The organism is Pseudomonas sp. MF6747 (assembly GCF_963890955.1).
In the GTDB taxonomy this organism is placed as follows: Bacteria; Pseudomonadota; Gammaproteobacteria; order Pseudomonadales; family Pseudomonadaceae; genus Aquipseudomonas.
Map to the genome: position 1 here is coordinate 227,682 of NZ_CAWPSZ010000050.1, position 56,604 is coordinate 284,285.

At 60.5% G+C, this 56,604-nt stretch carries 49 protein-coding genes and 2 pseudogenes (1 of these 51 cut by a window edge); 23 read left to right on the plus strand and 28 right to left on the minus strand.

The window, feature by feature from the left end:
* Window positions 1–116 precede the first annotated feature (116 nt).
* The 5 genes from colR to AACW30_RS26585 all read left to right on the plus strand — a co-directional run bounded on the left by colR (window position 117) and on the right by AACW30_RS26585 (window position 3,887).
* Window positions 117–800: a two-component system response regulator ColR gene (gene colR / locus AACW30_RS26565; protein ID WP_003175870.1), complete on the plus strand. Its 684-nt coding sequence runs from the start codon at window positions 117–119 to the stop codon at window positions 798–800.
* Window positions 790–2,070, plus strand: a complete 1,281-nt coding sequence (locus AACW30_RS26570; RefSeq protein ID WP_106578331.1) for a sensor histidine kinase — start codon at window positions 790–792, stop codon at window positions 2,068–2,070. Before colR ends, AACW30_RS26570 begins: the two co-directional genes overlap by 11 nt.
* Before the next feature lie 188 nt (window positions 2,071–2,258).
* Window positions 2,259–2,939: a class I SAM-dependent methyltransferase gene (locus tag AACW30_RS26575; protein ID WP_106578332.1), complete on the plus strand. Its 681-nt coding sequence runs from the start codon at window positions 2,259–2,261 to the stop codon at window positions 2,937–2,939.
* Between the two features lie 4 nt (window positions 2,940–2,943).
* Window positions 2,944–3,663 (plus strand): lipopolysaccharide kinase InaA family protein, encoded by a 720-nt coding sequence (locus tag AACW30_RS26580; protein WP_119736897.1) that lies wholly within the window; start codon window positions 2,944–2,946, stop codon window positions 3,661–3,663.
* Window positions 3,660–3,887 carry a hypothetical protein gene (locus AACW30_RS26585; protein ID WP_119736900.1) on the plus strand — a complete coding sequence of 76 codons (228 nt, stop codon included), beginning with the start codon at window positions 3,660–3,662 and terminating at the stop codon, window positions 3,885–3,887. The genes AACW30_RS26580 and AACW30_RS26585 overlap by 4 nt, the downstream gene beginning before the upstream one ends.
* 120 nt (window positions 3,888–4,007) lie before the next feature.
* On the opposite strand, the gene AACW30_RS26590 is transcribed toward AACW30_RS26585, so the two are convergent.
* From AACW30_RS26590 to AACW30_RS26600, 3 genes are read right to left on the minus strand one after another with little or no spacing between them, the layout of a single operon-like run.
* Window positions 4,008–5,108: a DUF1513 domain-containing protein gene (locus AACW30_RS26590; RefSeq protein ID WP_200623874.1), complete on the minus strand. Its 1,101-nt coding sequence runs from the start codon at window positions 5,106–5,108 to the stop codon at window positions 4,008–4,010.
* A gap of 2 nt (window positions 5,109–5,110) precedes the next feature.
* Window positions 5,111–6,175 carry an imelysin family protein gene (locus tag AACW30_RS26595; protein ID WP_119736904.1) on the minus strand — a complete coding sequence of 355 codons (1,065 nt, stop codon included), beginning with the start codon at window positions 6,173–6,175 and terminating at the stop codon, window positions 5,111–5,113.
* 31 nt (window positions 6,176–6,206) lie between these two features.
* Window positions 6,207–7,646, minus strand: a complete 1,440-nt coding sequence (locus AACW30_RS26600) for a di-heme oxidoreductase family protein (protein WP_200623843.1) — start codon at window positions 7,644–7,646, stop codon at window positions 6,207–6,209.
* A 139-nt stretch (window positions 7,647–7,785) separates the two neighbouring features.
* Here AACW30_RS26600 and AACW30_RS26605 point away from each other — a divergent pair, with 139 nt between their 5' ends.
* On the plus strand, window positions 7,786–8,349 hold the full coding sequence (locus AACW30_RS26605) for an NAD(P)H nitroreductase (RefSeq protein ID WP_106578338.1): 564 nt from the start codon (window positions 7,786–7,788) through the stop codon (window positions 8,347–8,349).
* Between the two features lie 136 nt (window positions 8,350–8,485).
* Here AACW30_RS26605 and AACW30_RS31645 read toward each other — a convergent pair whose 3' ends face one another.
* From AACW30_RS31645 to gap, 8 genes and pseudogenes are all read right to left on the minus strand, one after another.
* A complete protein-coding gene (locus AACW30_RS31645; RefSeq protein WP_370004810.1) occupies window positions 8,486–9,241 on the minus strand; it encodes a methyl-accepting chemotaxis protein in 756 nt (251 codons plus the stop codon).
* 102 nt (window positions 9,242–9,343) lie between these two features.
* Window positions 9,344–10,678 (minus strand): annotated as a pseudogene (locus AACW30_RS31650) (PDC sensor domain-containing protein); the annotation flags it as partial.
* A gap of 73 nt (window positions 10,679–10,751) precedes the next feature.
* Window positions 10,752–11,165, minus strand: a complete 414-nt coding sequence (locus tag AACW30_RS26615) for a YbaN family protein (protein ID WP_106578340.1) — start codon at window positions 11,163–11,165, stop codon at window positions 10,752–10,754.
* A 153-nt stretch (window positions 11,166–11,318) separates the two neighbouring features.
* Window positions 11,319–11,927: a biliverdin-producing heme oxygenase gene (locus AACW30_RS26620; RefSeq protein WP_200623845.1), complete on the minus strand. Its 609-nt coding sequence runs from the start codon at window positions 11,925–11,927 to the stop codon at window positions 11,319–11,321.
* Window positions 11,928–12,078: 151 nt separating this feature from the next.
* The gene (locus AACW30_RS26625) at window positions 12,079–14,643 is read right to left on the minus strand and encodes a TonB-dependent receptor (protein ID WP_200623846.1); all 2,565 of its coding nucleotides are present in this window, start codon (window positions 14,641–14,643) and stop codon (window positions 12,079–12,081) included.
* 115 nt (window positions 14,644–14,758) lie between these two features.
* Complete coding sequence (locus AACW30_RS26630) at window positions 14,759–15,727, minus strand: FecR family protein (RefSeq protein WP_119736911.1); 969 nt, start codon at window positions 15,725–15,727, stop codon at window positions 14,759–14,761.
* Window positions 15,728–15,801: 74 nt separating this feature from the next.
* Complete coding sequence (locus AACW30_RS26635) at window positions 15,802–16,320, minus strand: RNA polymerase sigma factor (protein WP_106578344.1); 519 nt, start codon at window positions 16,318–16,320, stop codon at window positions 15,802–15,804.
* Between the two features lie 230 nt (window positions 16,321–16,550).
* A complete protein-coding gene (gene gap / locus AACW30_RS26640) occupies window positions 16,551–17,552 on the minus strand; it encodes a type I glyceraldehyde-3-phosphate dehydrogenase (RefSeq protein ID WP_106578345.1) in 1,002 nt (333 codons plus the stop codon).
* 221 nt (window positions 17,553–17,773) lie between these two features.
* Here gap and edd point away from each other — a divergent pair, with 221 nt between their 5' ends.
* The 4 genes from edd to AACW30_RS26660 all read left to right on the plus strand — a co-directional run bounded on the left by edd (window position 17,774) and on the right by AACW30_RS26660 (window position 22,901).
* Entirely contained in the window at window positions 17,774–19,600 is a 1,827-nt protein-coding gene (gene edd / locus AACW30_RS26645) for a phosphogluconate dehydratase (RefSeq protein ID WP_106578346.1), read from the plus strand.
* Complete coding sequence (locus AACW30_RS26650) at window positions 19,597–20,553, plus strand: glucokinase (RefSeq protein ID WP_200623847.1); 957 nt, start codon at window positions 19,597–19,599, stop codon at window positions 20,551–20,553. Before edd ends, AACW30_RS26650 begins: the two co-directional genes overlap by 4 nt.
* A gap of 154 nt (window positions 20,554–20,707) precedes the next feature.
* Window positions 20,708–21,442, plus strand: coding sequence for a response regulator (locus AACW30_RS26655; protein ID WP_106578348.1), 735 nt, complete (start codon window positions 20,708–20,710; stop codon window positions 21,440–21,442).
* Between the two features lie 31 nt (window positions 21,443–21,473).
* On the plus strand, window positions 21,474–22,901 hold the full coding sequence (locus AACW30_RS26660; RefSeq protein WP_442793492.1) for an ATP-binding protein: 1,428 nt from the start codon (window positions 21,474–21,476) through the stop codon (window positions 22,899–22,901).
* A 124-nt stretch (window positions 22,902–23,025) separates the two neighbouring features.
* Here the strand turns inward: AACW30_RS26660 and AACW30_RS26665 are convergent, their stop codons facing one another.
* On the minus strand, window positions 23,026–23,955 hold the full coding sequence (locus tag AACW30_RS26665) for an AraC family transcriptional regulator (protein WP_119736919.1): 930 nt from the start codon (window positions 23,953–23,955) through the stop codon (window positions 23,026–23,028).
* A gap of 327 nt (window positions 23,956–24,282) precedes the next feature.
* On the opposite strand from AACW30_RS26665, the gene AACW30_RS26670 reads away from it, so the two are divergent.
* On the plus strand, window positions 24,283–24,624 hold the full coding sequence (locus AACW30_RS26670; RefSeq protein WP_200623849.1) for an antibiotic biosynthesis monooxygenase family protein: 342 nt from the start codon (window positions 24,283–24,285) through the stop codon (window positions 24,622–24,624).
* 44 nt (window positions 24,625–24,668) lie between these two features.
* A complete protein-coding gene (locus AACW30_RS26675) occupies window positions 24,669–24,917 on the plus strand; it encodes a hypothetical protein (RefSeq protein WP_106578353.1) in 249 nt (82 codons plus the stop codon).
* Window positions 24,918–25,041: 124 nt separating this feature from the next.
* Here AACW30_RS26675 and AACW30_RS26680 read toward each other — a convergent pair whose 3' ends face one another.
* Window positions 25,042–25,674 (minus strand): flavin reductase family protein, encoded by a 633-nt coding sequence (locus AACW30_RS26680; protein ID WP_119736923.1) that lies wholly within the window; start codon window positions 25,672–25,674, stop codon window positions 25,042–25,044.
* A gap of 194 nt (window positions 25,675–25,868) precedes the next feature.
* Here AACW30_RS26680 and AACW30_RS26685 point away from each other — a divergent pair, with 194 nt between their 5' ends.
* Window positions 25,869–26,624: a COG4705 family protein gene (locus AACW30_RS26685; protein ID WP_200623850.1), complete on the plus strand. Its 756-nt coding sequence runs from the start codon at window positions 25,869–25,871 to the stop codon at window positions 26,622–26,624.
* Between the two features lie 121 nt (window positions 26,625–26,745).
* Here AACW30_RS26685 and AACW30_RS26690 read toward each other — a convergent pair whose 3' ends face one another.
* The 4 genes from AACW30_RS26690 to AACW30_RS26705 all read right to left on the minus strand — a co-directional run bounded on the left by AACW30_RS26690 (window position 26,746) and on the right by AACW30_RS26705 (window position 33,210).
* Entirely contained in the window at window positions 26,746–28,065 is a 1,320-nt protein-coding gene (locus tag AACW30_RS26690; RefSeq protein WP_106578356.1) for an MFS transporter, read from the minus strand.
* Between the two features lie 283 nt (window positions 28,066–28,348).
* On the minus strand, window positions 28,349–29,674 hold the full coding sequence (locus AACW30_RS26695; RefSeq protein ID WP_106578357.1) for a sigma-54-dependent transcriptional regulator: 1,326 nt from the start codon (window positions 29,672–29,674) through the stop codon (window positions 28,349–28,351).
* The gene (locus AACW30_RS26700) at window positions 29,668–31,434 is read right to left on the minus strand and encodes an ATP-binding protein (protein WP_200623851.1); all 1,767 of its coding nucleotides are present in this window, start codon (window positions 31,432–31,434) and stop codon (window positions 29,668–29,670) included. Before AACW30_RS26700 ends, AACW30_RS26695 begins: the two co-directional genes overlap by 7 nt.
* Before the next feature lie 252 nt (window positions 31,435–31,686).
* A complete protein-coding gene (locus AACW30_RS26705; RefSeq protein WP_005790979.1) occupies window positions 31,687–33,210 on the minus strand; it encodes a fumarate hydratase in 1,524 nt (507 codons plus the stop codon).
* A gap of 218 nt (window positions 33,211–33,428) precedes the next feature.
* Here AACW30_RS26705 and AACW30_RS26710 point away from each other — a divergent pair, with 218 nt between their 5' ends.
* Together AACW30_RS26710 and AACW30_RS26715 are read left to right on the plus strand one after the other, a co-directional pair.
* Window positions 33,429–34,361: an iron-sulfur-binding ferredoxin reductase gene (locus AACW30_RS26710; protein ID WP_119736937.1), complete on the plus strand. Its 933-nt coding sequence runs from the start codon at window positions 33,429–33,431 to the stop codon at window positions 34,359–34,361.
* A gap of 30 nt (window positions 34,362–34,391) precedes the next feature.
* The gene (locus tag AACW30_RS26715; RefSeq protein ID WP_106578360.1) at window positions 34,392–35,141 is read left to right on the plus strand and encodes an enoyl-CoA hydratase-related protein; all 750 of its coding nucleotides are present in this window, start codon (window positions 34,392–34,394) and stop codon (window positions 35,139–35,141) included.
* A 196-nt stretch (window positions 35,142–35,337) separates the two neighbouring features.
* On the opposite strand, the gene pyk is transcribed toward AACW30_RS26715, so the two are convergent.
* Window positions 35,338–36,789 carry a pyruvate kinase gene (gene pyk, locus AACW30_RS26720; RefSeq protein ID WP_106578361.1) on the minus strand — a complete coding sequence of 484 codons (1,452 nt, stop codon included), beginning with the start codon at window positions 36,787–36,789 and terminating at the stop codon, window positions 35,338–35,340.
* A gap of 175 nt (window positions 36,790–36,964) precedes the next feature.
* Here pyk and AACW30_RS26725 point away from each other — a divergent pair, with 175 nt between their 5' ends.
* Window positions 36,965–37,339, plus strand: coding sequence for a tetratricopeptide repeat protein (locus tag AACW30_RS26725; RefSeq protein WP_106578362.1), 375 nt, complete (start codon window positions 36,965–36,967; stop codon window positions 37,337–37,339).
* Between the two features lie 223 nt (window positions 37,340–37,562).
* Window positions 37,563–37,922 (plus strand): PilZ domain-containing protein, encoded by a 360-nt coding sequence (locus AACW30_RS26730; protein ID WP_106578363.1) that lies wholly within the window; start codon window positions 37,563–37,565, stop codon window positions 37,920–37,922.
* Between the two features lie 70 nt (window positions 37,923–37,992).
* Here AACW30_RS26730 and AACW30_RS26735 read toward each other — a convergent pair whose 3' ends face one another.
* The 6 genes from AACW30_RS26735 to AACW30_RS26760 are packed head-to-tail and all read right to left on the minus strand — an operon-like array spanning window position 37,993 to window position 44,657.
* A complete protein-coding gene (locus tag AACW30_RS26735) occupies window positions 37,993–39,324 on the minus strand; it encodes a DUF58 domain-containing protein (RefSeq protein ID WP_200623852.1) in 1,332 nt (443 codons plus the stop codon).
* 7 nt (window positions 39,325–39,331) lie between these two features.
* Window positions 39,332–40,327 carry an AAA family ATPase gene (locus AACW30_RS26740; protein WP_119736945.1) on the minus strand — a complete coding sequence of 332 codons (996 nt, stop codon included), beginning with the start codon at window positions 40,325–40,327 and terminating at the stop codon, window positions 39,332–39,334.
* A complete protein-coding gene (locus AACW30_RS26745; RefSeq protein ID WP_200623853.1) occupies window positions 40,324–41,481 on the minus strand; it encodes a DUF4350 domain-containing protein in 1,158 nt (385 codons plus the stop codon). The genes AACW30_RS26740 and AACW30_RS26745 overlap by 4 nt, the downstream gene beginning before the upstream one ends.
* Window positions 41,478–43,001 carry a DUF4129 domain-containing protein gene (locus tag AACW30_RS26750; RefSeq protein ID WP_200623854.1) on the minus strand — a complete coding sequence of 508 codons (1,524 nt, stop codon included), beginning with the start codon at window positions 42,999–43,001 and terminating at the stop codon, window positions 41,478–41,480. Before AACW30_RS26750 ends, AACW30_RS26745 begins: the two co-directional genes overlap by 4 nt.
* On the minus strand, window positions 42,988–43,968 hold the full coding sequence (locus AACW30_RS26755) for a stage II sporulation protein M (RefSeq protein WP_124418372.1): 981 nt from the start codon (window positions 43,966–43,968) through the stop codon (window positions 42,988–42,990). The genes AACW30_RS26750 and AACW30_RS26755 overlap by 14 nt, the downstream gene beginning before the upstream one ends.
* Window positions 43,965–44,657 (minus strand): RDD family protein, encoded by a 693-nt coding sequence (locus AACW30_RS26760; protein ID WP_200623855.1) that lies wholly within the window; start codon window positions 44,655–44,657, stop codon window positions 43,965–43,967. Before AACW30_RS26760 ends, AACW30_RS26755 begins: the two co-directional genes overlap by 4 nt.
* A gap of 167 nt (window positions 44,658–44,824) precedes the next feature.
* On the opposite strand from AACW30_RS26760, the gene sbcB reads away from it, so the two are divergent.
* Window positions 44,825–46,252, plus strand: coding sequence for an exodeoxyribonuclease I (gene sbcB, locus AACW30_RS26765; protein WP_200623856.1), 1,428 nt, complete (start codon window positions 44,825–44,827; stop codon window positions 46,250–46,252).
* 89 nt (window positions 46,253–46,341) lie between these two features.
* Here the strand turns inward: sbcB and mvaT are convergent, their stop codons facing one another.
* On the minus strand, window positions 46,342–46,716 hold the full coding sequence (gene mvaT / locus AACW30_RS26770) for a histone-like nucleoid-structuring protein MvaT (RefSeq protein WP_005790963.1): 375 nt from the start codon (window positions 46,714–46,716) through the stop codon (window positions 46,342–46,344).
* A gap of 349 nt (window positions 46,717–47,065) precedes the next feature.
* On the opposite strand from mvaT, the gene purU reads away from it, so the two are divergent.
* Window positions 47,066–47,914 (plus strand): formyltetrahydrofolate deformylase, encoded by an 849-nt coding sequence (gene purU / locus AACW30_RS26775; RefSeq protein ID WP_005790961.1) that lies wholly within the window; start codon window positions 47,066–47,068, stop codon window positions 47,912–47,914.
* Window positions 47,915–47,992: 78 nt separating this feature from the next.
* Window positions 47,993–48,163 (plus strand): hypothetical protein, encoded by a 171-nt coding sequence (locus AACW30_RS26780; RefSeq protein ID WP_164487960.1) that lies wholly within the window; start codon window positions 47,993–47,995, stop codon window positions 48,161–48,163.
* 35 nt (window positions 48,164–48,198) lie between these two features.
* Here the strand turns inward: AACW30_RS26780 and AACW30_RS31655 are convergent, their stop codons facing one another.
* Both AACW30_RS31655 and AACW30_RS31660 read right to left on the minus strand, forming a co-directional pair.
* On the minus strand, window positions 48,199–48,963 hold the full coding sequence (locus tag AACW30_RS31655; RefSeq protein WP_442793493.1) for a methyl-accepting chemotaxis protein: 765 nt from the start codon (window positions 48,961–48,963) through the stop codon (window positions 48,199–48,201).
* Between the two features lie 93 nt (window positions 48,964–49,056).
* Window positions 49,057–50,091, minus strand: a pseudogene (locus AACW30_RS31660) (HAMP domain-containing protein); the annotation flags it as partial.
* Between the two features lie 204 nt (window positions 50,092–50,295).
* On the opposite strand from AACW30_RS31660, the gene AACW30_RS26790 reads away from it, so the two are divergent.
* On the plus strand, window positions 50,296–51,774 hold the full coding sequence (locus AACW30_RS26790; RefSeq protein WP_200623858.1) for a helicase HerA-like domain-containing protein: 1,479 nt from the start codon (window positions 50,296–50,298) through the stop codon (window positions 51,772–51,774).
* On the opposite strand, the gene AACW30_RS26795 is transcribed toward AACW30_RS26790, so the two are convergent.
* Window positions 51,775–52,233, minus strand: a complete 459-nt coding sequence (locus AACW30_RS26795) for a DUF721 domain-containing protein (protein ID WP_106578374.1) — start codon at window positions 52,231–52,233, stop codon at window positions 51,775–51,777. It abuts the gene before it with no gap.
* Between the two features lie 307 nt (window positions 52,234–52,540).
* Here AACW30_RS26795 and secA point away from each other — a divergent pair, with 307 nt between their 5' ends.
* Together secA and argJ are read left to right on the plus strand one after the other, a co-directional pair.
* Window positions 52,541–55,276 carry a preprotein translocase subunit SecA gene (gene secA / locus AACW30_RS26800; protein WP_106578375.1) on the plus strand — a complete coding sequence of 912 codons (2,736 nt, stop codon included), beginning with the start codon at window positions 52,541–52,543 and terminating at the stop codon, window positions 55,274–55,276.
* Window positions 55,277–55,400: 124 nt separating this feature from the next.
* Window positions 55,401–56,604, plus strand: the 5' portion of a protein-coding gene (argJ, locus tag AACW30_RS26805; protein WP_106578376.1) for a bifunctional glutamate N-acetyltransferase/amino-acid acetyltransferase ArgJ. Its footprint extends 14 nt past the window's final position; 1,204 of the gene's 1,218 nt are visible here — the first part of the coding sequence; its start codon is at window positions 55,401–55,403; its stop codon lies off the right edge, out of view.

Consider the following 56,604-nt stretch of genomic DNA (forward strand, 5'->3'; position numbering starts at 1 on the left):
TTATCTTATTGGTTGAAAACCTTTATCGCTAAGGCTCTGAGGTCTATCCCTGAGCCACACTTGGCCTTAAGCTGCGCGAGCCAACACGGCCGTTACCGCGTACGGAGACACTGCCCATGCGAATTTTATTGGTTGAAGACAACCGCGATATTCTGGCCAACCTGGCCGATTACCTGGGGCTAAAGGGCTACACCGTGGACTGTGCGCAGGACGGTTTGTCGGGCCTGCACCTGGCCGCCACCGAGCATTACGACCTGATCGTGCTCGACATCATGCTGCCTGGCATCGATGGCTACACCTTGTGCAAACGCCTGCGTGAAGACGCGCGCCGCGACACGCCGGTGATCATGCTCACCGCCCGTGACCAGTTGGATGACCGGCTGCAGGGCTTCAAGTCCGGCGCCGATGATTACTTGCTCAAGCCGTTCGCGCTGTCGGAGTTGGCCGCCCGCATTGAAGCCGTGCTGCGCCGTGCCCAGGGTGGCGGCCGCCGCGCCCTGCAAGTCGGCGACTTGAGCTACGACCTCGATACCCTGGAAGTCACCCGCGAAGGGCGCCTGCTCAAACTCAACCCTGTGGGCCTGAAGTTGCTTGCGGTGTTGATGCAAAAAAGCCCACATGTGCTGCGTCGCGAAATTCTCGAGGAGGCCTTGTGGGGCGATGACTGCCCCGACAGCGACAGCCTGCGCAGCCACGTCCACCAATTGCGCCAAGTGATCGATAAGCCCTTCGCCAAGCCGCTGTTGCAAACCGTGCACGGTGTGGGTTATCGCCTGGCCGAGGGTCGTGATGGAGTTTAAGCAAAGCCTTGCCCAGCGGATCATCATCGCCTTTGCCTTGATGAGTGCGTTGGTGGCGGGGGCGTTCGCCATGGGCATCGTTGCGACTGTGCACCTGGTAGAAGAAAAACTGATTTCGGCAGGCTTGGGCGGCGACTTGCAACGGCTGCTGTTGATGGACAGCGTCGAGGACTGGAGCCACCGGCCAGAGCCCGACCAACTGTTCTATTTCAGTGGCGGGCGTGGTGATTTCGAGCTGCCCAAGGATTTGCGGCACCTGGAACCCGGCTTTCATGAGGTGTTCCGCGAGGCGCTGTCTTACCACGCCATGGTCGAAGTGGTGGATGGCCGTCGGTATGTCCTGCTGCAAGACCAAAGCGACTTCGAGGAACGCGAGCGGGTTCTATTTGCCGTGGTACTGGTGGGCTTCGTGCTTAGCCTGGCGCTGGCGGTGTTCCTCGGTTGGGTGCTGGCGCGCAAAGTGATGGCGCCGGTGGTGCGGCTCGCTCGGCAGGTGCGTCATCGCGACCAGTTGCTGGGCCTGGCGCCACCGCTGGCACCCGATTATGCGGCGGATGAAGTCGGCGAACTGGCCGTGGCCTTCGATGCCACACTGGGGCGTCTGCGACAGGCGTTATCACGCGAGCAATTGTTCACCAGTGACGTCAGCCATGAATTGCGCACGCCTTTGATGGTGCTGGCCAGTTCCTGCGAACTGCTGCTGGAAAATCCGGCGATCGATCAGCGCGGCCGCAATCAGGTTGAGCGCATCGCGCGTGCCTGTGAAGAAATGCGTGAGCTGGTGCAGACCTTCCTGATGCTGGCCCGTGCCGAACACGATGAAGCGGCCATGTCGCCGCAGGTAACGCTGCCGCAGGTGGCGGACGATTTGCTCGGCATCTGGCGCGAGCCGATCGAGCGCAAGGGCCTGGCGTTGATCTACCAGCCAGGCAACCCTTCGGACGCGCGCTACAACACCACCTTTCTCCACGCCGTTATGGGCAACCTGTTGCGCAATGCCCTGCATTACACCGAACAGGGCTTCATCCGCCTGACCCTCGAACCCAATGGTTTTGTGGTGGAGGACACCGGTGTAGGGATTCCCGAAGACAAGCGTGAGGCGATGTTCGAGCCGTTCGTGCGTGGCAGCGAAAAACGCGGCGAAGGGCTCGGCCTGGGATTATCGCTGGTGCAGCGGATTTGTGAGAACCAGGGTTGGACGGTCAGTCTCAGCACGATGGAACCCAACGGCTGTCGTTTCCACGTGCAGTTGAGTCAGGTCAATCCCTGACACTTGCCCTTGCCGTTATCCTGCCAGACATCACAGTAAATCGGCGAAGATGGCCCCATGCTATTGCTTGTGTCTGTAAAGTCTTGAAATGTATGAGATTGGACAGGACAAGTTTTTCACAACGGGTTGACCTGTTGATCACAGTTCGCTGCATAAGGTTGTAGGCATCAGCTACTGGAGATCCGTTGATGTCTACCCCGATCAAGCTCGATTTTTCTGAAAAGTACGACGATCAGCACGCGCAAAATTATTTGCTCAAGCATCAGGACAATCTGGCTCGCCGGTTGTCCCACAAACGCGACGAGCAATTGGCGCGGGGTGCGCTGGCCATGGCCGGCGAACCTGGCCTGGTGTTGGACCTGCCGTGCGGCGCCGGGCGCTTCTGGCCGCTGTTGGCTGAGAAACCCAACCGTGTGATTATCGGCGCCGATAATTCAGCGTCGATGCTCAAGGTTGCGACCGTTGCTCAGCCAGCGGACGTGGTGAAACGGGTACGACCTTTGCAGACTTCTGCCTTTGATATCGATTTGCCGGATAACTCGGTCGACAGTATTTTCTGCATGCGCTTGATGCACCACATTGGTGATCCGGCGCACAGGATGACAATACTGCGAGAATTTCAGCGGGTTACCCGCGACAGCGTGATTATTTCGCTGTGGGTGGATGGCAATTTCAAGGCCTGGAAACGCAAACGCGCCGAAGTGAAACGTCGCAACAGAGGTGAGCAGGAAGGTTACCAAAACCGGTTTGTGTTACCGGCTGCTACTGTCGAGGCAGAGTTTGAGCAGGCCGGTTTCCGTGTTCAGGAATCCCTGGACTTCATACCGCTCTACGCCATGTGGCGAGTATATGTATTGCGTAAGAGGTAACAGGATGGCAGTTGAGTGCGTAGTAGGCAGTCATGTAGCTCCCGAGGAACGATTCGATTTTTTCTGGCGCCTGCAGGGCGAGTGGGTTGAAGAACCCAATCGTCGACGTGGCGGTGAAAGTGGTGTGCAACGCGTGATGAGCCCCAACGGCCGCTTGCTTTACAGCAAACGCCAGACCGGCCACATCTATCGCAGCTGGCTTCACCCGTTTGGGCGCCCCACCGTACTGCGTGAGCGTGATGCCCTCAGGGGTTTGCGTTCATTGAACGTACGCGTGCCGGAGCTGGTGTTCTGCGAGGCACGTCGCGACCCTGAGCATCAATGGAAAGCGTTGTTGGTGACGGCGTCGCTCGACGGTTTCGACGAAATCGAAAACTGGTACGCCGCCGGTGGTCGTGAGCAATACGGTGAGGCGGTGCATGAGCGCCTGCTCAAGGAATTGGCGGGCACCCTGGCACGTATGCACAAGGGCCGCTGGCAGCATGGCTGCCTGTACATCAAGCACGTGTTCGTACGCGTAACCGGGGAAGGCGATTCGGCCAAAGTAGAAGTGGCGTTGCTGGATTTTGAAAAATGCCGACAGCGTTTGACCGCTTATCGGGCGGCGTCCCATGACATGCTGCAACTGCGGCGCCATTCGTCGTGGAACGATACCGACTGGAAAAAACTCAGCTACTTTTACGAGACGGCGTTTGGCAGCGCTATCAAGGGTTTAACCAGATGAAGCTAGAAATAGCACGAGGTTTGTTCCTGGTCGGCGCGTTGGGCATTTCAGCCCTGGCGCTGGCTGCCTGGGAGCTGCCTCGGACACAAGTGCTCAGTGCGGTGCAAGGGGGCGGGCAGTGTCCGTTACCGCGCATCGCCAAGGCGAGTGTGGCGGTCAAGCCTGATCATGAGTTGTTGTTGTTCATGTTCGGGATGTCTCAGGGCATGAGGCCGCAGAGCTGAATAAAGCGTTGAATAGATTCAAACCCCCGAAAAGGGCCTTGCGATGCGAGGCCTTTTTTTTGCCTGTTGATTTGGGCCGCAGCACCTGTCCGTCACCGCAGTCACGCACAGGCGTCAATTTCAAATCACCTGCAGATGGTTATCCCAAAACCCTGACGGCAGCTCCAACGGTTTAGCCACCAACTGCTTCTGGCGACAGTCGTAGAAGCGGCAGCGTCCCTGGCCTGAAGTCACCACAAACCCGTCCGCTACCGCACCCACGCCGGCACAGTCGGGCAAAGGCCCATCCAGATGCAGCTCGCCGCTGTCCATGTTCCAGATAAAAAAGCGATTGCCGCGCGGCGCCGTCAGCGCCACCAGGCGTAACTCACTGTGCACGGCGACGCTGGCGGTGTAATGCCCCATCGCCTGCAGTTGCTCATCCGCCACCGGGAACGCCACAAATGGCTGCCCCGGTCGCTTGATCGCCAGCAACTCGGACCGCTCCTGAGACGGCCCCATGAACTGCTGCCCCGTGAGAATAGTGCCGTCGTCGGCAATCCCCATATGACGCACGCTGTTCATCTGCTGGCCCAGGGTTTCCTTGCTGATCAACCGGCCATCGCGGTGCATCAATACCAGGCTCGGCTCCATCGCATTGAGGTTCATCTCAACCCGGCTTTCCGCCTCGGTACGGATCCCGCCGTTGGCCACCACCAGGGTTTCCCCGTCGGGCATCCACGACACTTGGTGCGGCCCGATACCGTGGGTCGACATCTCGCCGCTGTGCACCAGCCGTTCGCCCTCGAACTTATACACACCCAGCAACCCACGGCCCGGGTCGGACGTGTCGTTCTCGGTGGCATACAACCAGTCGCCGCTCTTGTGAATCACCGCATGCCCATAGAAATGGCGATTGGCATTCGACGTGATGGTCTGCAGCAACGCGCCATCACGCAGGTTGATCAGGTAACTCTCAGTGCCCGGGCGACGGGCGACAAACAGCGCAATTGGCAGCGTCGGGTGGTTGATGATGTCGTGGCAGCGCTGACCGACCTGGGTGGCAAACACCTGCTTGCCGTCCAGGTGATAGCCCACGGCGTAGTGCTTGCCATCGGCATCATTACGCGCCGAGAGCAGCAACGGGCTTGTTGAGCCCTTCTGCTTGAACAGCGTCCAACCGCCCAACGTGAGTGCGCTGAGCAGCACACTGCCCACCGCCAAAGCCTGCCGCCTGAGCATCATCAGTCACCGTCGTTGGCGTTAAAGCCCAGTTGAATGCCCAGCGCTTTGGCCAACTCGCCTTCGTGCAGGCGGTGGACCACGTTGAGGCTGTCGTAAATGTCGTTGAGCTGCTGGCGGCCGGCGTCGTCGGCCAACAGTTCATTGAGCGTGCGCTGATTGCTGGCGAACAGCTTCAAAGACGCGGCATAGGCGGCGTCGATCTTGTCGGCCAACGGCTTCTGCTCTGACGGCAACAAGCCACGCAGGCCTTTGTTGTCGACGCCGGCCCACACGGTCTGGGCCGCAGCCAGGCTGGCTTCCAGGCTTTGCAGGGACGACTGGCTGCGCCACGCATCGGCCTGGAACGGTTGCGGGATGCCCTTGGTCTGGCGACCCATCGGCGTGCCGAGTTTTTTCTTCAGCGTGTCCAGCGCAGTGACTTGCACGCGCAGCAGATCCGCGATGGCTTCGTGGGAATCGGCGTAGCGCTGGTTGGGAAACTTGGTCATCTGCGCGAGCATGCCGTCGGTGCTGTTCCAGCTCGCCAGGATCTCTTCAGCCAAGGCTTTCTGGCGCTCGCCGATGGCGACCAGCAGCGGGCAGTAGCGGGCTTTCTGGGCCTCGTCGGCGACGTCGGTCTTGGCGTCGTAGAGGATGTATTCGTAGGCCGACAGGCCTTGTACCACCACGCTGGACTTGGCCAGGGCCGCGCCATCGATCTGCGGCTGGGCGGTGACCAGTTGTTCGACTTGGCGGCCGACCAGGTTTTTCTTGTCCGGCCAGAACTGCACTTGCCACGAACGGTTGCCCTCGGCCAGCGGGCCGATCAGCAGCGGTTGCAGCTCGGCCCAGGCTTTTTGCGCGTGGAGGAAGTCGGCGCGGGCGGTCTCCAGGCTTTCTTTGCCCTGGCAGTAGGCGAGGGCGCTGACGGCCAGTTGGCGGTCGGCTTCAACCCAACGGCTGTAGGTCGGCAGGATCACTTGCTTGGCGATAGCCGCCGAGGTCACCGCTTGCGGGTCCTGCGGCGAGCAGGCGCCGAGGGCGAGGGCGGCCAGGCTGGTGAACAACAACTTGGGACGAAACATGTCGAGCTCCCTTCTGTAAGTGCGGCAAAGCTTATAAAGAATTCAGGAACGCCAGCAACGCGGCACGCTGCTCGGCATTAAAGGACAGCACATGCTGCTGCGCCGCTTGTGCTTCACCGCCATGCCACAGCACGGCTTCGAGCAGATTGCGGGCGCGGCCATCATGTAAAAACTGGGTGTGGCCACTGACGGTCTGCGTCAGGCCAATGCCCCACAACGGCGGGGTGCGCCAGTCGCGGCCACCGGCCTTGAATTCGCTGCGGTTGTCGGCCAGGCCTGCGCCCATGTCGTGCAACAGCAGGTCGCTGTAGGGGCGAATCACCTGGTTGGCCAGTTCGGGTTCGGCGGCGCCTGCGGCCGTGGTGAACGTGGGTTTGTGGCAGCCCTGGCAACCGGCCTGGTAGAACAGGTTTTTCCCGGCCAGTACCTGCGGCGTGTTGATGCCACGGCGCACCGGCACGGCGAGGTTGCGGGTGTAGAACAGCACCAGGCGCAGGATGTTATCGCTGACTTCCGGCTCGCCATCGGGGCCATTGCCGTTGGGGGCCTGTTTGCAGGCGACTTGGGCGTCGGTGCAGTCATCAAAGGGTCTCAGGGACGTGGTGAGGCCCATATCACCAGAAAACGCGTGAACATTTTGTTGATTGAGGTTGGGTTGCCCAGCTTTCCAGCCAAAGCGCCCGAGCACGGTTTTTTGCCGGGCGTCATCCCACACCCAATTGGCGCGGCCGACGAGGGCTTCTTTGTCGGCCGTTTTCGGGTCGGTGTTGCGCAACACATCGGCGTCGCTGATGGCTTCGAGCAAGCCCAGGCCGATCATGGGCGGGGCGATGCGCGCTGAGAAAAGTGTATCCGGATGCATTGGGCCGTAGCCGAGCTGGGTGATGTGCAGGTCGGGCTTGCGCAGCTCGACCACGGTGCCGTCCTTGAACGTCACGTTGACCGGTGTGTAATCCACGCGCACCTTGCCTTCCGGGGCCACGCCCGGCACGGCCATGTCCTGCAATTGCCCGCCGTAGACCGGCTCGGGCACTACGCCGAGCTGCTCGATGATTTTGGCGTAGGGCGCAGGCGCTGTCATCGGCACGGGAATCGACAGGCGCACCAGCATCGACACCGCATTGGGCGCGTCGGGCAGCGGTGGGTGACCCCGGCCGTCCTTGATGTGGCAGTTCTGGCAGGCGTTGGTGTTGAACAGCGGGCCCAAGCCGTCGCGCGCGGTGGTGGTGGACGGCGCGATCACCCACGGGCTGCGGAAAAAGCTGTTGCCGACGCTGAAGTCCAGGCGGCGCGTCGGCGCCAGGTTAGCCGAGGGCAGGGAAAAGGCGTTCTGGTCGCGCTTGTTCACCGTCGTCGCGCCGCCGGCTCGCGCTTCACCAGGCTCGGCCTTGGTGAAACGTGGGGCGTCATCGCAGGCTGTCAGGCTCAAGGCCATCAACGCTGCGGACAGGCGAAAAAGCGAACAGAACATCAAGTTTCCTGAAGCGATGGCCAAAATTAGGCCGCAAAGTCTAACAGGGCGGGGCTCAATGAATAAGAGCAATTATCGTTTGGTCGAATCCGATTCATTCCCGCTAGAATGGCCGCACATTTTTCTCTGGAGGTGGCCAATGCAGGCTCTCGACGCTTTGCTCAACCGTGTTTCCGTGCCGCGTTTGCTGGAACCGGCACCGACCCAGGAGCAGCGCGATGTGCTGTTCGCCGCCGCCATGCGTGCACCGGACCACGGCCAGTTGCGGCCATGGCGTTTTCTCACCGTCGAAGGGGCGGCCCGCGAGCAAATGGGCACGCTGCTGGCCGAAGCGGCGCGCCTGCAAGACGCCGACGCCCCGCAAGCCGCCATCGACAAGGCCCAGAATGGCCCGCTGCGCGCGCCGTTGGTGGTGGTGGTGATTGCCCGCCTGCAAGAACACTTCAAGGTGCCCAAGTCCGAGCAACTGCTGGCGGCTGCGTGTGCGGCCCACGGTATTCTGCTGGCGGCTTATGCACAGGGGATCGGCGCGGTGTGGCGCACGGGCGAGCTGTCCTACTCGGCGCACGTGGCCAAAGGCCTGGGGCTGACGGCGGATGAGGAAGTGATTGGCTTCCTTTATCTGGGCACGCCGCAGAACCCGCCGCGCACTGCGCAGAAAGAAGATGTGGCGGCGTTTGTTCAGGCGTGGCCTGGCCTGTAGGCCAACGGTGATCTAAATGTGGGAGCGGGCTTGCTCGCGAATGCGGTGTGACAGTCACTGGATGTATTGACTGATCCATCGCATTCGCGAGCAAGCCCGCTCCCACATTTGCTCTTCATTGGCTTTAGATTCGGTGTTACACCTTGAACTGATCCATCAGCTTCATCTGCTGGCTGGCCAAGGCATTCAGTTGGCTGCTGATGGCCGCCGACTCGGTGGCCTGGCCGGTGAGGGTTTCAGTCACGGTACGAATTGCCGACACATTGCGATTGACCTCTTCGGCCACGGCGCTCTGCTGCTCGGCGGCGCTGGCGATTTGCAGGTTCATGTCGCTGATGACTGTGACCGCGTCGCTGATCTTGCCCAGCGCTTGCACGGCCTGATGGATCTGCCCGGCATTGCTTTGGGCCTGGTGCTGGCTGGAATGCATGGTGGCCACCACGCCACGGGTGCCGCTCTGGATGCGCTCGATCACCAGGCGAATTTCTTCCACCGAATCCTGTGTGCGTTTGGCCAGGTTGCGCACTTCGTCGGCCACCACCGCAAACCCACGTCCGCTTTCCCCGGCGCGTGCCGCTTCGATGGCGGCGTTGAGGGCCAGCAGGTTGGTCTGCTCGGCAATGCTGCGGATCACTTCCAGCACCGAACCGATCTGCTCGCTGTTCACCGCCAAGGCCTCGACCTCGCTCACGGCCTTGCTGACTTCTTCGGCGAGGGTGGTGATGTCGCGGGTGCTCTGCTCAATGATCGACATGCCCTCGCGCGCCGACTGGTCCGCCCCGCGTGCCGCGCTGGCAGCGTTGGACGCGCTGTTGGCCACGTCGTGGGCGGTGGCGCTCATTTCATTGGACGCCGTGGCAACCTGGTCGATTTCGCGGAACTGCACCTGCATGCCTTCGCTGGTCTGGCGCGCAATGGCTGATGACTGATCAGCCGTGCCGCGTGCTTCGGTGATGCTTTGTTTGATCTGCGCGATGGTCGGTTGCAGCTTGTCGAGAAAGCGGTTGAACCAGTTCGCCAGCTCGCCCAGTTCGTCTTTCTTGGCGTAAGTCAGGCGCTGGGTAAGATCGCCTTCGCCACTGGCGATGTTCTTGAGCATCGCGGCCACGGTGTTGATCGGGCGGGTTACGCCGGTGGCGGTCAGCCAGATCAGCACCAGGCCCAGCAATGCGGCGGCGGCACCGACCAGCAAGGCCTTGAGCGTGCCGGCATGCTGGGCGTTGTCGAGGACGCCTTGCAGTTTCAGGGTGTCCGCCAGCATCACGTTCTTGGGCAGTTTGATCACGATGCCCCAGGACTTGGCGTCGGCAATCGGTTTGACCGGGTACACGGCGCGGATCGTGTCGTCTTGCTCGCGGAGAGTGCGCGTGTCGTTGGCCAGCAATTGCACAATCTCTTTGCCCTCGGCGCCCAGGGTGTCGATCAGGTTTTTGCCGACCCGCGCCGGCTCGCCGCTGTAGGCCGCGATCAAGCCGGTGCTGGAGAGAATTTCCAGGTGCGCGGCGCCGTCGAAGAGTTCTTTTTGTGCTGCGTCGGTCGCCGCCTGCAGGGTGTTGAGGGCCAGGTCCACGCCAACCACGCCGATGACCTTGCCGTCGACGATCAACGGCAGCGAGAGGGTGGTCATCAGCACCTGCTTGCCGGCCACGTCGTCGGAGTACGGGTCAAGCAGGCAAACAGTGCGCGTGTCCCGTGGGCAGGTGTACCAAATGTTGTAGGGTGTGCCGCTGAGATTCGGGGTGGTCTTGGTCAGGTCGTCCTCGACCATCACCGTGTTCAGGCCTTCACCGGCGGCGCGGCTCCAGTAGCTGGAAAAGCGACCTTTTTCATTCGAGACGCGGGCCTTGTCGTCGACAAACTCGCTGTCCTTGCCATCCAGGCCATTGGGTTCGAACGACAGCCAGATTCCCAGCACCTTGGTGTTGCGCTCAAAGGCGGTCTTGAGGCTCTGGTTGAGTTCTTCACGCAGTGCACCCGCTTCCAGCCCGCGCTTGGCGGCGGTGGTGCGCAGGCCCTTGATCTGGTCGGCCAGTGCGGTGACCACCACCAGGCTTTCGCCAAAGGTTTTCTGCAGCTGTACCGCCTGTTCGCCGGCCTTGGCTTGCAACAGGTTCTGCACACTCTGGGTGAGCATTCGCGAGCTTGAATCGCTGACCAGTCGGTTGTTCTGATCGGCCTCGTAAAGGTTGACGCCGATGACCAGCGCAATCACGCCCAACAGGCAGAGGCCGGACAGCAGCACGATTTTCAAGCGGATAGAGAGGGTGTCGAACATAGGTTCACTCGCGATTGGACTTGTTGACCTGCAAGCAGGGCGAGCCAAGTCCATTCGGCGCTATGTCCGAAACATCGGCGTAACGAGTTGTTTCATGAGAGAAAGACGATGAGCGGTAGGAAAAAGACTACACGCCGCGCCCTACGGGCGCTGCAAGCCGTTCCGGGCGTGACCAGATCCACAGGTTGCCCAGGCTCATGCCGGCGATCGCCAGGTAGATCGGCCAGCCATGATCGAGCATCACCAGCATCAAACCGGCGCACAGCAGCATGCTGACCGTGGCGCTGACTTTGGCACGGCGGGCGATGATCTTGCCGTTGCGCCAATTGAACAGGATCGGCCCGAACAGCCGGTGGTTTTCCAGCCAGGCACTCAGGCGCGGCGAGCTTTTGGTCGCGGCCCAGGCGGCGAGCAGGATGAATTCGGTGGTGGGCAAACCCGGTATGACAATCGCCACCAACCCAATGCCCAGGCTGACGTAGGCCAGCAGGCCGAAGAGGATCTGCGCGATTTTTGAGGTGGATTGGGTTTTGCCGGTCATAGGTTGGGTGATCACAAAAAATCAGTTTGAAATGAGATACAACTGTGGGAGCGGGCTTGCTCGCGAAGGCGGTGGTTCAGTCATGTATATGTCGACTGACACACCGCTTTCGCGAACAAGCCCGCTCCCACATGTTTAATCGCATTCCAGCAGTCAGGCCAATTCAGGGGCGCTAGCGTACGCCTGTTCCAGCAGCACGGTGAAGCGTACAAACGCGTCGATCGCACCTTTTTCTACCGCCGCTTCTTCTTCAGCACTGAATGCCAGGCCGTCGAGGGTGCGGGTAAAGCGCTTCCAGCCCTCGGCGCGACCACCGGCCGGCTCGCCGAGGTGACGGGCTCCGAAGGTTTCGCTCAGGCCCAGGCTCACGGCGCGTTTGATCAGGAACGCGGCGCCCAGCTTGGAGCCTTCGGAGACGAACAGCCAGCCCAGGGCTTCGGCCTTGCTCGGGTTCTTAACAGCGCCGGCGACCGGTGCAGGCACTTCGGTGTCCAGGTCGCCGAGGTCCAGCTTGGCGGCTTCGGCGCGGCAGCGTTCAGCCAGGTCAGGGACGATCTTGATCAGCTCAGGGTCGTTGTACAGGGCCACCAGTTCCGATTGGAACAGGTACTGGGCGACCACGAAGCGGGCGAAGTTGGCTTGGGTTTCGAATGGGGCGTGGGCTTTGACCAGCGCATCGAGCTTGGTGTGGGGCTCGTTGGTGATCTGGTTCAGGCGCTGGGAGCGCAGGCTTGGGCGTTCTGCGGTAGGGGAAGCGGTCATCGAAAAAAGTCCTTGAGAAGAGTAGCGCCTGGGTGCCCTAAAGAGAGCTGTTATCAACTAGACGAACAAGAAGACGCGGCACAGTAAAAAATCCTCACCTCGCCGGTGAAATTCCGGCGAGGTAAGGAGACGGCATTTGGGTGTGGTGCTGTCAGATGTCCCAGATCAGGTTGATCGCGAAGTTGCGGCCGGGCTGGGTCAGGCGGTCGAGGTTCGCGGGCGCTGTCACGCCGGCTTCGCCGACGCCGTCGTAGCTGCGCACGTCATCCCAGTTCCAGTACTTTTTGTCGGTGAGGTTGTAGAGGCCGCCGTTGATGGTCACATCGTGGGTGACTTTGTAGTAACCGGTCAGGTCGACGATGCCGAAGCCAGGCGTTTTGAACGGCGCACTGGTGCTGCCATCCGGTGCGTGGAAGGTGGTGCTGTCGACGCGGTTCTGTTTCTTCACCAGCGTCCAGCTGACCAGCGCGCCGTATTGCTCTTGCTCGTAGCCCAGGCCGAACACGCCTTTAAGCGGGTTGACGCTGTTGAGCGGCTCGCCGTTGTCGTCGTTGCGGCCGTAGGTGTAACCGACCGAGCCCTGGGTGTAGAGGCCTTGCGGTGCGCCGAACGCGTCGAGGTTCAGGCGGCCCTTGGCTTCTACCCCTTTGATGGTGGCGTGCTTGATGTTGTTGGCTTCGAAGGTTTGTATGTCGCCGCCGGCGACCGAGGCGTCTTCGTCGATAAAGTCGCGGTACTTGTTGTAGAACACCGCGATGTCGAAAGAGCCCTCGTCGAAATGACCGCGAATCCCGGTTTCGATGCCCTTGCTGGTTTCCGGCTTGAGGTTCGGGTTTGGCTCGACGGTGTAGCCAAGGTTGAGGTTTTCAAAGCGACCATAGAGCGCCTTGGCCGATGGCGTGCGGAAACCCTCGGCGTATTGACCGAACCAGGTGTATTGATCGGTCAGCGCATAGGTCAGGCCGAACTTGGGCGTTACACGGTGCCAGGTTTTTTCTTTGTCGCTGACCGGGTAGGTGCCGGTCGGGTTTACGGTGTTGAGGAATTCCTGGGTCAGCTTGGGTTTGAGCTGGGTGTAGTCATAGCGCACTGCCGGCAGGAAGGTCCATTTGTTCCAGGTGATCTGGTCCTGGGCAAACAGCGAGTAGGTGTTGATGGTCGGGTCCGGGAAGTCGCTGGATTTTTTCACGCTGTCGCTGGCTTGCGGGCTGGGGGCGCCGATGGCCGTGCAACCCGAGCCGACGGCGAGGCAGGAGGCCGAGCCTTCGCGCGAGCCGGTGACTTTCTGCTGTTTGAGTGTGGTGCCATAGGTCACTTGGTGATCGGTTTCACCGATGTTGAAAGCCTTGTCCAGTTGGGCGTCGAAGACCCACTGTTTTTCTTCGTATAGCGTGTCACGGGTGCGTAATACGCGACGACCCGCCTGGTAGATTTCGGCGGTGGTCTGGTCGGTCTTGGCGATCTGGTAGTTCAGGCTGGTCTTGATGCGATCGGCAATCGGCGACTCCAGGGCAAAGGTGTTTTCCAGGCCGAAGCGCTCGCGAGTGATGGTGTCGTTGCCCGAGCGGGCACGGTACAAATTCATTCCTCGACCACCGATGAACGGGCCGCCCACGGCGTTTTTCAGGTTAACGTCGCGGTCATCCTTGAACTTCTCGTAGGTCAGGCCCAGTCGGTTGTCATCGCCATAGTTCCAGCCCAATTTGGCCAGGATATTGGTGGTGCGCGCGTCTTCCGGGTTGGCACCGGTGCGGGCCAGGCCGGTGGCGTTGTTGCCGTCGTAGGATTCCATTTCATGGCCATTGCGCTGGCTCAAGTGCAGCAAACCGTCGAAGTCCTGCACGCGGCCGGCAACGGTGCCGGAGGTCAGCCAGCTGTCGTCGGCGGAGCTGTAGCCGGTTTTCAGACGGGCGCCGACGTCCTGGCCGGGCTTGATGATGTCGTCCGGGTCGAGGGTGAAGTAGCTCACCGCGCCGCCGATGGCGCTGCTGCCGTACAAGGCCGAGGCCGGTCCACGCAGGATTTCTACGCGCTTGACGATTTCCGGGTCGACGTAGTTGCGGCGCGTCTTGGCGTAGGGGCCGTTGAAGAAGTTGTCCGGCACTTCGACGCCGTCGACTTGAGTGAGGATGCGGTCGCCGTCGATGCCGCGAATGTTGTAGCCCGCGTTGCTGGCGCGGGTGCCTGCGCCACCGACTGACACGTTGGGCTCGTAGCGCACCAGTTCACGGATGGTGTTGACGTTCTGGCGGTCCAGTTCCTGGCGATCATGCACAGTGACCGTGCTGGGCACGCTGTTGACGTCCTGTTCGTTGCGCGTGGCGCTGATGGTCACCTGTTGCAGGTTGAGCACGCTGCCGGTCGCGCGTTTTTCCAGCACGATGTTGTTGGTGCCCAGTTTGCGATAGCTCAGGTTGGTCCCCACCAACAACCGGTCCAGGGCTTTTTCGGGTGACAGCGGGCCGCGTGCGCCAGGGGACGACACACCTTGGCCCAGCTCTGCCGGCAGGCCGACTTGCCAGCCGGTCACGGCGGTAAACGCGTTCAGCGCCGAGACCAACGGCTGCTGCTCGATGCTGAAATTGTAGTTGCCGTGGCTGCGGGCGACCGGCTCGGCGGCAGTGGCGGCCATGACTGGCGCGCTGGCCATCAGAATGGCAGCGGTCAGCAACGACAGGACGGGCGAAGAAGACCGGCGGTTGAAACGAGAGGACATCGAGAGCGCTCCGGAGTACGAATCTTATAGTTGCGAACCGAATCAAATAGGAATCAGTTGCATTGGCTATAACAAGACGTACCGCCGGTTAACATCGAGTAAAAATAATTCTCATTTAGTTCAGAATGACCAGCGCCGGGTATTCCGAGAGCGTGGCCGAGGTGATGTGCGCCAGTGAGCGCACCACGTCCAGCGGCTGGTCGAGGCGGTAATTGCCGGTGACAGCTGTGCTGGCGAGCTTGTCGTTGGTGTTGACGATCCAGCCCGGGTAATAGCGGCGCAGCTCTGCCAGCACGTCGCTCATCGGGCAGTTTTCGAACACCAGCCGACCTTGGACCCAGGCCAGGTCCTTGCTCACATCCAGCTTGGCGGGTTGGCCAAAGCCTTTGGGGCCGATACGGATACTTTCACCGGCGCGCAGGCGCACGCGGGCGTCGTCGAAGGTGTTGCTCAGGTCGACGTCACCGCGCTGCACCTGCACTTGCGCTTCGCCATTGAGGTAGCGCACGGCGAAGTCGGTGTCGCGCACGCTGGCGCGCACCGGCCCGGCGTCAATCTCCAGGGGCAGGCCACGGTTGGGCGCAACTTCGAAAAATGCCTCGCCTTGGTACAGGCGCGCGATGCGCTGGTGGTCTTTGATGCGGCTGGAAAACGCCGAGTTGGTGTTCAGCAGTACTTTGGAACCGTCGTCCAACTGCACGCGCTGGCGTTCACCGACCACGGTGAGGTGGTCGGCTTGCAGGCGCACGGGCAGGTTGCTGAAGCTGAACAGGCCGATCAACAGTACGGCGGCGGTGGCCAAGGGTTTCCAATGCGGTTTTACCCGGCGCCAGGCGCTCGGTTTGCGCGGCGCTGCCAGGGCCACGGCGGCGCTGTGTACCGGCGCGCCGCCCCAGGCGGTCCGGGCTTTGTTGAACGCGTGTGCGTGTGCCGGGTCACTGGCCAGCCAGGCATCGAACTGCGCTTGCTGCCCGGGTTGCGGGCACTGCAAGACGATCAGCCAGTCAAGGGCCTGGTCCATAGCAGTGTCTTGCAACACCTCATGAGCCAGCTCATGGGGGCGCAGTTTATTCGGGTCTGTCACGGTGTTCCTCGGGTCTTCGCCACGTTCTATTCATCTTTCCTACAGACTGGATCGCCACATCTGTCGGCTGAAGCTTAAGGCTGATCCAGCCGTTCAGCCACTCCTACACAGATGGCCATGATCAATTTCAGTTCCTTTTGCACGGTGCTCAAGGACACTTGCAACTGATCGGCAATCTCTTGGTAGCTGCAACCGTGCAGGCGGCTGAGGATGAATATCTGCTGTTGCCGAGCGCTCAGCTGGCCGAGGCTGACACTCAGGTGTTCGAGCAATTGCTCGGCCTGGGTCGCGTCTTCGGGCGTGCTGATGGGCGCCGCGACGCTCTGCAACACGTCCAGCGGGACGTCTTCCTGCAGCGTACGGGCTTGAATGCGGCGCGAACGCAGGTGGTCCAGCGCCAGGTTGCGTGCAGTCTGGTAGACGAAGGGTTCGAGGTGATCGATCGGCCGCTCGCTGAGGGCCCGGGTGACGCGCAGGTAGGTTTCCTGCAACAGGTCCTCGGCGGTGCTGTGGTTGTTCACCATCCGCTGCAAGGTGCGAAGCAGAATCACCCGTTGAGTGATAAAGACTTGGTTGAAGCGGGATTGGCTCACAGTGCTACCAGATCGATTTGCAGTTAATGATAATGCTTATCATCAACGGAAATGGCAAGTGGCTATTGCTGTGGGCCTACCACGGGCTGGTTAGTGCGCAAAACTCATGTGGGAGCGGGCTTGCTCGCGAATGCGCAGTGTCAGTCAATGGATCGGGCGACTGATTCACCGAGTTCGCGAGCAAGCCCGCTCCCACACAAGCCCGCTCACACAGAGCGCTTCGTGCCTGCTTACTCGGCGTTGCAGAGCGCCAGGCAGTTATCCAGCATCCGGTTGGAGAAACCCCACTCGTTGTCGTACCAGGCCAGCACTTTGAGCAATTTACCGCTGACCTTGGTGTGATTGGCATCGAAGATCGACGACAGCGGGTTATGGTTGAAGTCACTGGAAACCAGCGGCAGGGAGTTGTAGCCGAGGATTTTCGAGTGCTGGCTGGCTTCTTTGAGCAGCGCGTTGACTTGCTCGGCGGTGGCTTCTTTCTTCAGCTCCACGGTGAGGTCGACCAGCGACACGTTGATCACCGGTACCCGCACCGCCATACCGGTCAGCTTGCCCGCCAGTTCCGGCAGCACCAGGCCCACCGCTTCAGCAGCGCCGGTCTTGCTTGGGATCATGTTCTGGGTGGCCGAGCGCGCGCGGTACGGGTCGGTGTGGTAGACGTCGGTCAGGTTCTGGTCGTTGGTGTAGGCGTGAATGGTGGTCATCAAGCCGTTTTCGATGCCCAGCTCGCGGTGCAGCACCTGGGCCACAGGCGCCAGGCAGTTGGTGGTGCAGGAAGCGTTGGAGATGATCTGGTGCGATTGGCGCAAGATGTCATGGTTCACCCCGTACACCACCGTGGCGTCTGCGCCTTTGGCGGGGGCCGAGATGATTACCTTGCGCGCGCCGGCGGTAATATGAGCGGCGGCCTTGTCACGGTCGGTGAACAGACCGGTGCATTCGAACACCACGTCGATCTTGTGCGCCGCCCACGGCAACTCGGCGGGGTTGCGAATGGCACTGACGGCAATCCGGTCACCATTGACGGTCAGGCTTTCCTGATCGTGGGCAACCTCTGCTTCGAAAGTACCGTGTACGGTGTCGTATTTGAGCAGGTGGGCATTGATCGAACTGTCGCCCAAATCATTGATGGCGACGATCTGCAAATCCTGGCGGTAGCCTTGGGTATACAGTGCGCGCAGGACATTGCGGCCGATACGGCCAAAACCATTGATTGCGATACGAAGAGTCATTGGAAAGTGCCTGTCGTCGATTTGTTGTAAGAATTACAAGATTATTCGCATAAAAATAGAAAACAAGCCTTTTTAGTGGCAATATTTTGTTCAATCTACAACGAGTGACCTGAATCAACTGGTCCGATGATACAAACGACACCCTGCCATCCCATGAGCTGCGGGCGTTTGATCAGCATAGACACTCAGGTCGCCACATCCGTTAGCCTGGAGTTCTACACATGCATCCCCGCGTTATTGAGGTCACCGAACGGCTTATCGCCCGCAGTCGTGCAACCCGCGAGGCTTACCTTGCGCTCATTCGCGGCGCCGCCAGCGACGGCCCGATGCGCGGTAAGCTGCAATGCGCCAACTTCGCCCACGGCGTGGCGGGCTGCGGCACTGAAGATAAAAATAGCCTGCGCATGATGAACGCCGCCAACGTGGCAATTGTTTCCTCATATAACGACATGCTCTCGGCGCACCAGCCGTACGAACATTTCCCTGAACAGATCAAAAAAGCCCTGCGCGAAGTCGGGTCGGTCGGCCAGTTCGCCGGCGGCACGCCTGCCATGTGCGACGGCGTAACCCAGGGCGAACCCGGCATGGAGCTGAGCCTGCTCAGCCGTGAAGTCATTGCCATGTCCACAGCGGTAGCGCTGTCGCACAACATGTTCGACGCCGCGCTGATGCTGGGCATCTGCGACAAGATCGTCCCCGGTCTGATGATGGGTGCGCTGCGCTACGGCCACCTGCCGATGATCTTTGTGCCGGGCGGCCCGATGCCCTCGGGCATCTCCAACAAGCAGAAGGCCGACGTGCGCCAGCGCTACGCCGAAGGCAAGGCCACCCGCGAAGAGCTGCTGGAATCGGAGATGAAGTCCTACCACAGCCCCGGCACCTGCACCTTCTACGGCACCGCCAACACCAACCAGTTGCTGATGGAAGTGATGGGCCTGCACTTGCCGGGCGCTTCGTTCGTCAACCCGTACACGCCGCTGCGTGATGCACTGACCCGCGAAGCCGCGCACCAGGTCACGCGCCTGACCAAAGCCAGTGGCGACTTCACGCCGATCGGCGAGATCGTCGACGAAAAATCCATCGTCAACTCCATCGTCGCGCTCAACGCCACCGGCGGTTCCACCAACCACACCCTGCACATGCCGGCCATCGCTATGTCGGCGGGCATCATCCTCACCTGGCAGGACATGGCCGACCTCTCCGAGGTGGTGCCGACCCTGTCCCACGTGTATCCAAACGGCAAGGCCGACATCAACCACTTCCAGGCGGCGGGCGGCATGTCGTTCCTGATCCGCGAACTGCTCGAAGCCGGCCTGCTCCACGAAGACGTCAACACCGTGGCCGGCAAGGGCCTGAGCCGCTACACCCAGGAGCCGTTCCTGGTCGACGGCGAGCTGATCTGGCGCGACGGCCCGATCGAGAGCCTCGACGAAACCATCCTGCGCCCCGTGGCCCGTGCGTTCTCGCCCGAAGGCGGCTTGCGCGTGATGGAAGGCAACCTCGGCCGTGGCGTGATGAAAGTCTCTGCCGTTGCCCCGGAGCACCAGATCGTCGAAGCGCCGGCCGTGGTGTTCCAGGATCAACAGGACCTGGCCGACGCCTTCAAGGCCGGTGAGTTGGAAAAAGACTTTGTCGCGGTGATGCGCTTCCAGGGCCCGCGGTCCAACGGCATGCCGGAATTGCACAAAATGACGCCGTTCCTGGGTGTATTGCAGGACCGTGGCTTCAAGGTGGCGTTGGTGACAGACGGGCGTATGTCCGGCGCGTCGGGTAAGATCCCTGCCGCGATTCACGTCAACCCCGAAGCCCAAAGCGGCGGGCCACTGGCGCGGGTCAAAGATGGCGATATCATTCGCGTGGATGGCGTGAAAGGCACCTTGGAGCTTAAGGTGGACGCCGAAGAATTCGCAGCGCGCACGCCTGCCACGGGCCTGTTGGGCAACAACGTGGGGGCGGGGCGTGAGCTGTTTGCATTTATGCGCTTGGCCGCAAGCTCCGCAGAGCAGGGCGCCAGCGCCTTTACCTCTGCCTTGGAGACGCTTAAGTGAAGCTTGCGCTGGTCGGTGACATCGGTGGTACCAACGCCCGTTTTGCGTTGTGGCGGGATCAGGAGCTGCACTCGATCCGCGTGCATGCCACCGCGGACCACCACAGCCCTGAGGAGGCCATCAAGGTCTACCTCAAGGAAGAAGGCCTGGAAATCGGGGACATCGGCGCGGTATGCCTGTCGGTCGCCGGGCCAGTGAGTGGCGATGAATTTAAATTCACCAACAATCACTGGCGCCTGAGCAAAACTGCATTCTGTAAGACCTTGCAGGTGGATGAGCTGCTGTTGGTCAATGACTTCACGGCCATGGCCCTGGGCATGACTCGCCTCAAGCCCGACGAATTTCGCGTGGTCTGCGAAGGCACGCCGGAACCGCTGCGCCCGGCGGTGGTGATCGGGCCGGGTACCGGCCTTGGCGTCGGCACCTTGCTGGACCTGGGCGAAGGCCGATATGCGGCGCTGCCGGGGGAGGGCGGCCACGTCGACCTGCCGCTGAGCAGCCCGCGTGAAACCCAGCTGTGGCAGCACATCTACACCGAGATCGGGCACGTCAGTGCCGAAACCGCCTTGAGCGGCAGCGGCCTGCCACGGGTGTACCGCGCGATTTGCGCGGTCGACGGGCACACGCCGGTGCTGGACACGCCCGAAGCCATTACGGCAGCCGGCCTGGCAGGAGACCCGGTGGCGATCGAAGTGTTGAACCAGTTCAGCATCTGGCTGGGCCGCGTGGCCGGCAACAACGTGCTGACCACCGGGGGACGCGGTGGCGTGTATATCGTGGGCGGGGTCATTCCACGCTTTGCCGACTTCTTTATCAACAGCGGTTTTGCCAAGAGCTTCAGCGACAAAGGCTGCATGGGCGATTATTTCAAAGGCATTCCGGTGTGGTTGGTGACCGCGCCGTATTCCGGGTTGACCGGGGCGGGTGTGGCACTTGAGCAGGCTTTTGCGTAGGCAGTGATGGCCTCTTCGCGAGCAAGCCCGCTCCCACATTCAACCGCATTCATCCAGTTGGAATGAGTTTAAATGTGGGAGCGGGCTTGCTCGCGAAGGGGGCCTTGAAAGCAACACATGACTCAGGTTTGGCCATAACAACAAGGAGGACCCCGTGAGCGCAATCAGTAAATCGATTCTCCTCGTCGACGACGACCAGGAAATCCGCGAATTGCTGCAGACCTACCTCAGCCGCGCCGGCTTCCAGGTGCGTGGCGTGCCGGATGGTGCAGGGTTTCGCCAGGCGATGAACGAGGCGCCGTGCGATCTGGTCATCCTCGATGTGATGCTGCCCGACGAAGACGGTTTCAGCCTTTGCCGCTGGATTCGCCAGCACCCGCGCCAGGCGCAGGTGCCGATCATCATGCTCACTGCCAGTTCCGATGAAACCGACCGCGTGATCGGTCTGGAGCTGGGCGCCGACGACTACATCGGCAAGCCTTTCAGTCCGCGCGAGCTGCAAGCGCGAATTAAAGCCTTGCTGCGCCGCGCCCAGTTCGGCCAGGAACGCAGCAGCGGCGGCGATGTGTGGGTGTTTGATGAATGGCGACTGGACATGATCAGCCATCGCCTGTTTCACGTGGACGGCGAAGAGGTGATTCTTTCCGGCGCCGACTTTGCCCTGCTCAAACTGTTTCTCGATCACCCGCAACAAATTCTCGACCGCGACACCATCGGCAACGCCACCCGTGGCCGCGACCTGATGCCGCTGGACCGTATCGTCGACATGGCCGTGAGCCGCTTGCGCCAACGCCTGCGCGATACCGAAAAACCCCCACGGCTGATCCGCACCGTGCGCGGCAGCGGTTATCAACTGGCAGCCAGCGTGGTTGCCGGCAATGCCCACTGAGCATTTAAGCGAACGCCGCCGCCGTTTCCCGGTGCCGCGCTCGCTGCTGGGGCGGATGTTGCTGCTGACCTTGCTCGCAGTGCTGTTCGCCCAGGCGCTGTCCAGCGTGATCTGGGTCTCGCAATTGCGCGCCACTCAACTTGAAGGCCTGGTCACCAGCGCCCGCAGCCTGGCGCACTCGATGACGGCCAGCGTGAGTTATTTCCGCTCGTTGCCGGTGGCCTATCGCCCGTTAGTGCTTGATCAACTGCGCAGCATGGGGGGCACCCGCTTTGTGGTGACGCTCAACGATCGCCCGCTGGATATGCAGATATTGCCGCAGACCCCGCGCAAGCAGGCGGTGTTGCAAGCGGTGGACGAAGTGCTGCGCCAGACCCTGGGCAGCGACGTGCATATTTCGGTGGAATTCGTCAGCGCCGAGGACCTGCGTATTTTCAACGCTGGCCTGAAGCTCGATGAACTGCCCCGGTCCTGGGCGCATTACGCGTTGACCCTGGAGCCGGTGAATCCGCCGGTGCTGGTCACGCAGATCCAGCTGGCGCCGGGCGAATGGCTGTACATCGCTTCGTTGTTGCCCGAGCCCTACACCAGCCTTGAAGAACAGGGCCTGCCGTCGCAGCAGGTGTGGTTTATCGTGCTGACCAGCGGTTTTCTATTGTTGTTTATCGGCCTGTTGGTGCACTGGCAAAGCCGACCGCTCAAGCGTCTGGCGCGGGCAGCGCGAGACATGTCCCTGGGGGCTGACGTGGAGCCGGTGGCCGAAGGCGGCGGCAGCGAAGTGGTGGAAGTGGGCCGTGCGTTCAACGCCATGCGCGAACGCATCAGCCGTTACCTGACCGAGCGCAGCCAATTGTTCAGCGCGATTTCCCACGATTTGCGCACGCCGATCACCCGCTTGCGCCTACGCGTGGAGCTGCTCGAAGACGAAAACCTGCAAGCCAAGTTCGGTCGCGACCTGGATGAATTGGAGTTGCTGGTGAAGGGCGCGCTGCAATGCGTGAAGGACACTGACATCCACGAAAACATCGAGCCGGTCGACCTCAATCACGTACTCGATTGCCTGGTAGAACCGTACCTGGCGCCCAACGGCAATGGCCGCATCACCCAGGATGGCCGCGCCCTGGCACCGTATGCAGGCAAGCCGCTGGCGCTCAAGCGCTGCATCGGTAACCTGATCGACAACGCGTTGAAGTACGGGCAGAACGCGCATTTGCACATCGAAGACGATGGCGCGGAATTTATCCTGCACGTTGATGACGAGGGGCCAGGCGTGCCGGAGCAGCGGCTGGAGCAAGTGTTTGAACCGCATTTTCGGTTGGCCGGGCAGCAGCAGGGCTATGGATTGGGGTTGGGCATCGCGCGCAACATTGCCCATAGCCATGGCGGTGAAGTGAGTTTGCAGAACCTGCGCGAGGGTGGTTTGCGAGTCACCTTACAGCTCCCGCGAACCCTGGACTAAAGCACACAGAGGATCAAATGTGGGAGCGGGCTTGCTCGCGAATGCAGAGTGTCAGTCACCGAAAATTTTGACTGATCCACCGCTTTCGCGAGCAAGCCCGCTCCCACATTTTGACGCCTTTGGGTCAGATGCTCTGGCGCAACCGGGCCAAATCTCTCAGCGGTGGCGCCCCAAATAGCCGGCTGTACTCGCGGCTGAACTGCGAGGGGCTTTCATACCCCACCCGATACCCCGCCGCCGAAGCTTCCAGCCCTTCGGCAATCATCAAACGCCGCGCTTCCTGCAGGCGCAACTGCTTCTGGTATTGCAGCGGGCTCATCGCGGTGATCGCCTTGAAGCGGTGGTGCAACGTCGAGACGCTGAGGTTCACTTCACGGGCCAGGTCATCAATACGCAGCGGCTGTTCGTAGTTGCCGTTCAGCCACTTGATGGCCTGGCTCACACGATGGCTCTGACTGTTGGCCACGGCGATTTCATACAGCCTGTAACCCTGCGGCCCACGCAGCAAACGGTAAAGAATTTCGCGGTTGATCAATGGCGCCAGCATCGCGATGTCTTTGGGCGTATCCAGCAGGCGCGCCAGGCGCAGCACGGCGTCGAGCAATTGGGTGTCGATGCGGTCGACGTACATGCCGCGCGAAGTCGGACGCGACGGCACGCCCATTGGCCCGGCCTCGGCGATCAGCGCCGTGAGTTGCGCCGGGTCGATATTGATGCGCACCGACAGGTTGGGATCTTCCGGCGTGGCATCGATGATCCGTCCGGCCACCGGCATTGCCACGGAGAACACCAGATAGTTGAGCGGGTCGTAGGCGAAGATTTCGTCAGCCAGGCGTACTTCCTTGCTGCCGCTGGCGAGGATGCACAGCGCAGGTTCCACCAGCACCGGCATGAAGTCGCGCGGCGTGTTGTGGCGGTTGAGGTACAACGAGGTGATCGCCGTGCCGTAGGAGCCATCTTCCCAGGTATGCCGGTGCACGATGCTGGCGAGTTCGGCGCGCTGTTTTTCCGTCTCGGCATCGAGGGGAGTGGACTTATGTTCCGACGACGACATGACGTGTCCTCTACAAGCTTTTTGATGGGATCAGCTTAGTGGCGGTCTTTGAGAAAGTGTTACGTCGATCCTGCACAATCCTTGCCTGATCCTGCGATAAGTCGCGAATCAGGCAAGTGCAGTGCCTGTCATCTGCCTGAAACACTGAACATGGCCATGGAATAAACGCGTGGGGCCAAACGTCTTATCTACGCTTCTGGCAGGATTGTGCAATAAGCCGGCAGGAATTGACTAACCGCGCCCGCACCCGCGCCGTTATCTTTGATCCTGTGGCAGCACGCCCTCACAGTGCTTGCCGAGCATCACTTCTCAACGGGAGAGTCGAACATGTCCACCCCCATTCCCGCGAGCCATATGGCCTTTATCCGTGCCCGTAACGGGTGCAGCACCGAACTCGGTGCACGCTTGAGCAGTTTGATCGAGCCGGGCCGTCAGGCTCAGGGTTGCCTGCAATTCTCGTTGCAGCATTCCCAAGTGGATCCCGATGTGTGGCTGATCTGCGGCTTCTGGAGCAGCGAGCAGGCGATGAGCGCCTACTTCAATTCGCCCGCCTTGATGATCTTTACCGAGCTGTTGAACGACATGATGGTGCGCAGCATGGACTTCCAGACCTTTACCGATGCATCCGCTGCGCATGCCTACGGCGAGTACCTGCAACTGGCCGGTTGAGAAGGTTAGAATGGCCGACTTTCCCATTGGCCAGGACCTGCAACATGGCACGTAAAGAGTTTGCCCACCACGAAGCCGTTTCCGCCTTGGTGCGTGAAGAAGAGGGTGGCTACAGCGCTGCCATTGCCGTCAAGGCACTGGATGGCATGGGCGCCCCCAGGTTTCACAAGATCCTTGAAGGACACACGTTCAAGACCGCTGACGACGCCGACGATGCGGCTGCCGCGCAATTGCAGCGGTTGGTCGACGTGGACGAAGAAGGGCAATTGACCTGGTCACCTGCGGCTGACTAAGCAACCCCACCGATGCAAAGGTGGGAGCGGGCTTGCTCGCGAATGCACCGTGTCAGTCACTGAAACATTGACTGATCCCCCGCCTTCGCGAGCAAGCCTGCTCCCACTTTTTTTTGCCTTTCACTCAGCGCTGAGTGGCGCCTGGGCGATACATCTTGAACAACGCCTGCGGCTCTATCTGGAAGTAATCCGCCGGGCCACCACCGCGCAAGATCGGCTCGGCGGCGGCCGTGTCGTAGATCCCATCCTTGAGCAGCCACTTGGCAATGTGCACCGCGACCACCTCGCCAAGCACCAGCCAGCTCGGCACCAACTCTTTGTCGGCGCGCTGCAGCTGAATAATCTGCGTCACCTTGCATTCGAACGACACCGGGCTTTCGCCCACGCGCGGCACGCCGACGATTTTCGAGGCGACCGGCGTCAGGCCGGACAGCTCGAACTCGTTGACCTCTGGCGATACCGCCGCGCAACTCTGGTTCATCTGTTCGGCCAACGGGCGAGTGGCCAGGTTCCACACGAATTCGCCGGTCTGTTCGATGTTGTTCAGGCTGTCTTTGCGCCCGACGCTGGAAAACCCAATGATCGGCGGAATGTAATTGAACGCATTGAAGAAGCTGTAGGGCGCGAGATTCAGGCGGCCCTCGCGGTCGTGGGAAGAAATCCAGCCAATCGGCCGTGGCCCGACGATGGCATTGAACGGGTCATGAGGCAGGCCGTGGCCATTGGCGGGTTCGTAGAAATGGATATCGTCAGACATGGACCGGGGTTCCTGCTGCGGGGGGCTGTGAGGTAGCCATAGTGCAATCCATGACGGCGAATTTCCATTGGCCGGATGGAATTTTCATTGATTGCCCACCTATTTTTCACAGCGTCCCGTTCAGTCTGCGCGCCAGGTCGACACTCCCCATGAATCGGCCCCCTGCATGACTGAGCTTCGGAGCCTTGCGCACAATGAACAAACTTCCTCAGATAACCCTGGCGTTCTGGGTCATGAAAATCTGCGCAACCACCCTGGGCGAAACCGCCGGGGATTTGTTGTCGATGACCCTGAATGTCGGCTACGCCATCAGTTCGATGATCTTGATCAGCGTATTTCTCGTCACCCTGATGACGCAGCTCTGGTCCAAAACCTACAACCCGGTGTTGTACTGGATCGTGATTCTGTCCACGAGTACCGCCGGCACCACGATGTCGGATTTCATGGACCGCACCATGGGCCTCGGGTACGCCACCGGCTCGATGATCCTGATCGTGATCCTGATGATCATCTTCGCGTTGTGGCACCTCAGTGGTGATTCGCTGAACGTGAACAAGGTCCAGACCTTTCGAGGCGAGCTGTTTTACTGGATGGCGATCCTGTTCTCCAACACCTTGGGCACCGCGTTGGGCGACTTTCTGGCGGACGACTCCGGGTTGGGTTTTGCCGGTGGCGCCTTGCTGATCGGCTCGGCCATTGCGGTGGTGGTAGCACTCAAATACTTCACCCAGATTTCTTCGGTGCTGTTGTTCTGGGTGGCGTTTGTGCTGACTCGGCCATTTGGCGCGACCCTGGGCGACTTCCTCACCAAGCCCCATGAAAAGGGCGGGCTGGATTTCGGCACCATGGGTTCATCGGCGGTGTTGGCGGCGGTGCTGGTGGTGATGATTGCCGGGGCGTCGTATGCGCAGCGCCGGTATGGGCGCCGGCAGCCCGTAGAGCTGACCTGACGCTGTTTATGAAACGCTGAAGAACAACATGTGGGAGCGGGCTTGCTCGCGAATGCGCCGTGTCAGTCGATGTTGCTCTGACTGATCACCGCGTTCGCGAGCAAGCCCGCTCCCACACTGTTCAGTCCGTGGTAATGCGCGAATGTTTGCGGGTGTCTTTCATGGTCACGTAGACCACCAGCGACACTGCAATACAGGCCGTCACATACCAGTAGTAACCGGTTTCCATGCCAATGCTCTTGAACCACAGCGCGATGTATTCAGCCGTACCGCCGAAGATCGACACGGTCAGCGCATACGGCAGGCCCACGCCCAAGGCACGAATTTCCGTAGGGAAAAGCTCGGCCTTCACCACCGCGTTGATCGAGGTATAGCCGCTGACGATGATCAGTGCCGCCATGATCAGGAAAAACGCGCCCCACCAGGTCTGGATGGTGTGCAGGGTGGTGAGGATCGGCACGGTAAACAAGGTGCCGAGGATGCCGAAGGCGATCAGGATCGGCCGGCGGCCAACCTTGTCCGACAGCCCGCCGACAATGGGTTGCAGGCACATGAACAGAAACAGCGTGGCCGCCGAAATGGTAGTGGAGTCGGAAATGCTCATGCCCACCGTGTTCACCAGGTATTTCTGCATGTAGGTGGTGTAGGTGTAGAACGCCAGGGTGCCGCCCATGGTCAGGCCGACCACGGTCATCAGTTCCTTGGGGTGGCGCATCAAGGTGCGCATGGCGCTTTCCTTGGCCTTTGCCTTTTTGGTGAACGATTCGGTTTCTTCCATGCCACGACGCAGGTACAGCGCGACCACTGCGCACAGGGCGCCGATGGCGAACGGGATGCGCCAGCCCCAGTCGTACAGTTGTTCGGTGGTGAGCACCTGTTGCAGCACAATCAATACTGCCAGCGCGATGAGTTGGCCGGAGATCAGCGTCACGTATTGGAAGCTGGAGAAGAAGCCGCGACGTTCCTTGGTCGCCATTTCACTCAAGTAAGTGGCCGAGGTACCGTACTCGCCACCCACCGACAGACCTTGCAGCAGGCGGGCGAACACCAGCAGGATCGGTGCGCCGACGCCGATGGTTTCATAACCCGGGCTCAGGGCGATGATCAGTGAGCCGAAGCACATCAACAGCACCGAAGCCATCAAGGCCGCTTTGCGACCGGCACGGTCGGCGTACAGCCCCATCAGCCAGCCACCGATCGGGCGCATCAGAAAGCCCACGGCGAAGATCGCGGCGGTGTTCAGCAATTGGGCGGTAGTGTCGCCTTTCGGAAAGAAGGCTTTGGCGAAGTACAGCGAGAAGGCGGCGTAGACGTACCAGTCGTACCACTCGACCATGTTGCCGACCGAGCCGCTGAAAATCGATTTGATCCGGCTGGAAGTACTGCGTTCTTTTGCCGGCGCAGCCGCCGACCCCAGAGGCAGGGAGTTGGAGTTATCCATTGAAGGATCCTTCATCTAGTTGTTTTTATGGAGCCGCACGAGCGCAGCCTGTTCGGGCTATAGCAGGAGCTGTGCCAGTTAGATCAAGGCCCGGTTTAGAAGGGTTTCAGAATGTTTTTGAGCGGAAAATTGCTGATGATTTGAGGGTGATGAGCGGAAATCCGCTTATGGCTGCTGGCCTCTTCGCGGCAAGCCAGCGCCCACCGTTCGATGTGTGAACACATTCAAATGTGGGCGCTGGCTTGCCTGCGATGGCGTCTTTGCAAACACCACAGAAAATGGCCTACAGAAACATCTCCCGCACCAACCCATGGCGCTGCATCTTTTCATTGAAGGTGCGACGCGGCAGCTGCAGCTCCGCCAGTACTGCCTTGATATCGCCCTTGTGCCGCACCAGCGCCGCTTTCAGGCAATGCGCTTCGAAGGCTTCCTGTTGCGCCGCCAGGGATTGCCCGGCCTCGATACCTTCCGGCTCCGGTTCACCCAGGCCCAGCACTTGGCGCTCGGCGACGTTGGCCAGTTCACGCACATTACCCGGCCAATCATGGCTGAGCAGCCGCCCCAGTTGCGCGCCGCTCAAGGGTTCGGCGCTGCGGCCCAGGCGCTCGGCGGCGCTGTGGGCAAAGTGGTCGAACAGTAGCGGAATGTCTTCACGACGCTCGCGCAGAGGTGGCAGGCGCAGCTGTGCGACGTTCAGTCGGTAGGCTAAATCTTCGCGAAAACGCCCTGCGCGTGCCTCTTCCAGCAGGTCCGGCTTGGTGGCGGCAATGATGCGCAAATCCACGTGAATGCTTTGGTTGGAACCCAATCGCTCAAGCTTTTGTTCCTGCAATACGCGCAGCAACTTCACCTGTTGGGCCAGCGGCATGCTTTCGATTTCATCCAGGAACAGCGTGCCGCCATGGGCATATTCCAGCTTGCCGATACGCTTGCCTTGGGCGCCGGTGAACGCGCCACTTTCGTGACCGAACAATTCGGCCTCAAACAGCTGCTCGGGGATGGCGGCGCAGTTGAGCGCTACAAACGGCTTTTTTGCACGCGGGCCAAAATCGTGCAAGCAGCGCGCGACCAGCTCTTTACCGCTGCCGGTCTCGCCACGGATCAACACATTGACCGGCAGGTTCGCCAGGTCGAGCACCTGGCGTCGCAGGTTCTGCAAGCCTCGGGACACGCCCAGCAGGCTCGATTCGAGCTGCGCGCGGTGATCGGCCTGTTGATGCAGACGTCGGTTCTCCAGGATCAGTCCGCGTTTGTCCAGGGCGCGGCGCAGGCTGTTGAGCAAGGCGTCGGGGCTGAAGGGTTTTTCCAGAAAGTCATAGGCGCCGTCGCGCATCGCTTCCACTGCCATCGGCACATCGCCGTGGCCGGTGAGCAGAATCACCGGCAAATCGGCATCCCGGCGTTGCACTTCGGCCAGCAGTTCCAGGCCGCTGAGCCCGGGCATGCGCACATCGCTCAGGATCACCCCGGCAAAGTCCCTGGGCAGGTGCGCCAGGCATTCCTCGGCGCGGCTGAACAACTGCACATCAAACCCCGACAGGCTCAACCATTGTTCGACGGCCGTGCGAATGCTGGCTTCGTCATCGACCACAATCACGGCGTTCAACATAGGTCGGGCGTCTCCAGCGCAATCGGTAAGGTCAAAGTGAAAACCGCGCCGTCGCCACGGTTGCCGGCGAGCAGGCGCCCGCCCAGTTCATGCACGATAGCGTAGGACACCGCCAGCCCGAGGCCGAGGCCGTCTCCTACGGGTTTGGTGGTAAAGAACGGGTCGAACACGCTGTTCAAGTGTTCTTCTGCAATGCCGCCGCCGCTGTCGCTGACGGTCAGTCGCCACAACTGCTGGTCGGCGTGCAGGCGGATCTCCAGGCGTTTGCGTGGCGTGTCGGCCATCGCATCCAAGGCGTTGCGCAGCAGGTTGATCAACACCTGTTCCAGGCGGATGGCATCACCGCGCACCCACGCGGGGCGGGTCAGGTCCAGCACCACGCCGATGGCTTCGTCGCGCAGGCGCGCGTCGAGCAAGTGCAGGGATTGGTCGACGACGGTGGCCAGGTCGAGCTTTTCGCGCAAGCCGCTGGGGCTTTTGCGCGCGAAGGTCTTGAGGTGGCCGGTGAGTGCGGCCATGCGCGTGAGCATGTCGTCCAGCGGTGTGAGCGCCTGATAGGCATCGTCCACGCGGCCGTGGTCCAGCAGCAGGCGCAGGGTCGCCAACTGCATGCGTTGGGCGGTCAGCGGCTGGTTGATTTCATGGGCGAGTGCGGCGGACATCTGGCCCAGTGCCGCCAGTTTGGCCGATTGCACCAAGCCATCCTGGGCCGTGCGCAGCGCCTGGGTGCGCTCCTCCACAAGCTGTTCCAACTCTTCGCGGCTGCGCTGGCGCAGGCGTGCCAGGCGCCAGCGCTGGGTCAGGAACAGCACCAGAAACACCAGCGCCAGCCACGAACCTGCAGCGGCGAGGCCGGCGTTGCGCTGATCCTCAAAGGCGAACTGCGGTTTGCGCAGCAGGTGCAGGGTCCAGCCTTCGGCCTTCAGTGGCAGGGATTCCCAGATGTAGTTGGCATTGCCTTCAGGGCCGCTGACGCGCATCAAATGGCTGTTTTCATCGAAGCGCTGCAGCGTCTGGGTTTGCAGCGGCTGCAATTGCTTTTTATCGTATTGGCGCGTGGCCTTGAGTTCGGCAAGGTCACTGGCTGACAGCGGCCGCAGGTTGCGGTAACGCCAGCCCGGCTGGTTGGCGATAAACACGATGCCGCGCGCGTCGCTGACCAGCAGCAGGTCATTGCCCTGGGCCCACTCACGTTCAAGTTCGGGGAATTCGAGCTTCACGACCATGGCGCCGAGAAACTGCTCATGTTCATCGACCACCGCGCTGGAGAGGAAGTAACCCGGAATGCCGGTGGTGACTCCGACCGCATAAAAACGCCCGGTGCCTTGGCTCAAGGTCTGGCTGAAGTAGGGGCGAAACGCGTAGTTGTGGCCGACATAACTGCTCGGCAAGTTCCAGTTACTGGCGGCCACGGCCAGGCCGTTGCGATCCATCAGTTCCAGGGTTGAGGACTGTGCTGCGCCGTTGATGCGCTCCAGTTTGCGGTTGAGCAGGTCCTGGGTGGTGGTGTCGAGTGGGCCTTTCAAGGCGCTGATCATTTCCGAATCCAGCGCCAGTACGGCGGGCAGGGCGCGGTAGCGTTCGATCAGGGTGTGCAGGGAATTGCCATAGAGCGTGAGCTGTTGATGGGCGCGGGCGGCGTCATCCACCAAGGCTTGGCGTTCGGCATGGCGAGTGGCCAAGGCAGCGGCCAGCACCGCACCGGCGATGATCAACAGGGAATAGAAGGTCAGGCGCAGGGGGCGTGGGATCGCGATCATACGGTGATGAACAGGCACGGTAAGGGGTGAGCACCATAGCATGGGCTGCTTGGATCTTGTGGCATGCAGGCTTGTGTGGGAGCTGGCTTGCCTGCGATGGCATCACCTCGGGGTCACTGAAAAACCGATGTGCCTGCATCGCAGGCAAGCCAGCTCCCACATGATCGTGTTTGTCATTGCAACATTGCCAGTCATAAAAAAGGCGACTGGGCCATGGGGCCGCAGTCGCCTTTATCCTTGCGAGGGAAGCGCTTACTGCACTTCTACCGCCAGGCTTTCACTGATCTTTTTCTGCCAGATGGCAGGACCGGTGATGTGGACGGATTCACCCTTGCTGTCCACCGCAACGGTGACCGGCATGTCCTTCACGTCGAACTCGTAGATCGCTTCCATACCCAGCTCGGCGAACGCGACTACGCGCGACTTCTTGATGGCTTGCGCCACCAGGTACGCCGCACCGCCCACAGCCATCAAGTACACGGCTTTGTGGTCCTTGATCGCTTCGATGGCGGTTGGGCCGCGCTCGGATTTGCCGATCATGCCCAGCAGGCCGGTCTGCTCGAGGATCTGACGGGTGAACTTGTCCATCCGCGTGGCGGTGGTCGGGCCAGCCGGGCCAACCACTTCTTCGCGCACCGGATCAACCGGGCCGACGTAGTAGATGAAGCGACCCTTGAGGTCTACCGGCAGGGTTTCGCCCTTGTTCAGCATCTCGACCATGCGCTTGTGCGCCGCGTCGCGACCAGTGAGCATCTTGCCGTTGAGCAATACGGTTTCGCCCGGTTTCCAGCTTTGCACTTCTTCCGGGGTCAGCGTGTCGAGGTTGACACGGCGGGCCGATGGGCCGGCTTCCCAGACGATTTCCGGGTAGGCGTCCAGCGATGGCGCTTCCAGCGACGCCGGGCCCGAACCGTCGAGCACGAAGTGCGCGTGACGGGTGGCAGCGCAGTTGGGGATCATGCACACCGGCAGCGAGGCGGCGTGGGTCGGGTAGTCCATGATTTTCACGTCGAGCACGGTGGTCAGGCCACCCAGGCCCTGGGCGCCGATGCCCAGTTGGTTGACCTTCTCGAACAGCTCCAGGCGCATCTCTTCGATACGGTTCTGCGGGCCGCGCTTTTTCAGCTCGTGGATGTCGATGGACTCCATCAACACTTCCTTGGCCATGACCGCAGCTTTCTCGGCGGTGCCGCCGATGCCGATGCCCAGCATGCCCGGTGGGCACCAGCCGGCGCCCATGGTCGGAACGGTCTTGAGCACCCAGTCGACGATCGAGTCGGACGGGTTGAGCATGGCCATTTTCGACTTGTTCTCGGAGCCACCGCCTTTGGCGGCCACGTCCACTTCCACGGTGTTACCCGGGACGATGGAGTAGTGGATCACGGCCGGGGTGTTGTCCTTGGTGTTTTTACGCGCACCTGCCGGGTCGGCGAGGATCGAGGCACGCAGGACGTTTTCCGGCAGGTTGTAGGCGCGACGCACGCCCTCGTTGATCATGTCGTCCAGGCCCATGGTGGCGCCATCCCAACGTACGTCCATGCCCACGCGCACGAACACGGTAACAATACCGGTGTCCTGGCAGATCGGGCGATGGCCGGTGGCGCACATGCGCGAGTTGATCAGGATCTGCGCGATGGAGTCACGGGCTGCCGGCGATTCTTCGCGCAGGTAGGCTTCGTGCATCGCCTGGATGAAGTCAACGGGGTGGTAGTAGGAAATGAATTGCAGGGCGTCGGCAACGCTCTGAATCAGGTCGTCTTGCTTGATCACGGTCATGAGTCGCGCTCCTCTATAAGACGGGAACATTCAATAAAGGTGGCTCAGTTGGGTGCATCGGTCGGCTGAGTCCACCTTTCCAAGGCACGCCGTAGGTGCAGGCGCGACGCTAAAAAGGCGCGGCAGTATAACCCGGCGCGGTGGCCGATACACCCGACTATGGTCAAACTCTGTCGGGCATGATTCCCTGTACGCAGCCCTTCTGATTGAGACCTTATATGCCTGAACTGCACGTCGGCGAACGCCACTGGTCGGTAGCCACCGGCAGCAACTTGCTGGATGCCCTGAATCTGGCGGGGGTGGCCGTGCCTTACAGTTGCCGGGCGGGCAGTTGCCATGCGTGCCTGGTGCGTTGCCAGGGTGAGGTCGAGGACAAACAACCCGACGCCTTGAGCCCGGCACAACGTCAGGACGGGTGGCGCCTGGCGTGCCAATGCCAGGTTGTCGGGGACGTGCAAGTTGAAACGTTCGACCCGCTGCGTGACGGTTTACCCGCCCGGGTGGTGGGCGTCGACTGGTTGAATGCGAGTGTGCTGCGCCTGCGCTTGCAACCGGAACGTGGCCTGCGTTATCGCGCCGGGCAGCATCTGGTGGTGTGGGCCGGACAGGTGGCGCGGCCCTATTCCCTGGCGAGCTTGCCCCAGGAAGATCCGTTCCTGGAGTTTCACCTCGATTGCCGTCAGCCCGGTGAATTCATAAGCATCGCCCGCCAGTTGCAACTGGGAGACGACCTGCGCCTGGGCGAGTTGAGAGGCGGGGCGCTGCAATACGACCCTGACTGGCATTCGCGGCCGCTATGGCTGCTGGCCGCCGGCACGGGGCTTGGCCCGTTATGGGGCGTGCTGCGCGAGGCGTTGCGCCAGGATCATCAGGGCGCCATCCGTGTGATTCACCTGGCTCATGATGCCGACGCGCATTACCTGGCCGAGCCCCTGGCGCAGTTGGCTTTGCAGCACCCAAACGTCACCGTGGAGCTGTGGACTGCGGCTGAGTTGACCCAGGCATTGGCGCAACTGCGGCTTGTTTCGCGGCAAACTCTGGCCTTACTCTGCGGGCATCCTGTCAGCGTCGAGGCGTTTTCCAAGCGCTTGTTCCTGGCCGGTCTGCCGCGCAATCAACTGCTGGCCGATGTGTTTGTGCCCCGTGGTTGAGCGCTGACTTCTACAGCCGCGAGATCCACCATGACCGACGCCATCCTGCTGCAACGCGAACGCGGGCTGCTGACCTTGCAGCTCAACCGGCCGGACAAGAAAAACGCCCTGACCCGCGCCATGTACACGCAATTGGCCCACGCGTTGGAGCAGGCCGATGCGGACCCTGACATCCGTGCCGTGCTGATTCAGGGCAGCCGTGAGTGCTTTACCGCCGGTAATGACATCGGCGATTTCCTCGAACAGCCGCCCAGCGACCTCGACAGCCCGCCGTTTCACTTTATGAAAAGCCTGCTCAATTGCCGCAAACCAGTGATTGCCGCTGTGGCCGGCGCGGCGGTGGGCATTGGTACGACTCTGTTGCTGCATTGCGACCTTGTGTATATCAGCCGCGATGCGCGCTTGCGCATGCCGTTCGTCAACCTTGGGTTGTGTCCGGAGTTTGGCTCAAGCCTGATCCTGCCGCGATTGCTCGGGCATGCCAAGGCGGCTGAGCTGTTGCTGCTGGGCGAGGGATTCACCGGTGAGCAGGCGGCAGCGTGGGGCATTGCCACGCAGGCGTTGAGCAGCGGTGAAGCGGCGCTGGCCAAGGCGCGGGAAGTGGCTGAACGCTTTGAGACGCTGGCGCCGGGTGCGGTGCAGGTCAGCAAACACTTGATGAAAAGTGTGGATCGCGAGCAGTTGCGTCACGTGATCGAAGAGGAGGGGGCGTTGTTTACGCAGCGGTTGAAATCGCCGGAGGCGATTGCGGCGTTGTCGGCTTTTGTCACCAGGCGGTGAATTAGCGTTAAGTGGTCGGACGTCTTCGCGAGCAAGCCCGCTCCCACATTCGAGCGTGTTTCTTCAGGGTGTATGCGGTCAGATGTAGGAGCGGGCTTGCTCGCGAAGAGGCCAGTGACGCCAACACCACTACCAGCCTGAAATGCAAAAAGCCCCGCCATTCACATGGCGGGGCTTTTGTTTTTCAGCCTGTCACTCAGACCATTGGATCGCCAACGTGCAGGATCTTCATGCCGTTGGTGCCACCGATGGTGTGGTAGCTGTCGCCCTTGGTCAGGATGACCCAGTCGCCTTTCTCCACAACGCCGCGCTTGATCAGCTCGTCGATGGCAGCCTGGCTGACTTCATGCGGCGGCAACGAGGCCGGGTCGAACGGCACGGTGTACACGCCACGGAACATGGCCGCGCGGGCCTGGGTTTCGCGGTGCGGGGAGAACGCGTAGATCGGCACCGAGGAACGGATGCGCGACATGATCAACGGCGTGTAGCCACTTTCGGTCAAGGCGATGATCGCTTTAACGCCCGGGAAGTGGTTGGCGGTGTACATGGCTGCCAGCGCGATGCTCTGGTCGCAGCTTTCGAACACTTTGCCGATGCGGTGGCTGGAGGTCTTGCTGGTCGGGTGCTTTTCGGCACCGACGCAGATCCGCGCCATGGCCTGTACGGCTTCCAGCGGGTACGGGCCGGCAGCACTTTCAGCTGAGAGCATCACGGCGTCGGTGTAGTCGAGCACGGCGTTGGCTACGTCGGACACTTCGGCGCGGGTTGGCATCGGGTTCTGGATCATCGACTCCATCATCTGGGTCGCCACGATCACCGCTTTGTTATGGCGGCGTGCGTGCAGGATGATCTTTTTCTGGATACCGATCAGCTCGGCGTCACCGATTTCCACGCCCAGGTCGCCACGCGCAACCATCACAGCGTCGGAAGCCTTGATCAGGCCGTCGAGGGTTTCGTCATCGGCAACGGCTTCGGCGCGTTCGATCTTCGCTACCAGCCAGGCAGTACCGCCGGCTTCGTCGCGCAGTTTACGTGCGTATTCCATGTCGGCAGCGTCGCGCGGGAAGGACACGGCGAGGTAGTCCACTTCCATTTCGGCGGCGAGCTTGATGTCGGCCTTGTCTTTTTCAGTCAGCGCCGGCGCCGTCAGGCCACCGCCGCGACGGTTGATGCCTTTATGGTCGGACAGCGGGCCACCGATGATCACGGTGCAGTGCAGTTCGGTCGGGGTCGCGGTGTCGACGCGCATGACCACGCGGCCATCGTCCAGCAGCAGCTCGTCACCGACGCCGCAGTCCTTGACCAGATCCGGGTAGTCGATACCCACGACTTGCTGGTTGCCTTCGGTCAGCGGATGGCTGGTGGAGAAGGTGAACTTGTCACCGATCTTCAGCTCGATACGCTTGTTGGCGAATTTGGCGATACGAATTTTCGGGCCTTGCAGGTCACCCAGCAGCGCCACGAAGCGGCCGTGCTTGGCGGCCAGGTCACGCACCAGCTTGGCGCGAGCCTTGTGCTCGTCCGGGGTGCCGTGGGAGAAGTTCAGACGGGCAACGTCCAAACCAGCCAGAATCAGCTGTTCGAGGACTTCCGGCGAGTTACTGGCCGGGCCAAGGGTGGCGACGATTTTGGTACGACGGACGGACATGCACAGACTCCTGAGTTCAAGCGCTGGAGAAGGCTACTATGCTCTTTCGTTGTAGTCATTGTTCGTTTGCACTACTTATCGACGATTGGCTTGTTTTTGCAGCGGTTGAATAGACGAACATCCTTGAAGATTTTCGACGAGGGGTCGATACACTGCTCAAGACAGGAGAACCCCCATGCGAATTTTGCTCGTTGCTGCCCTGGCCGTCAGTGTTGTCGGCTGTACCCGCTGGTCGATGGACCACCATTTGAACAACGCTTACCGTGCCTATGGGGTGGGTGATTGCGAGCGCGTCACGCTGGAATTGTCCCAGGTTGACCGCGAGAGCCGCACCCGTCGCTACGTGCAACCGGAGGTCTCGATGTTGCGCGGCCAATGCCTGGAGCGACAGAAATTGTTCGTGGATGCAGTCCAGACCTATCAATTCATCATCAGCCAGTACCCGACAAGTGAATACGCCTACCGTGCGCGAGCCAGGCTCGACACGCTGCAGCAGTTGGGGCATTACCCCGGCGCCAGTGCTGCACAGACGCGGCCGGCGTCTTTGTAATGATATTTGTCATTCTATAGCTGGCCCGTCGCCAGTCTTGAGCTATCCTTTGGGTGTTCGTTTGTACAAGTTTCTATTCGAACGAATGCGAGGCCCGGATTCGGCAGTTGTTTAGTGACCATAGCGACGTCTGTTGGCACACCGAGATCCAGGGAGAGCGAGCCATTGGCTCGTTCCGAATTACTGGACCGGCCAGGGCATGGCCATTGGATGGCGATCTCACATGTTTACCCACCGACGGATCGAGCGGCACCAATTACATTGCTTCCTGCAGGTATTCAACCGAGTTACCGATAAACCTATCGGTTTTCTGGGCAACGTTTCTGAAAGTGGGCTGATGTTGATCAGCCAGTTGCCCATGATGGTCGATGTGGATTTCGAGTTGCGTCTGAAAATTCCTGGCCCGACCGGCGAGTGCCAGGCAATCGACCTGACCGCGACCTGCCTGTGGAGCCATGAAGACATCAACCCGCAGCATTACGACTCGGGGTTCAGTGTGATTGAAGCGGGCGAAGAGTACAGCCAGTTGATCAGCGCCTTGTTGAATTACTTCAGCTTCGATCCGCTTCAGGCATCCGCTTAGGCATTGAACGTGTTGACCCGGGTTGGGAGGGTTAGCCCGGCCTTGGCAACGTGTCTGTGTCAGCGCGCTTTCAGAACACTCCGGCTTTTTTCCAACCCAGATAACGCGTCACGAGCGCGGCTCCCAACCCTGATGGGGGGGTGTCCAGTACGGATAACCCATGGGCGCTCAACCGGTCATGGAGTTCGTTACGTGTATTGAGGTAGTCGACCGTCCCGCAATAAGCCAATGCTTCGGGCAGGGTTTGCACGGGGGCCTGGCGCAAATTATCGAGTACTTCCTCCCTGAGGCTGGCCACCAGTACCCGATGTTGTCGGCTGATACGCTTGACCGCTGTCAGCAATGCTTCATCGTCCTCATCGCGCAGATTGGTGACCACGATCACCAGCGCCCGGCGTTTTTGCCGAGCCAGCAGTTGGCTGGCCGCCGCTTGATAGTCGGCCGTCCGGCGGGTGGTATCCAGGTCGTATACCGCATTGAGCAGCAGGTTCAGTTGGCCGCTGCCCTTGACCGGCGCCAGGTAACGCGGCTGGTCACTGGCAAAGGTGCTCAGCCCCACGGCATCGCCCTGACGCAGCGCAACATAACTGAGCAACAGGCAAGCGTTGAGTGCATGGTCGAAATGTGACAACTCGCCGTCCTGACTGCGCATGCGTCGACCGCAATCGAGCATGAACACAATCTGCTGGTCGCGCTCATCCTGGTATTCACGGGCGATGGGTGTGCGTTGTCGTGCGGTAGCCTTCCAATCGATCTGACGCAGGCTGTCGCCCTCGCGAAATTCGCGCAGTTGGTGAAACTCCAGGCCCAAGCCCCTTCGCTGGCGTTGGCGTACGCCGAGTTGGCTGAGCCAGTTATCCACACCGAGCAACTGTGCGCCGTATAAATGGGCGAAATCCGGGTAGACGCGAGTGGCATCGCTGACCTCGGCAAATTGCCGTGCCGACCATAGCCCAATAGGGCTGGGCAGGTGAATTTCACAGCGGCTGAAGCTGAAGTGTCCACGGCGCAGAGGCCGCAGTCGGTAGCCCAGTTCGCTGCGTTCACCGGGGCGCAGTTCGATGCTTTGGGGCAGGTTTTCCATGCTCAAGCCGTCAGGAACATGATCGAACACCTTCACTGTGATTGGTCGCGAGTAATCGTGCGCCAGGGTCAGGCGCACTTCACCCCAGCGTCCGAGTGCCAGGCTGCCCGGCATTTGCCGCTGAATTTGCACGCCGGGGCGACGCCGCAGACGCACGGCATCCAGCAGCGCCAGCAGCAACAGCGCCAGTAACAAGCCCCAGGCTATCGAGTGCAGCGTGTCGGGCACCTTGAACTGCAGCGCTGCTGCGGCGCCGAGCAGGATGTTCAGGCCCAACAACACACTCAGCCAGCTCAGCAACAGGCGGGTCGGCTTCATGGGCGAGTCACTGCCGGGGCGCCGGGATCTGGTCCAGCAGTTGCTTGAGCACTTGGTCTACCTCCAGCCCGTCGATGTCCAGTTCCGGCGCAATGCGCACCCGATGACGCAATACCGCCAGCGCGCACCCCTTGATATCGTCAGGGGTGACGAATTCACCGCCACGCAACAACGCGCGTGCCCGGGCTCCGCGAACCAGGGCGATGGAGGCCCGAGGGCCGGCGCCGATGGTCAGCCCAGGCCACGTGCGGGTGGCTCGCGCCAGGCGCACGGCGTAGTCGAGGACTTGCTCATCCAGCGCCAGTTCGCTCGCGACCTGCTGTAGGTTCAACACATCATGGGCCTGCAGCACCGTACGTAGCGGGTGCACATCGAGCATGTCTGCCCGGGACGAGCGAGTGACTTCGCGCACCATCTCCAGTTCTTGCTGAGCATCGGGGTAATCCATGCGCACCTTGAGCATGAAACGGTCGAGTTCGGCTTCGGGCAGGGGGTAAGTACCTTCCTGTTCGATAGGGTTCTGGGTCGCCAGTACCATGAAGGGCTGACCGATAGGCAGCGCCTCGCCTTCGAGAGTGACTTGGCGCTCCTGCATGGCTTCAAGCAAGGCGGCTTGAGTCTTGGCCGGAGCGCGGTTGATTTCATCGGCCAGCAGCAAGTGAGTGAACAGCGGGCCCTTGCGCAGTTTGAACTGCTCGGTATGCAGGTCATACACAGCGTGGCCGGTGACATCGCTGGGCATCAGGTCCGGTGTGAACTGGATTCGCGCGAAATCGCCACCAAAGCAACGCGCCAGGGCACGCACCAGCAACGTCTTGCCCAGGCCGGGGACGCCTTCGAGCAGTACATGACCGCCAGCGATCAGCGCGGTAAGTACGTCGTCGATCACCTGATCCTGGCCAATCACCGCCTTGCGCAATTCAACGCGCAGGGCCTGTGCCTGCTGGCTGGCGTGTTGAAGGCTTTCGGCGGTAGGGGCAGTGGCTGCTGGGAGTTCGCTCATAGGGCATTCCTGAGAGTTTGCAGGCATGCCACCTGACGGCTGAAATCGGCGCTGGTGAGCCGCTTTGCCGGGAGTGGGCCAAGGGCCTGACTGATGATGTGGGAGGGTTGGCGCGTCAGGCGTTCAAGTACCTGCCACTGTTCAGCGGTGTCGAGGTGTTCAAAGCCAGGGTGACGTCGGCGGGCAGCGCGCTGGATGTCGCGCTGCAGGGCGTGCAAGAGGGCGCCCTGGCCGGTGCGACGCAGCAGGAAATCGGCGCTGGCCTTCAAGTGCTCCTGCAACTGCCGACGTGCCCTGGGCGCAGGCGCCTGGATCGGGCCCTGGCGCATGCCGGTCCGCCAGAGTGCCAGAGCAATCAACGCCAGGAGTGCCACCAAGGCTTGGGGGAAATAGCGCATCAACAGGGTCAACAGACTGTCTACATCGCTGTTGAACAACAAGGTCACGCCAGTGCCTTGGTTGAGGTACCACAGCAGCCAGGCGTTATCGTGTTGGCCGATGCCCGGGGTTTTCCACAGCTCGCTGTCGGTTACCACGGTTACGGTGCCATGCCCGAGATTGCGTTGCATGAGATGGCTGGATTTGGCGCTGTTGGCTGAAAACTGTGCCAGGTGTTTGGGATCGATGAGGTTGAAGTCGGTATCGAAACTGAAGTACGCCGGGGCGGTTTCATTGTCGACATAGAGTTTGGTCAGATCCGGCGTTTTCTTTTTGCGCGCCGAGGCTGGCTCATCGAAGGTTTCGCTCAAGGTCTGGTGGATGTCCAACCGATCAAGCAGCAGGTCGCCGCTTTTACCTGTCTCTTCATCCCACAGCGCTTCGGCGACCACCAGCAAATGGCCACCGGACTTTGCCCAATCGAGCAGTTCATCCACCTGGCGTGGTGTCATGTTGCCGCGATCACCCAACAGCAGAAGGCTGTTGCCTTTCGGCTGGAGGTGAGCGAGGCGTTCGAGGCTCTTGGCATGCTCGACGCTCAGGCCTTGCTGGCGCAGAAAGTACTCGGCCGCCAGATAGGGATTTTCCCGTGCTTGGGGCGATGGGCCGCGATCAACCACTTCGTCATAAGGGATCGCTTTGTGCCAGGCATAAAATGCTCCAGCCCCCAGCAGGCACGCCAGCATTAGACCTGCCCACAGTAATGGGCGGTTCATTGCGCGGCGTCCGAATTGAACAACGCGCGCCATTCGCTGCAGAGCTTTTGCTGGGCGGCGAGCGGAGGCAGTCGATGGCCGTAGGCCAGGTTTTGCCAGTGGCGTGTCAGCTCATTACTGAACACCAGCAGCTGCGGTTGTTGTAATTGGTGAACACGCTCCAGGACCTGGCCTTCGGTGTCGGCGGTTTTCAGTGCAATGTTGTAGTCGTGCAACAGGTGGCTGAGCAGGCCTCGGTACAAAAGGCTGAGGGCTTGCCGTGGTTGTGTGGGCCATAATTGTTCGGCAGTACTGGCGATGTCTTCGGGCAAGGTTTCTATGCCCAACTCCAGGCCGAATAACTGCGTCGGAGCGGGTTTGGTGACCCGGGGTTGACTGATTGCGCGCCGACTGACAAAAGCGTGCAACCCGTCGCGGTAGTGCCAACCGAGCAATGCGAGGCCTCCAATCAACAGGCTCCACAGGAGTATTTCCAATCCCTGGCCTACGTGTTTGAAGGTGGTGCTGTTGAGGTGATCGAGCAGTGCCTGTAACCATCCGGGTAATTTGCCGTCACCGTGCGCGGTGCCTTTGGCCGCAGGCTGGTCTTCGCCGAAGCGATAGCGGGTGACGGTTTCCGGGTTTTTGAACGGGGGGAGGGCCAGCAGAGTCTTGATGGATTGACTCGCAGCCGGGGTGCTCAGTTGCGATTGGCTACTGGACTCATCCGCCATGACCTGTGGACTGGCCTGCAGCATCAGCCCGACCGCCAGCAGTAGCGTCGCCACGCTGCCCAGGCGCTGGCGTAAACGCCGGAATACCAGTTCCAGGTCCCAGGCTTCCAGTACGGTACGGCGGTTGAGGTACAGGCTGAAACCGCACGCGACGTAGATAGGCTCCCAGAACACCAATATCAACGCATAGAACGCGTTGCCCAGATGCCCCAGCCATAGCCATTGCGAATTGGTTGCGAGCGCCAACCGTTGCCAGTCCCAATCGCGTTCAACCTGCTCAGGAATGAAGAGATAGAACAGTGCCATGCAGCCAAGCCACAGGCCGATTTCCAGGTGCATGCCAATGATTGTCAGCCAGCGCGCGGCCCCTGCGTTGCGTTGTAACAGCACGCCGAGGCGGTGTTGGCGCGCATGGCCACCCAGGCCTTCGAGTTGGCTCACTGGCAGCACGAAACTGCGGCTCAGGCTGAGACGCCGCCAGGTCAGGCTGACCAGCAACTGGCTTTTTAACAGTCGCGGCCAATGGCGCACGGCTTGTTTGACGCTGGGTGTTTCACCAAACAGTGCCTTGGAGAGGATGTACAACGGCAACCGATCGAACGCCGGCTTGAGCCACCAGAACAGCAAAACGGCGGCCAGTGGAGACTCCCATAACAACACGGTGAGCAAGGCAAATACTGGCAAGCTCACCAGCGCCCAACTGCTCATCAACAGCCAGCGATGCTCCCTGGCCATCAACACACCAAGGTCCATGGCTTCCCAGGCAGTACGGGGGCGAATTGCGACGCTGGCGTCACTCAGGCGCATGGTGAACCCGCCCGGCGAGAATCAAGTAAGCGGCCACCAGTAGCCAAAGCGCGGCGCCCACGAGGTATTTGATCCAAGGCGTGATAGCGGTGGTGGAAGACCAATAGGCCTCAATCAACGCAGCGATCAGCAGGAACACCATCACCCCGCAGAGCATCTGCACGCTTTTGCGCGCCGCCAAACGCAAGGATTCGCTGCGAGCGAGCGACCCCGGAGCGATCAGTGACCACCCCAGTTGCAAACCCGCTGCGCCGGCCAGGGCGATAGCGGTCAGCTCGAATGCACCGTGGCCGATGACAAACGACCAGAAGGTCTGGCCATAGCCAATTTCGGTCAGATGGCCGCAGATTGCGCCGATGATCAAGCCGTTGAAAATCAGAAAGAACACGCTGCCCAGGCCAAACAGCAACCCGGCTGCAAAGGTCTGGAAGGCGATGCCGATGTTGTGCATCACGTAGTAGCCGAACATCATCCAGTTTTCGCTGGAGGCTCGCTCGGCGGCGCGCCCAAGGCGGCTGGCATCGGGGTCGTACATGCTTTGCATGTCGGCGACCTGCTGGGCGCTGACGATGCTGTAGATCAGGTCGGGAAACAGGTAAACCAGCAGTGCTATTCCCAGCAGGCTGCCGAAAAACAACAGGCCGGCGATTAACACGAAGCGCCATTGCTCACGTACCAGGCGTGGGAAGTCGGCCAGGACGAAACTCAGGACCTTTGCTCCCAATTGACTGCGATGGCGATAGAGCTGTTGGTGGCCGCGCAGGGCCAATTGCTGCAGCGGATCTACCAGATAACTGCTGTAGCCACGCTCCTGTGCCAGCGCGAGGTGCTGGCACAGGCGTCGATAGTGATGGGGGAAGTCCGCCACGTCGCGGGCCTTGGCCTTGCCTTGCTCCAACTGTGTCAGTTGCGCTGCAAAGGCTTGCCATTGGGGCTGGTGACGGCTTTCGAACAGGCTCTGCTTCATGTCGGCCCCAACAAACCACGGGCCACACCATTGAGTTGCTCTACGGCGCGTGCAGGAGACACTTGCAGAGGAACCGCGAGGATGGACGCAAGTTCATGCACCCGTTCGGCAGAGAGGTCGCCCTGGCGTTCGGCGAAGGCGAGAATGGCGCGCTGTTCGCTCAGGTCAAGGGCGAAGGGCAGGCGCAACGCAGCCGCTTGAGGTACCCGGGGGCGGGCCAGTGCTTGTTCGCGGTAGATCACCAGGGTACCGGCGGCGAGGTCGCCGAGCCGTTTGAAATGAGGATGTTGCAGGCAACTGATGGCGCCGAGGAAGTAGCCGAAGGGCAGCATGTCGACAAAGCGCAACAGGTTGCGGATCAACGAGGCGGACCAGCCGACAGGCGTGCCATCGTCCTGTACGACCCGCAGGCCCATGACCTGCTTGCCTGGAGAGCAGCCTTGATTGAGCACTTCGAACAAGACCATGTACCACCAGCTGACCAGAAACAGCAGCAATGCACCCAGGCCAATACCAATATTGCCCAACAGGGCCAGCGGCACGAGCAGGATGCCCATGACCAAGCCACGCAAGCCCAGGTCGAAAGCAAAGGCCAGTACCCGCGGCGGCAGGCCTGCCGGGCGCAAGGGCAGATCTATCCCCTCAGGGGTCTCGATCTGGTAGCGGGTATCCAAAGGGTTTTTCGGCATTGCGATCCCTGGCAGTGCGAAGCGGCTGAGAGACACGGATGCTAGCAGTGTCGACGGTGGAAGCAACCATTCAAGGTTTTGCTGGATATTTGTACAGCCAAGGTATCGCTGGCCCCGGACGGCCAGCAGCGCCTAGACTTTGCCGGTCTTCAGCACAGGAATAGCCCGTGACCTCCATTTTTTGGTACGACTATGAAACCACCGGCATCAACCCGCGCAGCGATCGCCCGCTTCAGGTTGCCGGTATTCGTACCGACCTCGAACTCAACGAGATCGGCCCGCCGGTCAACCTTTATTGCCAGCTCAGCGACGATATCCTGCCTCATCCGGCCGCCTGCGCGATCACCGGCATCACCCCTGACGTCCTGGCGGAAAAAGGCCTGGCCGAAGCCGACTTCATGACCCGAGTGCATGCCGAACTGGCCGCACCGGGTACCTGCGGCGCCGGTTACAACACTTTGCGTTTTGACGATGAAATGACGCGCTACAGTTTGTATCGCAACTTTTTCGACCCTTACGCCCGTGAATGGCAGGGCGGCAACAGTCGCTGGGATTTGATCGATGTGGTGCGCACGGCCTACGCACTTCGCCCGGAAGGGATTGTCTGGCCAGAGCAGGATGGGCGCGTCACCCTCAAGCTTGAGCGTTTGACCGCAGCCAACGGGATCGATCATGGCCAGGCCCACGACGCCTTGTCGGACGTGCGAGCCACGATCGCCCTGGCGCGCCTGGTCCGCGAGAAACAGCCCAAGTTGTATGAGTGGCTGTTTCAATTGCGCAGCAAGCAGCGGGTGATGGATCAGGTACGCCTGTTGCAACCGATGGTACATATATCCGGACGCTTTTCCGCCGAGCGTCACTATTTGGGCGTGGTGCTGCCGCTGGCCTGGCACCCGCGCAATCGCAATGCATTAATCGTCTGTGACCTTGGGCTGGACCCGCAGGGGTTGCTGGATCTGGACGCCGATACCTTGCGCCAGCGCCTCTACACGCGCCGTGGCGACCTGGCGGAAGGCGAACTGCCCGTGCCGCTCAAGTTAGTGCATATCAACCGCTGCCCGGTCGTTGCCCCGTTGAATGTGCTCCGGGCGCAGGATCGCGAGCGACTTCAATTGGATATGGACACGTGCCAGGCACGTGCGCTGCGACTAACTGACGCACACGAAGTTTGGCGCGATAAGTTGGCGGCTATTTATGCCGAGGAAGATTTTGCGCCGAGTGCGGATCCCGAGCAGCAGCTCTATGACGGTTTTATTGGTGATCGCGATCGTCGTTTATGTGAACAAGTCCGGGCTGCCGAGCCTTTACATCTGGCGCATCAGCAGTGGCCATTTGATGATCATCGTTTGCCGGAATTATTATTCCGCTACCGCGCGCGTAACTTTCCTGACACCTTGAACAACGAGGAACAACAGCGCTGGAAACTTTTCTGTCAGCAACGGTTGTCGAGTTCGGAGTGGGGCGCGCCGACTACCCTGTTGGCATTTAAGCAGGCGCGCGAGGAGTTGGCCGTTAGTGCTACATCGTTTCAGTGTCAGGTGCTGGATCAATGGCAGGAGTACGCCGACTCTTTAGCCGCCCGGCTGAATCTGTAGTCAGGCATTGGAGAATATTCTGACAATAAAAAACGCCAGCAAGCTGGCGTTTTTATTTTGTTGCTTATCAGGCGAAAGCCCGACCAGGCTTAGCCCAGCAGGGTAGCCCAGCCTTCAACCACGTCGCCGCCCCACTTGGCTTTCCACTCTTTCAGCGTCTTGTGGTTGCCACCTTTGGTTTCAATCACTTCACCGTTGTGTGGGTTCTTGTATTGCTTGACCTTGCGAGCACGCTTGGTGCCGGTAGTTTTCACAGCGCCGCGGGGTGCTTTAACTTTCGACTCTGGATCCAGCAGCGCGATGATGTCACGCAGGGATTTGGAGTATTCACCCATCAGGGTGCGCAGTTTGCCTTCGAATTCCAGCTCGGTTTGCAGCTTGTCGTCTTGGGACAGGTTCTTCAAACGGGCTTGCAGCTCTTTGATAGCTTCTTCGGTGGCACGGTATTCGTTGATCAGAGACATGTGGACTACCTTATGTAGAGCGCTGATTGGCAGGAGAGTGGCCTAATAATAGTCAGGCACTAACCCCAAGTAAACATTTAAGGGTGCATTTATGTGAATTACGTTGAATGTTTGTAGCCCTGCTACGCAATCGAGTTAATTAGTAGGTGGTAGACGTAAAGATAATCTCGTTTATTTTCCGACAATTGCCCGTGCATCACGTTGTACACGCATATAGCGTTGGTAAAACCTTACGCTATTAAGGGCTGTAGGCAGAGGTTGGGGGCAGAATAAGCCGTAAGGAATACTGCAGTTTTTCTGCGCAATCGCTAGAATGGCCGCCTTTGCGAAGTTCTGGAGTTTCCCCCTAATGCGCACTTTTCGGCTGGTGATTGCTTGCCCGGACCGGGTTGGCATCGTTGCCAAAGTCAGTAACTTTCTGGCCTCCCACAACGGCTGGATCACCGAGGCGAGCCATCACTCGGACGATCTCAGCGGTTGGTTTTTCATGCGTCACGAAATTCGTGCCGACACGCTGCCCTTTGGTCTTGAAGCTTTTCGTGAGGCGTTTGCGCCGATCGCCGAAGAGTTTTCGATGACCTGGCATATCACCGACACCGAGCAGAAAAAACGTGTCGTGCTGATGGCCAGCCGCGAGTCCCATTGCCTGGCCGACCTGCTGCACCGCTGGCACAGCGATGAGCTGGACTGTGAGATCGCTTGCGTAATCTCCAACCATGACGACCTGCGCAGCATGGTCGAATGGCATGGCATCCCGTATTACCACGTGCCGGTCAACCCGCAGGACAAGGAGCCGGCCTTTGCCGAAGTCTCCCGCCTGGTTAAGCAGCACGAAGCGGATGTGGTGGTGCTGGCGCGCTACATGCAGATTCTGCCGCCGGAACTGTGCCGCGAATACGCCGGCAAGGTCATCAACATTCACCACAGCTTCCTGCCGTCTTTTGTGGGTGCCAAGCCGTACCACCAGGCTTCCCTGCGTGGCGTGAAGCTGATTGGCGCAACGTGCCACTACGTCACCGAAGAGCTGGACGCCGGCCCGATCATCGAGCAGGACGTGGTGCGCGTCAGCCACAGCGACAGCATTGAAGACATGGTGCGTTTCGGCCGTGACGTCGAGAAGATGGTGCTGGCCCGTGGCCTGCGTTATCACTTGGAAGATCGCGTGCTCGTGCATGGCAACAAGACTGTAGTGTTCTGATACACGTCTTGAAGAAGCACAGGCCTGGGCGTTAAATCGTCCCAGGCCTTTTTTTTTCCTGCTGTTGGGGATTGATCAATGAGCGATCCACTGGACAAAGCCACCTCCCAAGCCCCGGCGACGCTGGGGGAGGGGTGTTTAAGTCGATATGACCCGGATGACCTGGACGCTGAGGACGGCACCGAGTTTCCCGGTGCCGCTGAGTTGTGGGAGCGCGAACAGGCCAAATCCGAGCGCTCGGAAAAATAACGGCCCGCCGCTCTGAAAAGCGGCAGGCACGGGGCTCAGATGCGGAAACTGCCCACCAACTGTTTCAAGCGTGCGGCCTGTTGTTCCAGGTCGGTGCAGGCGCGCAGGGTGGATTGCAGGTTTTCCACGCCTTCCTGGTTGAGGGTATTGATCTCGGTAATGTCCATGTTGATCGACTCCACCACCGAGGTTTGCTCCTCGGTAGCGGTGGCCACTGACTGGTTCATGCCGTCGATCTCACCAATGCGCTGGGTCACGCTGTTCAAGCGCTCGCCGGCCAGGTTGGCGATTTCCACGCTGTCCTGGCTGTGGCGCTGGCTTTCACTCATGGTGCTGACCGATTCGCGCGCACCGACTTGCAGCTCCTCAATCATCTTCTGCACTTGCTGCGCCGACTCTTGAGTGCGATGCGCCAGGTTGCGCACCTCATCGGCCACGACCGCAAACCCGCGCCCGGCTTCCCCGGCACGCGCCGCTTCGATGGCGGCGTTCAGTGCCAGCAGGTTGGTTTGCTGGGAGATGCTGGTGATCACCTCCAGAATTTGCCCGATGTTCACAGTCTTGCTGTTCAGCGCTTCTATATTGCTGCTGGAAGCACTGATCATCGCTGACAGTTGGGTCATTGCCTTGATATTGCGATCTACCACCTGCTGGCCGTCTTCGGCCAAGTGCCGCGCATCGCTGGCCTGGCTGGAGGCTTGTGCGGCGTTGCGCGCGATTTCCTGGGCGGCGGCGCCCAGTTCGTTGATGGCGGCGGCGACGCTATTGGTGCGGTTGGCCTGCTCGTCGGAGTTGACCATCGAGGAATTGGAGGCACTGACCACGCGCAACGCCACTTCGTTGACCTGTTCGGTGGCCGAGGACACCTCGCGGATCGAGGTATGAATCCGCTCCACGAAGCGGTTGAAGGCATTGCCCAGCGTGCCGAACTCATCGTTGTTCTGGATGGTCAGGCGGCGAGTCAAGTCGCCCTCGCCATCGGCGATGTCCTGCATTGCGCGGGTCATTACGTGCAGCGGTTGCAGCAGCACGCGGATGAGCATGCCCAGCAGCGCAATGATGATCACCACAGCGATGATCGTGGCGATGACCGCCGAATTGCGGAACTCGCTGAGCATGGCGAACGACTTGTCTTTATCCACCGAAATGCCCAGGTACCAGTTCACCGAGGGCAAGCCCTTGATCGGTGTAAACGTCACGATGTTGCCTTTACCGTTGGCTTGAACTTCACTGAAGTCAGCACTGATCTTGGGCGTGTGATTGGGGTACACGTCGGCCAGGGTCTTCATCACCAGGTTTTTGTCCGGGTGCACGAGCACTTTGCCATCGGCACTGACCAGGAAGGCATAACCCATGCCGCCGAAGTTCAGCGCGCCAATGTTATCCACCAGCGTTTGCAGGCTCAGGTCGCCGCCTACCACGCCGATGCTCTGGCCAGTTGTGGTGGTGCTGGGGGTGGCGACCGAAATGATCAATTTCCCGGTGGCGGCATCAATGTAGGGTTCAGTCAGGGTTGAGCCATTGCTGGACTGGGCGCCCTTGTACCAGGGGCGAACCCTAGGGTCGAAGCCATCGGGCATCTTGGTGTCGGGGCGGATGGTGAAGGCGCCTTTGCTGTCGCCCACGTAGGTGGCCATGAACGAGGACGTCAGGGCTTTCTGTTCCAGCAGGCCGGCGACGGCGGCGGGCTCAGGGTTGATGGCAATGTTCTGTGCTGCGTTTTCTACCAGCGCTATGCGCCCGGTGAGCCAGGTCTGAATATTGCTGGCGGTGACGTCGCCCATTTCATGCAGGTAATTATTGAGGTCGTCGCGAATCGCGTTGCGTTGCAGGTAGTCGTTGTAGAGGGTAAACAATGCGAAGGCGGCGATGACGATAAGAGCGGCTGCAAGCAGGATTTTGTGGCTGAAGCGCAGGTTTTTATTCATGGCTTGAAGGGTCCGCTAAGGTCTTGATATCCGAAGCGCGTCCTCATGGGATGCGCAAAATGGCAGCGTCAAAAAAGGTGTGGTACTTCTGGTGATAGCTCTGTAAGTCCCTTTAGGAGCCATCCGATCTGTTTTTAGACTTTGTGGGTCTTACAATTATCTGTATCGACCTGGCGGCACTAAAGATTAACCAAAGGTGACGAAATGCCTGACTCCTCGCAACTTCTTATTGGCGCCGGTCCGGACGGCCAACCTGTCGCCCAGGCCATGCGCCTGGCCAACCGTCACGGCCTGATTGCTGGCGCCACGGGCACCGGCAAGACCGTCACCCTGCAGCGCCTGGCAGAAGCGTTCAGTGATGCGGGTGTGGCCGTGTTCGCCGCTGATATCAAAGGCGATCTGTGTGGTCTGGGGGCTGCCGCGAACCCTCAAGGAAAAGTGGCTGAGCGCATCGCCGGCATGCCCTTCCTTAATTACACGGCGAAGGCTTATCCGGTAACGCTGTGGGATATCCACGGGCAGTCGGGTCATCCACTTCGCACGACCATCAGCGAAATGGGACCTCTATTGCTCGGCAGCCTGTTGGAACTCACCGACAGCCAGCAGTCGGCACTCTATGCCACCTTCAAAGTGGCGGACCGCGAAGGCCTGCTGCTGCTCGACCTCAAAGACCTCAAGGCATTGCTCAACCATCTGCGCTATCACCCGCAACTGCTGGGTGACGATGCCGCGCTGATGACCACCGGGTCCAGCCAGGCGCTGTTGCGGCGCTTGGCGGTGCTTGAACAACAGGGCGCAGAAGCCTTGTTTGGTGAGCCGGCCCTGCAGCTTGAAGATATTTTGCAGCCGGCCGGCGACGGCCGCGGGCGTATCCATTTGCTCGACGCCAGCCGGCTGGTGCACGAGGCGCCCAAGGTGTACGCGACGTTCCTGCTGTGGCTGCTGGCCGAACTGTTCGAGCAGTTGCCGGAGCGCGGGGATGCCGACAAACCGTTGCTCGCGCTGTTTTTCGATGAGGCGCATTTATTGTTTGCCGACACGCCCAAGGCTTTGCAGGATCGACTGGAGCAAGTGGTGCGTCTGATCCGCTCCAAAGGTGTCGGCGTGTACTTTGTCACTCAATCCCCCGGTGATTTGCCTGACACGGTCTTGGCGCAACTCGGTCTGCGTATTCAGCACGGCTTGCGGGCGTTCACCACAAAAGAGCAGAAATCCCTGCGCGCGGTGGCGGATGGCTTTCGGGCCAACCCGGCGTTCGACACCTTGTCGGTGCTCACAGAGCTGGGCACCGGTGAGGCACTGGTGGGCACCTTGCAGGAAAAGGGTACGCCGCAAGTGGTCCAACGCGTGCTGGTCGCGCCGCCGCAATCGCGCATCGGGCCGCTCAGCGAAGCCGAACGCGCCGCGCTGATTGCCAGCTCGCCGTTGCTGGGGCGGTATGACAAGCCGATTGACCGGGAGTCGGCCTATGAAGTGTTGATGGCGCGCAAGGAGCTCGGGCCGACTGAGGCAGCCACGCCTGCTGCCGAAGAACCAAGCTTTACCGACAAGGCCGGAGCATTTTTGGGCACCACGGCCGGCAAGGCACTCAAATCAGCCATGCAACAGGCCGCCAATCAGATGGGCCGGCAGTTGGTGCGGGGTTTGTTGGGCTCGTTGCTGGGCGGCAGCAAGCGTAAGTAGCTATTCAGATTTGGGCTTGGCGTGCGCGGCCAATCGTTCCAGTGCCGCGCGCAAGCCCGGATCGCTGATCCCGTCGGCCGTCGCCTGAATGGTTTCGGCCGCATTCACCGAAAGGTTGATGGTGTGCCCCACCGCACCTTGCTGCACGGTAGGCGGCTGCACCTTGAACTGGATACGGGTCAAACTGGCAAATTCATCAAAGGCCATCAATTGTCGCTGCAGACGTTTTTGCTGATAGCGCAAACGGGTCGCCCAATGACCGTCGGTGACAATTAACAGCAAATTTCCTTCGCGCCAGGACGCCACATGGCAATGTTCACGTGCGGCAGGTTGTAGCTGGCTTTCTACCAGGCGTTGCAAATGGCCCAAGCGTTGCGCATGGCCGAAGATGGCTTTCAACGGCTTGGCTTCGCGGAGCAACACGCTGGGCGCGCGGGCTGTAAGAGGGCGAAATGCCATGTTTAGACACCTTAAGTAACAGAGCCGCCATCTTAGCAGAAAGCGCCTGTGTGCCCCCCAGCCAATGCGTCACCCAGCGCTTTGCTCGTAAAATCAATGGGTAACTTCTGCGCCTGATGGGTTGAAGTTCCAGCAAAAGCCCTTATTTTAAACAGGCCCTCTCACAGCGCCATGCCAGCATCAGGGAATAACGCCACTTTCCTCACCCACGATTCCGGGTAGAATGCGCGTTCGCATGCGGCCGTGAGGGCTGCTCGGGCCACTCACGGTGCGCCCTCCATCCCTATGTGTGGAAGAACCTGCCGATATGTTTGCGCCTTTGTTAAAGAAACTTTTTGGAAGCAAGAATGAGCGCGAAGTTAAACGCATGCTCAAGACGGTGCAGCTGGTCAATGCCTTCGAAGAGCAGATGGTTGCCCTTTCGGACGAGCAATTGCGCGCCAAGACCCAAGAGTTCAAGGCCCGCATAGCCAAAGGTGAAACCCTCGACAAGCTGCTTCCCGAAGCCTTTGCGGTCGCCCGTGAAGCCGGCAAGCGTGTCATGGGCATGCGCCACTTCGACGTGCAGTTGATCGGCGGCATGACCTTGCATGAAGGCATGATTGCCGAAATGCGCACCGGTGAAGGCAAGACCCTGGTGGCAACCCTGGGTGTTTACCTCAACGCACTGTCCGGCAAGGGCGTGCACGTTGTGACGGTGAACGACTACCTGGCTCGCCGGGACGCCAACTGGATGCGCCCGCTGTATGAATTCCTCGGCCTGACCGTCGGCGTGGTAACGCCGTTCCAGCCGCCGGAAGAGAAACGCGCCGCTTACGCTGCCGACATCACGTACGGCACCAACAACGAATTCGGTTTCGACTACCTGCGCGACAACATGGCGTTCAGCATGGAAGAAAAATTCCAGCGCGAACTCAACTTTGCCGTGATCGACGAAGTCGACTCCATCCTCATCGACGAAGCCCGTACCCCGCTGATCATCTCCGGCCAGGCCGAAGACAGCTCGCGCCTGTACACCGAGATCAACAAGTTGATCCCGCGTCTGGAGCAGCACATCGAAGAAGTGGAAGGCGTGGTGACCAAAGAAGGTCACTTCTCCATCGATGAGAAGACCCGTCAGGTCGAGCTCAACGAAGCCGGTCACCAGTTTGTCGAAGAGATGCTGACCCAGATCGGCGAGTTGGCCGAGGGCGAAAGCCTGTACTCGGCCCACAACCTGGGCCTGTTGACCCACGTGTATGCCGGCCTGCGCGCCCACAAACTGTTCCATCGCAACGTCGAATACATCGTCCAGGACGGCCAGGTCGTGCTGGTTGACGAACACACCGGCCGTACCATGCCGGGTCGTCGTCTGTCCGAAGGCCTGCACCAGGCCATCGAAGCCAAGGAAGGGCTCAACATCCAGGCTGAAAGCCAGACGTTGGCATCTACCACTTTCCAGAACTACTTCCGTCTGTACAACAAGCTGTCCGGCATGACCGGTACGGCCGACACCGAAGCGTTCGAGTTCCACCAGATCTACAACCTAGCCGTGATGGTGATTCCACCGAACAAGCCGCTGGCGCGTAAAGACTACAATGACCTGGTGTTCCTGACGGCCGAAGAGAAATACGCGGCAATCATCAACGACATCAAGGACGGCATGGCCCAGGGCCGTCCGATCCTGGTGGGTACTGCCACCATCGAGACTTCCGAGCACGTGTCCAACCTGCTCAACAAGGAAGGCATCGAGCACAAGGTTCTCAACGCCAAGTTCCACGAAAAAGAAGCCGAGATCATCGCTCAGGCCGGTCGCCCAGGCGCACTGACCATTGCCACCAACATGGCCGGTCGTGGTACCGACATCCTGTTGGGCGGTAACTGGGAAGTGGAAGTTGCGGCGCTGGAAAACCCGAGCCCTGAGCAGATCGCTCAGATCAAGGCCGACTGGCAAAAACGTCACCAGGCCGTGCTGGAATCCGGCGGCCTGCAGGTGATCGCCTCCGAGCGTCACGAATCGCGCCGTATCGACAACCAGCTGCGTGGTCGTGCCGGTCGTCAGGGTGACGCCGGTTCGAGCCGTTTCTACCTGTCGCTGGAAGACAGCCTGATGCGCATCTTCGCCTCCGATCGGGTGAAGAACTTCATGAAGGCCCTGGGCATGCAGTCCGGTGAAGCGATCGAGCACCGCATGGTGACCAACGCCATCGAGAAGGCCCAGCGCAAGGTAGAAGGCCGTAACTTCGACATTCGTAAGCAACTGCTCGAGTTCGATGACGTCAACAACGAACAGCGTAAAGTGATTTATCACATGCGTAACACGTTGCTGGCCGCCGACAACATTGGCGAGACCATTGCCGATTTCCGTCAGGACGTGCTCAACGCCACCGTCAGCGCGCATATCCCGCCACAGTCCCTGCCTGAGCAGTGGGATGTTGCCGGTCTGGAAGCGGCGTTGAAAAGCGACTTCGGTGTCGACCTGCCGGTTCAGCAGTGGCTGGACGAAGACGATCACCTGTATGAAGAAACCCTGCGCGAGAAGCTGATGACCGAGCTACTGGCCGCGTACAACGAGAAAGAAGAGCAAGCGAGCGCCGAAGCGCTGCGCACCTTCGAGAAACAAATCGTACTGCGTGTGCTGGACGACCTGTGGAAAGACCACCTGTCGACCATGGACCACTTGCGTCACGGTATCCACTTGCGTGGTTATGCCCAGAAGAACCCGAAGCAAGAGTACAAGCGCGAGTCGTTCACGCTGTTCTCCGAGCTGCTGGATTCGATCAAGCGCGATTCGATTCGCGTGCTGTCCCACGTTCAGGTGCGTCGCGAAGACCCGATCGAGGAAGAAGCTCGCCTGCGCCAGGAAGCCGAAGCATTGGCTGCGCGCATGCAGTTCCAGCACGACGAAGCACCGGGTCTGGAAGCGCCTGAAGTGTTGGGCGAAGAGGTCGATGTGGCCTTGGCGCAAACCCCGGTTCGCAATGATCAGAAGCTGGGCCGCAACGAACTGTGCTGGTGTGGTTCGGGCAAGAAGTTCAAACACTGCCACGGCGAAATCAACTAAGATTTTTGCCTGACGCTGCAACACCCCGCGCCGCGACCGGCATCAGCCGTCGCGGCGTTTTGCCATTAATTCCCACCGTCGATAGCGACGGCACAGACATCACCTATTTTTAAGGAGCGCATTCATGGCTGTTGGTCTTGGTCCTTTGCCCACATTGCACCCGGTTGCCGGTTTTGAACTCGGTATCGCTTCGGCCGGCATCAAGCGCCCCGGGCGCAAGGATGTGGTGGTGATGCGCTGTGCCGAAGGTTCGACCGTCGCCGGTGTGTTCACCCTTAATGCCTTCTGCGCCGCGCCGGTAATCCTGGCCAAACAACGCGTGGCCGGTTCGATTCGCTACCTGCTGACCAACACCGGTAACGCCAACGCCGGCACAGGCGAGCCTGGCCTGGTGGCCGCTGCCCGCACCTGCGCCAAGCTGGCCCAGTTGACTGGCGTAGACGCCAGCCAAGTGCTGCCTTACTCCACCGGCGTAATCGGTGAGCCATTGCCGGTAGAAAAAATCGAAGGCGCCCTGCAAGCCGCGCTGGATGACTTGTCTGTGGATAACTGGGCTGCCGCTGCCACAGGCATCATGACCACCGACACACTGCCAAAAGGCGCGAGCCGTCAGTTCGTGCACGACGGCGTGACCATCACCGTGACCGGCATCAGCAAAGGCGCGGGCATGATTCGCCCGAACATGGCCACCATGCTCGGCTACATCGCCACCGACGCCAAAGTCTCCCGCGATGTGCTGCAACGCTTGATGCTGGACGGCGCCAACAAGTCGTTCAACCGCATCACCATCGATGGCGATACCTCGACTAACGACTGCTGCATGTTGATCGCCACCGGCCAGGCCAACCTGCCGGAAATCACCTCCACCGAAGGCCCGCTGTTCGCCGCGTTGAAGCAGGCGGTGTTCGAGGTGTGCATGGACGTGGCTCAGGCCATCGTGCGTGACGGCGAAGGCGCGACCAAGTTCGTGACCGTTGAAGTCAATGGCGGCGGCAACCACCAGGAATGCCTGGATGTTGGCTACACCGTGGCGCATTCGCCGCTGATCAAGACTGCCTTGTTTGCCTCTGACCCGAACTGGGGCCGCATCCTCGCCGCCGTTGGCCGTGCCGGCGTGCCTGACCTGGACGTGAGCAAGATCGACGTGTTCCTTGGCGAGGTGTGCATTGCCAGCCGTGGCGCCCGCGCCGAAACCTACACCGAAGCCCAGGGCTCGGCAGTGATGCAGCAGGAAGAAATCACCATCCGCATCGAACTGGGTCGCGGTGAGTGCAGCGAAACGATCTGGACCACTGACCTGTCCCACGAGTACGTGAAGATCAATGCGG

What these genes read in the sequence shown, in the direction of transcription:
- AACW30_RS26735 (WP_200623852.1), bottom strand. Translation starts at nt 39,324, where the DNA reads ATGAAGCCGACCCGCCTGTTGCTGAGCTGGCTGAGTGTGTTGTTGGGC.
- AACW30_RS26780 (WP_164487960.1), top strand. Translation starts at nt 47,993, where the DNA reads ATGAGCGATCCACTGGACAAAGCCACCTCCCAAGCCCCGGCGACGCTG.
- AACW30_RS26580 (WP_119736897.1), top strand. Translation starts at nt 2,944, where the DNA reads ATGGCAGTTGAGTGCGTAGTAGGCAGTCATGTAGCTCCCGAGGAACGA.
- AACW30_RS26715 (WP_106578360.1), top strand. Translation starts at nt 34,392, where the DNA reads ATGACCGACGCCATCCTGCTGCAACGCGAACGCGGGCTGCTGACCTTG.
- AACW30_RS26710 (WP_119736937.1), top strand. Translation starts at nt 33,429, where the DNA reads ATGCCTGAACTGCACGTCGGCGAACGCCACTGGTCGGTAGCCACCGGC.
- AACW30_RS26750 (WP_200623854.1), bottom strand. Translation starts at nt 43,001, where the DNA reads ATGCGCCTGAGTGACGCCAGCGTCGCAATTCGCCCCCGTACTGCCTGG.
- secA (WP_106578375.1), top strand. Translation starts at nt 52,541, where the DNA reads ATGTTTGCGCCTTTGTTAAAGAAACTTTTTGGAAGCAAGAATGAGCGC.
- AACW30_RS26670 (WP_200623849.1), top strand. Translation starts at nt 24,283, where the DNA reads ATGTCCACCCCCATTCCCGCGAGCCATATGGCCTTTATCCGTGCCCGT.
- AACW30_RS26705 (WP_005790979.1), bottom strand. Translation starts at nt 33,210, where the DNA reads ATGACCGTGATCAAGCAAGACGACCTGATTCAGAGCGTTGCCGACGCC.
- AACW30_RS26680 (WP_119736923.1), bottom strand. Translation starts at nt 25,674, where the DNA reads ATGTCTGACGATATCCATTTCTACGAACCCGCCAATGGCCACGGCCTG.
- gap (WP_106578345.1), bottom strand. Translation starts at nt 17,552, where the DNA reads ATGACTCTTCGTATCGCAATCAATGGTTTTGGCCGTATCGGCCGCAAT.
- AACW30_RS26790 (WP_200623858.1), top strand. Translation starts at nt 50,296, where the DNA reads ATGCCTGACTCCTCGCAACTTCTTATTGGCGCCGGTCCGGACGGCCAA.
- AACW30_RS26595 (WP_119736904.1), bottom strand. Translation starts at nt 6,175, where the DNA reads ATGTTTCGTCCCAAGTTGTTGTTCACCAGCCTGGCCGCCCTCGCCCTC.
- purU (WP_005790961.1), top strand. Translation starts at nt 47,066, where the DNA reads ATGCGCACTTTTCGGCTGGTGATTGCTTGCCCGGACCGGGTTGGCATC.
- AACW30_RS26690 (WP_106578356.1), bottom strand. Translation starts at nt 28,065, where the DNA reads ATGGATAACTCCAACTCCCTGCCTCTGGGGTCGGCGGCTGCGCCGGCA.
- AACW30_RS26755 (WP_124418372.1), bottom strand. Translation starts at nt 43,968, where the DNA reads ATGAAGCAGAGCCTGTTCGAAAGCCGTCACCAGCCCCAATGGCAAGCC.
- AACW30_RS31655 (WP_442793493.1), bottom strand. Translation starts at nt 48,963, where the DNA reads ATGGTCAACTCCGACGAGCAGGCCAACCGCACCAATAGCGTCGCCGCC.
- AACW30_RS26590 (WP_200623874.1), bottom strand. Translation starts at nt 5,108, where the DNA reads ATGCTCAGGCGGCAGGCTTTGGCGGTGGGCAGTGTGCTGCTCAGCGCA.
- AACW30_RS26665 (WP_119736919.1), bottom strand. Translation starts at nt 23,955, where the DNA reads ATGTCGTCGTCGGAACATAAGTCCACTCCCCTCGATGCCGAGACGGAA.
- AACW30_RS26625 (WP_200623846.1), bottom strand. Translation starts at nt 14,643, where the DNA reads ATGTCCTCTCGTTTCAACCGCCGGTCTTCTTCGCCCGTCCTGTCGTTG.
- AACW30_RS26620 (WP_200623845.1), bottom strand. Translation starts at nt 11,927, where the DNA reads ATGACCGCTTCCCCTACCGCAGAACGCCCAAGCCTGCGCTCCCAGCGC.
- AACW30_RS31645 (WP_370004810.1), bottom strand. Translation starts at nt 9,241, where the DNA reads ATGCAGGTGCAGTTCCGCGAAATCGACCAGGTTGCCACGGCGTCCAAT.
- AACW30_RS26675 (WP_106578353.1), top strand. Translation starts at nt 24,669, where the DNA reads ATGGCACGTAAAGAGTTTGCCCACCACGAAGCCGTTTCCGCCTTGGTG.
- AACW30_RS26740 (WP_119736945.1), bottom strand. Translation starts at nt 40,327, where the DNA reads ATGAGCGAACTCCCAGCAGCCACTGCCCCTACCGCCGAAAGCCTTCAA.
- AACW30_RS26605 (WP_106578338.1), top strand. Translation starts at nt 7,786, where the DNA reads ATGCAGGCTCTCGACGCTTTGCTCAACCGTGTTTCCGTGCCGCGTTTG.
- AACW30_RS26725 (WP_106578362.1), top strand. Translation starts at nt 36,965, where the DNA reads ATGCGAATTTTGCTCGTTGCTGCCCTGGCCGTCAGTGTTGTCGGCTGT.
- mvaT (WP_005790963.1), bottom strand. Translation starts at nt 46,716, where the DNA reads ATGTCTCTGATCAACGAATACCGTGCCACCGAAGAAGCTATCAAAGAG.
- colR (WP_003175870.1), top strand. Translation starts at nt 117, where the DNA reads ATGCGAATTTTATTGGTTGAAGACAACCGCGATATTCTGGCCAACCTG.
- AACW30_RS26760 (WP_200623855.1), bottom strand. Translation starts at nt 44,657, where the DNA reads ATGCCGAAAAACCCTTTGGATACCCGCTACCAGATCGAGACCCCTGAG.
- AACW30_RS26575 (WP_106578332.1), top strand. Translation starts at nt 2,259, where the DNA reads ATGTCTACCCCGATCAAGCTCGATTTTTCTGAAAAGTACGACGATCAG.
- AACW30_RS26730 (WP_106578363.1), top strand. Translation starts at nt 37,563, where the DNA reads ATGTTTACCCACCGACGGATCGAGCGGCACCAATTACATTGCTTCCTG.
- pyk (WP_106578361.1), bottom strand. Translation starts at nt 36,789, where the DNA reads ATGTCCGTCCGTCGTACCAAAATCGTCGCCACCCTTGGCCCGGCCAGT.
- AACW30_RS26570 (WP_106578331.1), top strand. Translation starts at nt 790, where the DNA reads ATGGAGTTTAAGCAAAGCCTTGCCCAGCGGATCATCATCGCCTTTGCC.
- AACW30_RS26795 (WP_106578374.1), bottom strand. Translation starts at nt 52,233, where the DNA reads ATGGCATTTCGCCCTCTTACAGCCCGCGCGCCCAGCGTGTTGCTCCGC.
- AACW30_RS26745 (WP_200623853.1), bottom strand. Translation starts at nt 41,481, where the DNA reads ATGAACCGCCCATTACTGTGGGCAGGTCTAATGCTGGCGTGCCTGCTG.
- AACW30_RS26695 (WP_106578357.1), bottom strand. Translation starts at nt 29,674, where the DNA reads ATGTTGAACGCCGTGATTGTGGTCGATGACGAAGCCAGCATTCGCACG.
- AACW30_RS26700 (WP_200623851.1), bottom strand. Translation starts at nt 31,434, where the DNA reads ATGATCGCGATCCCACGCCCCCTGCGCCTGACCTTCTATTCCCTGTTG.
- AACW30_RS26585 (WP_119736900.1), top strand. Translation starts at nt 3,660, where the DNA reads ATGAAGCTAGAAATAGCACGAGGTTTGTTCCTGGTCGGCGCGTTGGGC.
- AACW30_RS26615 (WP_106578340.1), bottom strand. Translation starts at nt 11,165, where the DNA reads ATGACCGGCAAAACCCAATCCACCTCAAAAATCGCGCAGATCCTCTTC.
- edd (WP_106578346.1), top strand. Translation starts at nt 17,774, where the DNA reads ATGCATCCCCGCGTTATTGAGGTCACCGAACGGCTTATCGCCCGCAGT.
- AACW30_RS26685 (WP_200623850.1), top strand. Translation starts at nt 25,869, where the DNA reads ATGAACAAACTTCCTCAGATAACCCTGGCGTTCTGGGTCATGAAAATC.
- AACW30_RS26600 (WP_200623843.1), bottom strand. Translation starts at nt 7,646, where the DNA reads ATGTTCTGTTCGCTTTTTCGCCTGTCCGCAGCGTTGATGGCCTTGAGC.